This is a genomic window from Mesorhizobium sp. M1143 (assembly GCF_040318435.1).
GTDB lineage: Bacteria > Pseudomonadota > Alphaproteobacteria > Rhizobiales > Rhizobiaceae > Mesorhizobium.
The window spans coordinates 1-56,033 of record NZ_JAMYMJ010000037.1; the positions used below are offsets into that span (position 1 = coordinate 1).

The window sequence follows — 56,033 nt, forward strand, 5'->3', positions numbered from 1 at the left end:
GGATCACGATCAATCTCAACGCAGCCTAGTCGGTCGCCATCCAGTCTGCCGCGTAGGCACTACCCTCGATCCGGCTCTCGTCGGGCCGATCATAGACGATCAGGTGACCGGGCTTCCCGTTTCGCTCGAGAAAGCACAACCCTTCCGGCTTTTCGCTGCCAGTCGGCCAATCGTAGAGCTTTTCGGGGTGCTGGATAAGCGGGGTCACGTCTGGCTTCCAGCGATAGAGTCGAAACGGGCCCATGGCATCGCCCACCAGGCCCGCGATGATAAAAATGTCGGTTCCATTCTGGCTAAGGTCACAGATCGCCAAGCTACCGAGATCGAGAAAGGACAACCTGTAGCTCTTACCTCAAGGTCCTTGTTGAGACTTAGGTAAACGATGACGGCGCTATTGTCGAGCCGCGGACCGCGAAGCCCCAGAAGGACCTCGCTTTCAGTTACGATCAGACCTTCAATATCGAGGCCGTTCTCCTTGCTCGGCAGATCGAGGAATGGCTTGAGATAAGCATCGCCGGCCAGTACTCCGCGAATGGAACCTGGCCCCTTCCTTGGGACCACTTTCACCGCCCCCAGGCGCAATGCATCGTCCATGAGGGGGATGCGCGCCAGCAAATGCCGGCTTGGCCGGGGGCGTATCTTGGACCGGAGTTGATCCTTATCGTCGTCCTCGGAGGTCAGACGGACATGACAATGCGAGCCGCAAAGCCAGAGTGCTCCTTGAGCGACATTGACCGCTTCCAGGTCCAGATCCGCTCCCCCTTTCTTCTCCCCGGCGCCGGGCCAGCGCGCAATCAAGTCGTCAATTCGATACTGACCGGCGAGCACATATCCGGCTTCGTTCGCCTTCAGGCACTCGAAGGTCCGCCCTTCGTCCGAAACAGTCCACAACAAGCTCCTTCGGCCACTAGTCCGGACAAATTGTGCAGCACATCTTTGTGGCCGCCGCAGCGTAGTCGAGCCATATGCGCTATGCCGGCTTCTTCGCCATGGCGCCCCTTCAACTCAAATTTCAGTGCTGCCCACTGCGCATGTTTTCGAGGCGCATCATTCTCCGGAATACTGCCATTTTCCAGTCTGCGTACAGCCAGATATTGGCATTTGCCGAATTTCTTGGCCGGAAAATTGACCATTTGCCAAAGTTTTTCCTATTCGATCGCCAATGCTTAGAATTCAGGAGATGCTATCCATCAGTACCTTGAGCTACTGGACCATTTCCAGAAAATGTTTCGAAAACAGCGGGCTTCGCGGTGAATGTCGGCGTGACCGTGCGACCGGTCGGACGAACTGGGAGGCCGGTAATGGGCTCCGATAGCACCCCACTCCGCCCAAAAACCCGTTCAACTACGATGCGTACGATCAACCGCGCATCGCGATCCCGCTTAGGCCCAAAAGTGCAAGAACCTGCAATCATTGTAGGATCATTCCTCGATGGGCCCCGTGCCGATGATGACGGCGTTGTCGGCCATCCTCGGAACGAGCTTCAAAGATTGATTCAGCACCATCACTTCGGTCGCGGGAATGTCCACCGACGTTGAAGGGATATTGCCCGAGGCGCGATACTCACCGTCGCTTAGCAAGGCAGCCATTTTGGCATTCTTATCGCCCGGTAGCGCGGCCCGGATCGCATCGGCGAGCAAACCTTGTGTCAGTTTGGGCAGCGCGACGATTGTAAGGCCGACAATTGCCTGTCCCGCAGCGCAAGTGAGCAATCCAGGGTTGCTTGTAATAAGCTTCTCCAGCGGTGGATCGGACTTGAGGAGGACTTCTGCCTTGCCGAAAGAAAGAGTCGCCTTCAGCGTGTCCGGGCTCGGCGCCCAGGTGATGCTGCTCGTCAGCTTCGGCGTGGTCAGCGAAGCCGATGCGTCGAGATGAACCGCGAGCTTGCCGCTCGGACACGCCAACAAGTTCCCGAAATCGGTCCATACGATGTTCAGCCAAGCGTCGAGACCCGCCTGCGCGGACGCTTCGATCGTCAGGTCCAGACCTGTAAGATCGGGTTTTACGACGAGACGTGCGCTGGGCATGGTCGCCGCCGAAGCATCAAACGCCGTACCGCCGGATACTTTGGCAAGCCCTCTCAGATCCGTGGCCTCGATCGTCTGTAGAGCAGCTTCGCAAGCCAGTTGCAGCCCAGATGACCAAGCCGTGGAGCATTTGGTCACCTCTTCGCCACAAGACTTTATGCGGTCGATGCAATTGCTGTCGTCATGAGATTTGCAGATCAGTTCCTTAATGGGTTTACAGACTTCCGAGCAACCTGGAACAAACCGGGGGCAAAAGCTGCACAGTGTTCCAGTAACGGTCTCTTCGCAGATGTTAATTTTACAGCTCAGAATGTCGCCGCAGCTTTCCACGCCCTTGCACGGATTGCCGCACGACGCATCGGCGGGTACAATCTGGATTTCGCCGGCATCGAAGGTGGTGTCATCCTTGAAATGAGCTGAGATGCTCGGGTCCAGTTTGATCCACGCCGCCTCAAGGAGATGTGCAAAACCCGGCTTTGCAACCGCAAGTGACAGGCTGTCATTGGTTTCTCCGACGACCGATAGACGTGCTTTCTCCGACAGCGCGATTAGCCGGGCCAGCTGACCGGGTTTGAGCTCCGGCTGCGGAAGTTGGGCCGGTTCCTGTTCAAGCGAAGGAACTGCAAAGATCTCGACACCCTCTGGGGAGATCACGGCGGCGCGTCCGGTGAAGTTGATCGTGGTCGAGGGGATTGTCGTGGCAAGCTTGAAGGCGCCGTCGTCGCTCGCGACCTTGATGTCGATCGCCGGAATTTTCAGCAGGGATTCCGGAAGATTGGCGATAAGCCGCGCCACGACCTGGCCCAACCCGTCCTCGTAGGGGATTGTGAGCGTGGTTCCCCGATCGCCCCAGGCCACGCTCAGGTTTGATATTCGGATTTCGCGGGGCGCATAATTGACAATTACCCCGCCCGGTGCTGCGCGCATCACCGCCCAGGCCGTCAGGCTGAAGTCGACGCTAAGCTTGCCGCCGCCGAGAACGGCCTTGCCGGACGCGGTGGCTTCGGCGACGCCGTCCTGTAGTTTGACGATCACGTCGTCCGGCTTCACCGTCAAGACGACGTCTTCTACCTTAATCTTGGCGATCGCATCGAGGACGATCCCCTTCAGCCGACGCTCGAACCATCGTCCTTCCGCGTTGGCGATGGCCAAGCCAGCGAAAGTGGTAGGCGCGATCGTTTCCGGCGGAACAGAACCGTCCATGGCAAGCATCGCTTCGAAGGCTGCGAGATTGCTCGCGGCGGAATCATCGCGCAAGGCGTCACTGACATCGTGAAGACTTTTGCCTTTCGGCTTTACCGCGACAACGCCTTTCCCAGGCGCGTATGATGGCAAGATGGTCTTTGCCGTCTCAACGAAGGCGTCGCCATAGTTTGCGACTTGCGCGCCCGGACTTGCTGCAAGCGATCCGAGAAGCACCGCGATACCTGCGTTGCTGACATAGACCGCGGGCCGCGCCTTAGCTTGTTCCAGAAGATTTTCCGGAAGCTTCAGGGGGATATGCTGAGTGGGGATCTTCGCATTGAGCGCAGCGAGCGACGCCGTGACGACATTCTCAAAAAGGCCCGCCACTGCGTCAGGGAATTTCAGACCTCGCGCCCTGAGCGAGCGGATCTTGACGCCAGTGACGACAGGTTTCGCATGCAGCGCATCGTCCGAAACGAAAGGCACCACATCGAGGGTCAAGGTGAGGCTCGCGGACCCGATCTTGTCGCTCGAAAGTGTGACCGGGGCCGCGACGCGGAGATCGGAGGGATGGAAACTGACGACGGGCTCGCCATCCAAGGCAAGTTTCCAGCCCTCCTTCAGATCGGCGGTCGCTGCGGCGTTGATCAGGGAGTCCTTGATCGCCGCGATCACCGGATCGGCCGGGACGTCGATCAGGATGACCGCCTCGCCAAGGCCTGCCAAGGCGTCTCGGTTCTGCCGATCCGCGGCCTTTGCAACATCTTCAAACTCGATCTTGCCGAGACGCTCTTCCAGGTAGCTCTTGGCAAGAAGAGGCAAACCCCACCAGAGTCCCGCTGCCAAGACGACCACAAAAATAGCAACTGCGGCTGTTACGCGATAGAATCTCATATTCCCCCCGTGTATGTCACCGAGGCGGCTACTTGCACCGCGTCAGCATCTCGTATCTCATCGAAAGTGATGACAACAGATATCAGAGGGGAATAAAATGTCCTATCCGGAAATTCCGCATGGCATCTAAGTCGAGCACTGTTCTACGTTCATTCGCGGTGATCTCGCATGTCTTGTATTCTTCAGAACGGCCCTCATGGTTGTGATGATATCGTGCGCGCCCATGGGTGCACAGTTAGCGAGAGTAGTAACGTTCGCTACGAATGTTCCAACGGTCCGATCGGCGCAGTGGGACAGACATTTCGTCTGGCGCTGGCAACTCCCGGCCATGTCATTGTCCAGCATAGCGCTGGATTGGATATGTCCTCGAGCTCTGATATCACAAGGCAGAACTCGTATCTCTTGGTGGATCGTTCCGGCCAAGCACGGCTGAGCCAGTTTGCTTGGGCGCCAGCGACAAGGTTAAGGACGCGATCGAGTTACAAGACGTCGATATTTTGAGCGCAACGACCATCGGCCTTCAGCACTTGGCCCAGTTACTTGCAAGGGTGGGCCGATCCTGACCGCTAAGTCGTCGTAGGCGTTTCCACGTGACTGGGCTTCCAATTGCCATAGCCGCCGCGCTTGTTGCCAAGTTTACCTATTTTACGCGCAGACGGCAATGATCACCCACTTGGCGCAGGAGAGCAATTTGGGCCAATTCAGCGAGGAGGCGGTCCACAGCTACCTGTTCAAGAGCGGGTTAACCGACCTGGTCGACGACACGGCGGCGTTAAACGAAAAGCCTGGGGACGACGAGGACCACTTCCAACTCTGGCGAATCATCAAAGCGCGGGCCCTAGCCAAGCTCAGGAGACTGCACAATTCGGTTCGATACGGAGAGTTTCTGGGCAGCAAGATTAAGCTGCCCACCGACCACACCCGCCCAATGGAGCTCGATCTCCTGGGGCACCAAGAGGATGGGCTCTTCATTCTCGAGCTAAAGGTGGACCGTGCGGCAGAGCGCAACGCGTTTTCCGAACTGTTCGCCTACAGCAATTACATCGCCGGCATGTTCGCCTTGTCCGGCCACAAAGACATTACCAACGTCCTGGTTTCGACGATGGACGTGAAGATCACCCGCCAAGCCTATCTATATGACCTGCTGATCGCCGACCGCGATGTCTTAATCTATGCGCCGGTTTTCGTCACCGACGCGCTCGAAAGCCTGAGCCTGCAGCTCCATGTGCCGAGCGACGATGAGTTCAGGCGCGTCGCATGACGCCTGGGATGTGTGGTAGTCACCATCGATGACATACCGGGCTGGATCGACAACAAGGAGGACGACGGCTCGCCCAACGAGTGGACGCGAAAGCACCTCACTGGGCTCAGCAATTATGCAGCCCAGCTGATGGAGGCAGAACGGCTGCACGGCTTCTGCTTCGTTAGGAAGTTCTGGGACTCAATCCCTTGGTCGAACCGGAGCAGCCTGTTTATCTGCGCTCTGAACCCTTTCCGGCTGGCCGAACCCGAGCGTGCTAACGCAATTACCGAACAACTCGATGAGTGCTTCATGCAAAGCTGATCGAGGCTCCGCTCTACGCCTTCGATGGACGGCTGATCCGGCTCGCTCAACGCGTCGCCAATGATGGCCTGACGCATGGCGGCCTTGGCGAGGTCGAGTTCCCGTTGTGGAGCGCGGTCGTCACCTCCGTGAGCGAGGTGGCGATTTCGCACAACTTCGCATTCCGGCCGACCGGGATGATGCGCGAGGCCTTCGTCAACTACCTCAACGCCTTCTATGCGCGGAATGCGTCAGTGGCCGGCTATCAGGAGGATGTCTCCAAGCTGAAGGTCAACGAGATCTCCAACTGCTGCGGGCGTGGACGTTCATGGAGATGTGCGGCTTCCAAGCTGGCGAAGTCCCCGAAACGGAGGATGACGATGACTAATCTAAGCCGTCATCGGGCCAGCCTGGACCAACGCTTTGGTCGTGTCGCTTCGGAGGTTCTGAACCGCAGCGCCCTGTCCCAAGCGTCGCATCATTTCAAGTGAGTGAGGCTGTTCCTAGTCCTAGGAGGTTGAAGCTTCTAACCGCAGATTGCCTCGCGATCGAGAGTTCTGAGCGCGACACTAGCGAGCGAGCAGATTGTGGCTCGCATCTTCCGCGTGGTAGTCGTGAACACCAACGGGAGGGCAACCATGGATTTTTCGGTCGTAGCGCCGTCGCGCGGCACTCCAAATTCGACCACGACAGTCGTCCTCCAACAAGACCGATGGGACGACTTCGGGTTCAAAACACAATATCACATCTTCTATTACGGCTCCGGCGAAGAGGTTTTCATTGGAAACGTGAAGATCCTGCGGAGGGGGCAGACAACCTCGATCGCAAGCATTTTGCCGGTTGGGCCGCTTGCGCCGCTGTCCGAGGAATTCTGTTCACTTGGTCAATCGTTAGACTACTATGAGCGGCTCGCCTCTATTCCCAAGGATCATCGCGATGAGATCACATCCTTTTTGCGCGATTCGGTTGCCACTCCCGATCACGCGAAATTGTTTGAAAACGAGGAAGGATGGAGGACCTCAATCACACGGGACCTGGATACCGCCAGCTATGTCCCATTGGCCCAGATGCTCCTTGAGCGGGACTACAGCGCGCTTCCGTCAGTGGGGCTGGCGCTGACCTTTAGCTTGGCGGGATGGTCGGCACCGCTGGAGCTTCATTTCGAGGCCCCAACCGACGACTCCACATACTTTGCAAAGACAGGGAAGCTGCCAGAGAGGGTTGCGGTCGTCACTGGGCGTAACGGGTCGGGCAAGAGTACGCTTCTGGCCAGGCTCGCCCGTGTCATTCACGCTTCGCAAGCCGAACGGGCTGGCGATCTCATTTCCCGACTAGGCACGATTGAGCCGGTCGGAATCGGCTTCTCCCGGATCATCGCTGTCGCATACAGCGCCTTCGATACCTTCCAAGTGCCAGGCGTCAGCCCGCAGGACAAACGCCAGATCGTCAGCGACCTAAGATCCGGCACCGGCCGCTACGTCTTTTCTGGATTGCGCGATATTGCGCGCGAACTGGAGGAGCGGCTCGACGAGGAGGCGGCCCGCCAAGGGCCTGGGCCCGACGATCCCTTCGCGCTCGACCGGCAAGATCGAACATACCTGAAGTCGGCCGATCAACTTGCGGACGAGTACGCGAATATCATCAATCTAATCATGAACTCCGACAGGTGGCGGTTGCTCGATCGGGTCTTAAAGCTGCTCCTTACCGATCCCTCGTTTTCCGACGTTCCGAATCAATCCCCCGATGCTTTGCTCGGCGATGATCGTAGGGCCACGTTCATGACTTGGAGCACGGGACACAAGATTGTCCTGCACACAATAGCAACCTTGGTCGCGTACACCCAGCCCAAGGCGATCGTACTGATAGACGAGCCTGAGAGCCATCTTCACCCGCCGCTGTTAGCCACGTTGATGCACGCCGTCCGCATTATCCTTGATCGAAATGACTCCTTTGCCGTCGTTGCTACTCATTCGCCGGTCGTTGCTCAGGAGACGCTTGGCCGTCATGTCTCGGTGATCAACCGCTCCGGCGACGTAGTGACGATAATGCCCTCCAGGATCGAAACCTACGGCGAGAGCATCGGCGAGATCACGGACGAGGTATTCGGCTTGAATGCCGGATCGGCAGATTTTCATCAGACGCTTCGTACGCTCGTCGAGCGCAAGCTCACTCTCGCCGACATTGAGAAGCTGTTCGACCGGGGGATGAGCCTTCAGGCTCGCGCCTATGTCATGAGCCTGATTGCGTCGCGCGAAGGCTAACAGATGTGGAAGGTCGATCTCCCCGATGTCGGTGACATCGATGACCAACTCGACGCCGCCCTAATTCACAAGGACGGGACCGTCGCTTACCATCTGACCGACGCGGAGCGACTTGCGGTTGCCACGCTGTATCAGGGCTATGACAGCTTGCTCGGCGAACCCGACCCGAGTCTGATCCCTGTGACCCTCGATGCTTGCAAGGATGCGCTACACACCGCGTACAATGAGGTTCAGAAAAAGGGCCGCCTTTCCAAACTCCGGGGCACGCTGATGGCGGCAGTGATCGAATGTCCGCTCTGCGGCTTCGAAGCCGCCACCACGCTCGACCACCATCTTCCTAAGGACGATTATCGGGCCCTGTCGATTTATTCCCGAAATCTCGTTCCAAGCTGCCAACCGTGCAATCGAGCCAAAGGCACCCTAGAGCCGGTCGCGGGAAAGGGGATGATTCACACATACTTTCAGGATATTCCGGACTTCACATTCTTATTTGCCGAGGCCGGATACACAGCTGGTTCGCTCGTAGTTACGTTCCGAATCGACCCGACGTTGCTGCCAGCCGGACTAAGTGAGCGTCTGAAATTCCAGCTCCACCGCCTTAAGCTCAACGACCGCTATTTTGATCCGATCAACATCTTCCTCTTCAATCTCAAGCCGTCCTTACGAATGTTTCGTGGCAAGCCGAACGAAGCCGAGCTCATCAAGGCATTCTTCCTTGCATCCGCAAACTCGTATGACTGCGATTACGGTTTCAACCATTGGCGTGCGGCTCTGATGCGTTGCCTCGCGACCAGCGATGATTTTCTGGCCGATCCATGGTCCTATCTCGACAAGCCGCTGCTTTCTTTAAAGGCGGGTTGAGTGACGAGTAATAGCCAAGTTTGGGAATCGGCAAGCCAAGAAATCCTCTGCAGGGCGGTCCGTCAGCTAGTCAAGAGCCCATATTTAACGAAGAGTCTTTCCGGCGTGGGCCGTTCGCTCCCAGGTGACGGCGATCTGCAGATCAGTCTGGCGATTGGATAGTCGGCTTGAGTCCCTAAATTCATCCCATACGCGCTGCAGATCGGCCGTCGGTAGGACCTCAGTTTGTTAGATGAACATTGAGGCTGACTGCCCCGCGCTTGGTCCCCTGATGTTCAAGTTAGAAGCAGCTTCTGGCGGGACCTACCACCAATCTGTTCTTGAGCAGTCGCAGAAACTAAACTTAGTGGTGGAGTTGAAGTACGAAGCGGACCGGTAGGTAACGCCGAGAGCCGATGCAAACAGGGCTGAAACGCGTGATGCTCTTTAGTGGATGTTGCGCCGTCGCACCTGGACAGAGTTGTCTGAGGATAAGTATGTTCGCCGGATGATCGGACAGAACGAAATAAAGGCCAAGGCCATTGAGTTTGACATCCTTCATCCGAATGTCGAACGCGATTATGTTTTTGGCTGGCTGCTAAAATCATTCTACGAAAATGACTACGGGCTGTTCACACGCGAGCGTTATGCCTGCCTCAACCAACAGCGGCGGGGCATCTGCGACAACGGCCGTACCATCACCCGCGAGAAGACCGAGCAGCGCGTCCTCGCAGGCCTAAAAGGCTCGTCTCGGCAGATGCCGTGGGCGAGGTGATCGGAGCCTATACGCAGGAGACCAGCCTCGCCGCGCCAACGACGGCCATGGCTCGTTCGCTTCCATTTGTCCCTCCTGACCAGTTCGCGTGTGTTGCCGCGATGAAAAAGGCGAAATAACCTCTGGCTGCGCCGGTCGCGATCGACTTTTCGGTCACATCCTGATGTAAACGGAGTCGGCTTCAACCTTCACTTGATAGCTTTTGAGGTCGATACAGGCCGGCAGGGCGCGTGACTCTCCAGATCGATAATCGAAGGTGCCGAAATGTTTGGGACACCGTCGACTATACCATCGGCGAGATGCACCTTTTCGTGCGAGCAGTGGCCATCCATCGCGAAGAACTTGCCGTCGGGCGACCGCACGACACAAACGTTCGGGAGCCGACATCGACCCTCAGGGCTTCCTCGGGTTGGAGTGCGTCGACGGTGCACGCGACTACCCAGTTTTCTCCACTTGTCATAAGAGCTCCTTGAACATGGGTCGGTTCGAATACTCGCCGACATTGCTAGAGGTCGGCCCCGTCACAGGGCCGAGATTTTGATGTTGGATTGCTGGAAAATGCGATGTGTCTTGATCAGGCGGAGCCACCGCGGGTGTATTTCTTCGCCTTGATCCGCCTAGCCATCACCTCGTCGGACTCTGGCGAGCCTTCGTGGAAGGTGCCGAACCATTCATCGAGCGGGATGCGCTTCTCTCCGTAGTTCACTTCGAAATACTTGTGGTGGAGATAGTGATAGTCGCATGTGCGATTCAACAAGATGGTCGTGGATGGAGACCACATGATCGATACCGACAACTACGGGATGGATGGAAAGACCCGACCACGGCCCCGGGTTGACATTATTGTGGTGAAGTTTGTGAACCCAGTGGTAGCTCAGCCGTTGAAGTTCCTGCGTTGGTTTTTGGGATACCCCGGTTACCTCTGGCCTTGGAATGCCGGCTATTTCGCAGCTTCATTGATCGTATGGCTTTATCTTACTCCTTCGCTCGAGACCATGCGGGAGTTTCATGCGCAATGGATATCGCTGACCCTTGCCCGAAACGCTGCTTTTGGCCAAACGAAGATAGGCGAGCGTTGTAGCTTCCTATTCGGCGTCCAGTTTGCTCCCTACGGTTAAATCCAGCGCAAGTGACCGGTTCAGAATGCCGATTCACTGGAGAAAAGGAAATGAACGACACCCTGTACGGAAAGCGCGATAAGCGCGGGAAATCAGAGCTCTCGATGTTACGGCCGGTAAGCTCTCAAACGCCTTTTGCGTCGAGCGCAGAGACGAAAGCTTCGAATTCCACGTCGCTGATCTTCGACAATTCCCGGTCACCGGGAAATGCCTTCATACCGACGTCATCACGAAATGCACGCAGCGCGCGGACGCGCTCATCCTGCACACGCTTCTTCAGTTCATGCAGATTGCCGTAGGCTTTGGCGTGTCGAGGCAGGCGCTCGGCCTCACCACATATGTCTTCCGTAAAAAGGAAGAGCGCGTCGTATCGGGACCCGAACCAAGTGACACGGTCACAAGACCGGTACGTCGCCGTATCTCTGACATCACTTTGGCAGGAATGACTTCGCATTCGACTGCGAAGGCGCACAGGAGCACCGCCTACCGCATCGATCGGATCTGGACCAGACACCGGGCTTTCCCGGCCTAGCTACGCTGGCACATGTTCAGCGCGCTCTGGGAGAAGTTCAGTGAACGGTACATCTCATTGACTGCATCTCGTCTTGCCATCCCTGGAATTACCCCAAGCTTGGTGCACACCAGAGCGTCACAGGCGATGCCGAGCTGTGCTGCCTCTACGACGCCACGCCCCTCGGCTAGTCCCACAGCAAAGCCGGAGTTGAACGCGTCGCCGGCGCCTGTAGTATCGACGACATCGATCTTGGCTGTGGGAATTTGCACATCGATCGAATCCGTGACGATTAGAGCTCCCTTTTCACCAAGCGTGACGACCACATTTCGCGCGCCGCGCGATCGAAGAATTACTGTGGAACTCGACCTGGAATGTCTGCGCGATGGCATGGCGTGGTGCGTGCCCAGGCGACGTTCATGGGGCCAAAAGGATTATGATGCAAATAGCTAGGCTCGTCCTGCACCGGTTGGCGCTCGGCTTCGTCACACTTCTGATCGTCTCGATCTTGATCTTCTGGTCTGTGGAATTGCTGCCTGGCGACGCCGCGCAGGAAATCCTCGGCCAGTCGGCGACGGCCGAGACGGTGGCCGCGCTCCGCCACCAACTCGGCCTCGACCAGCCGCCCATGACCCGCTATGCCCACTGGCTGCAGGACATTGCCCACGGCGATTTCGGAACGTCGATCGCCAACAGGCTGCCTGTCTCGCAACTGATCACTGGGCGGCTTGGCAATACGCTGTTCCTGGCCGCGTTCGCAGGCACCATAGCCGTTCCGCTGGCTCTGATGCTCGGCATCCTCGCGGCGCTTCTGCGCAACTCCCAGTTCGACAGGGCGGCCAGCGTCTTGACGCTAACCGCAATCTCGTTTCCCGAATTCTTCATTGCCTATATCCTGATCCTGTTCCTGTCAGTGAAGCTGGGGCTTTTCCCGTCGATCTCCAACATCACGCCGAGCACGGATTTCGCCGAACGGGTCTACCGCTCCTTCCTGCGCTGGCGCTGGCGCTGACGCTCGCGATCACGGCGCATATCATGCGCATGACGCGCGCTGCGCTCATCAACCTGGTCAGCCTATCCTACATCGAAATGGCCCGACTTAAGGGCGCGTCACAGATGCGCGTCGTCATGGTGCATGCGCTACGCAATGCGCTGGCGCCAATCGTCAACGTCGTCGTGCTGAATCTCGCCTATCTTATCACCGGCGTGGTCATCGTTGAGGTCGTTTTTGTCTATCCCGGCTTCGGCCGGCTATTGGTGGATTCAGTGTCGAAGCGCGACGTGCCGGTGGTGCAGGCCATTTGCCTGATCATCTCGGTCACCTACATCTTGCTCAACCTGTTCGCCGACATCGTGTCGATCTTGTCCAACCCTCGCCTTATGCACGGGAAGTGAGGTCGCGATGGAGAACCGTGAAAGGAATGCCGCCGACGGCGCTGTTCGGCGTGGCTGTCATCTCGATCTCGACCGACGTGACGGAGTTCAGCCTGGCCGGCGACAAGCTCTATCTGTCCCCGGTCATGGATCTCTACAATGGCGAGATCGTCGCGTTCGAGACGGCGCGGCGGCCACGCTTCAAAATGGTGGACAATATGCTGACCAAAGCCCTCGCCCGGCTTGGTGAGAACGAAAGGCCGATCCTGCATTCCGATCAGGGATGGCAGTATCAGATGTCGGCATTCCAACGCAGGCTGGAAGCCAGAGGCCTCCAACAGAGCATGTCACGCAAAGGCAATTGCCTCGACAACGCCCCAATGGAGAGCTTCTTTGCCATCCTCAAATCCGAGCTCTTCCATCCCGGAACCTTCGACACCGTTCAAAGCCTGGACGACGCCATCACGGACTACATCGACTATTACAACCACCGCCGCATCAAACTGAAACTGAAAGGGCTGGCCCCTGTGCAATACAGGAACCAGCCCTTAAACCTGCCAACTCAATGAACCGTCCTACTTTATGGGGTCAGTTCACAGAACCACGGCCTTCGACCGACGCCAGCGGCAAATTGCACCAGCTCATGGCTCAATTTGGTGTAGGCTTCGCGGCCCATCGTCATGCGAAATCCGGCCAGCGGCAGCCGGCATTGAGCGTACGATATCGAGGAGGGGAGAAGTGGAGGTTTCTGTTGCCAGGTACCTCCGAACCCCGCCTAGAAGTGCGAACCTCTAGGGCTTGATTTGAAGCTATCGCACCGCTTACGCGGCGAGACGTGCTTCCGCATAGTTGTCATTTGCAACTACAGGTTTAGCCCGATGACGGTGGTACCATGCCGGGCAAAAGTACGATCTTTACACCTTCGTCGATCCTATTTCGCCCCCAGCAACAGCCGCTCTGATCACAGAGCGGTTCTTGGTGGAGGCGCCGGGTACCGCCCCCGGGTCCGAACGGCTTATTACATCGCCCATTTATCGCCATAGTCGGTCAAGCCGACAAAACGAATATAGGGGGCGGGCGCACAAAATGAAAGGCCGCAATGACACTTCTTGGCCGCACCAAACTGCGGCGCCGAGGGTTGACTCGCGCGCGGTCTCAACCGAAGCTTTGCGATGGTGAGGAGTATCGACCGAGCGCACAAGTTGCGGCAGCGCGCCACAGCCCTCATCGATCGGATCCCGTGGCGCCGACATGGGGAAATTTGATGGCCGATTATCTCGCAGACGTGAAGAAATACGACGCCGCCGCAAATGCCGATGTGGTTGCCAAGATTGTGAAACATCTGGGCATTGCGTTGCGCAACCGCGATTCCTCGCTGGTATCCTGCACCGACCCCAAGGAATTGGAGCGCGTCAAGACCAACTGGGTTGCCAAGAAACTCGGCGTGACCGACGGGGCGAAAGCCGACTCAGCGATCGAGAAGACCTGCAAGGCGTTGGCCGCCGACAGCTCCAAGAGCCGCGTGACTTTCTACTATCTGGTCGCCAAGGATCTGGGGAAGCTCGGCTCTTTGTAGAGATTATTGCCGATAGGCAGAGCGCGCGTTTGATTTTGCTCCTCACCGGAGGTCAGCACCGCCCCTTATTGCCCTGCCGGGCATTTCTCCCCGTATAGTGACGGGGAGAAAGGGCTGACCGCAGCCTTGGCTCTCTCTCTCGAACAAGCTTGTGATTGGCGAAACCGCTGATGACAGCGCCCCTCTCCCCGTCCCTATACGAGGAGAGGATGCCGGCAGGCAGGTGAGGGGCAGCGCTAACCCTTGAAGAGTGATGGGCAAGCCGCGTTCTGGTCCTTTTGCTGTGTTCGGCCGGCGGCCAGTCGGTTATGATGGCGGTAACCCCGAATCGAGGCGAAGCCGATGCGCCAGTATCTCGACCTTTTGCAGCATGTGCTGGACAATGGCGCCGACCGTGGCGACCGCACGGGCACCGGCACGCGTGGGGTGTTCGGGTACCAGATGCGCTTCGACCTGTCGCGCGGCTTTCCCGTCACCACCACCAAGAAGCTGCATCTGAAGTCGATCATCCATGAACTCCTGTGGTTCCTGGCCGGCGACACCAACATCAAATACCTTAGAGATCATGGCGTTTCGATCTGGGACGAATGGGCCGACGAGAATGGCGATCTCGGCCCGGTCTATGGCAAGCAGTGGCGCTCTTGGCCGGATGGCCGTGGCGGGTCGATCGACCAGATTGCCAATGTTCTGAAGGAGATACGCAGGAATCCGAATTCACGCCGGCTGATCGTTTCGGCGTGGAACCCGGCCGAAGTGGAGGCGATGGCGCTGCCGCCCTGCCACTGCCTGTTCCAGTTCTACGTCTCGGACGGCAAGCTGTCCTGCCAGCTCTACCAGCGCTCGGCCGACATTTTTCTCGGCGTACCCTTCAACATCGCTTCCTACGCGCTGCTGACCCTGATGGTGGCGCAGGTGACCGGGCTGAAGCCCGGCGAGTTCGTCCATACGCTGGGCGATGCGCATCTCTATTCCAACCATTTCGAGCAGGCGCGCGAGCAATTGCGGCGCACACCCAAGGCGCTGCCGACGCTGTGGATCAATCCGGAGGTGAAGGACCTGTTCGCCTTCCGCTTCGAGGATTTCCGGCTGGAAAACTATTTTGCCGACGCGTCGATCAAGGCGCCGATCGCGGTCTGATCCGTCCACCGTCAATCAATTCCGACCCTCAATCGATGTCGACCATGACGTCGGTTGCCTTGATCATGGCATAGGCTGCTTGCCTTTTTCGAGCTTGAGATCGGCAACGGCCTCGTTGGTGATCGAAGCGTGACGACGGAGCCGGCGACATCACCGCGGACAGGCGAGGTGCTTTGACGATCTCGACGATCGTTCCCTTGAGGGATGTTGCGGGCGCTGATCTTCATCGGAGTTCCTTTCCGGGTTTCGGTGCACGTCCAAACCAGAACAATCGATGCCGAACATACGCTTTCGCAGGAGGCGGCCTTCCCTTGTTATATTCATCCAGATATATCGGTCGGCAGGAGTCGAGCCAGCAGATTTCAAGCCCAGGGAGAGTTTTCATGTTGGGGCACAAAGGTTTTGGTATGAGGGCAATCGCGATTGGCGGCTTTGCCGTAGCTCTGATGGCCGTGATGCCGGCGGCTCACGCGAGAGACAAGGTGATCGTGTTTGCCGCAGCCAGCCTCAAGGACGGGCTCGACGCCGTCACCAAGGCCTGCGAAGCCGATGTCGGAGAAGCGGCGACCGTCTCCTACGCCGCGAGCTCGGCGCTGGCCAAGCAGATCGAAAGCGGGGCGCCCGCCGATGTGTTCATTTCGGCCGATCTCGACTGGATGAAGTACCTCTCCGACAAGAGACTGACCAAGCCGGAAACCGAGGTGAAACTGCTCGGCAACCAGATCGTGCTGGTGGCGCCACAGGATTCCAAGGTTGAGACCAGGATCGAGAAAGGCTTCGACCTGGCCAAGCTGGTTGGCGACGGCAGGCTTGCCATGGGCGACGTCAAGGCGGTGCCGGCCGGCAAATACGGCAAGGCGGCACTTGAATCGCTCGGCGTCTGGTCGTCGGTCGAAGGCAAGGTGGCGCAGGCCGAGAATGTGCGCGCCGCGCTCAAGCTGGTTTCAACGGGCGAGGCCGCGCTCGGCATCGTCTATGCCACCGACGCGCATGCCGACAAGGGAGTCAAGGTGGTCGGCACCTTCCCGGAGGATTCGCACCCGCCGATCATCTATCCGGTTGCCCAGACCACCGATTCGAAGGACAAGGATACCCCGGCTTTCCTGAAGTGCCTGCAGTCCGCCAAGGCGGTGGAGCTGTTTAGGGATCAGGGTTTCACCGTGCTCACGCCGAGCAATTAAGGTAGCGGCTGACGCATGAACTGGCTGCTGGACCTCACTCCCGACGAATGGAATGCGGTCCGGCTGTCGATCAAGGTGGCGACGGTGGCGATGCTGTTCAGCCTGCCGCCGGGCATCTTGATGGCGCTTTTGCTGGCCCGCGGAAAATTCTGGGGCAAGACGCTGCTCAACGGCGTGGTTCACCTGCCGTTGATCCTGCCGCCGGTGGTGACAGGTTATCTCTTGCTGCTTACCTTCGGCCGGCGCGGGCCGGCGGGAGCGTTCCTGGCCGAGCATTTCGGCATCGTCTTCTCGTTTCGCTGGACCGGCGCCGCACTGGCCTGCGGTATCATGGGCTTTCCCCTGATGGTGCGGGCGATCCGGCTGTCGATCGAGGCGGTCGACCGCAAAATGGAGGCAGCGGCGGGAACGCTCGGCGCCAACCCGATTTGGGTCTTCGCCACCATCACGCTGCCGCTGATCCTGCCCGGGCTGATCGCCGGCTCGATCCTGTCCTTCGCCAAGGCGATGGGCGAGTTCGGCGCCACCATCACCTTCGTCTCCAACATTCCCAACGAGACGCAGACGCTGCCTTCGGCGATCTACACCTTCACGCAGGTGCCTGGCGGCGATGACGGGGCGCTCAGGCTGACGCTGATCTCCATCGTCATCTCGATGGCCGCATTGGTCGCCTCGGAAGTGCTGGCGCGGCGCGTCGGCCGGCGGATGGACATCGAATGAGCGTGCTGGTGGACATCAGCCATCGGCTCGGCGGTTTCGCCGTCGACGCGCGTTTCGAAAGCGCCGGGCGGCTGACGGCGCTGTTCGGGCCATCGGGCTCCGGCAAGACGACGCTGATCAACGTGATCGCCGGCCTGATCCGGCCGACCAAGGGCCGTATCGCGGTCGACGGCTGTGTGCTGGTCGACACCGATGCCGGCATTTTCGTGCCGAAGCACAAGCGCCGGATCGGCATGGTGTTCCAGGACGCGCGGCTGTTTCCGCATATGAGCGTGGCCGGCAATCTGCGCTATGGCCGCTGGTTCACGCCACCGGCGGAGCGCTATGCGGATATCGACGCGGTCGTCGAACTGCTCGGCATCGGTCCTCTGCTCGACCGGCGACCGGCAAAGCTCTCGGGCGGCGAGAAGCAGCGCGTGGCGATCGGCCGGGCGCTGCTTGCCAGCCCGAAACTGCTGTTGATGGACGAGCCGCTGGCCTCGCTCGACGATGCGCGCAAAGCCGAGATCCTGCCCTATATCGAGCGGCTGCGCGACGAGACCAAGCTGCCCATCGTATATGTCAGCCACTCCGTCGCCGAGGTGGCGCGGCTGGCCAGCGACGTGGTGGTGATGGCGCAAGGCAAGGTCGCTGCCTCAGGCCCGACCGGCGCGATCATGCAACGGCTCGAATTGCTGCCGGCGGAGGAACGCGGCGAGGGCGGCGCGGTTCTCGACACCAAGGTGCTGCGCCATGATGAGATCTTCGGGATGACCGTGCTCGGCTCGGCGGCGGGCGAAATCCGGGTGCCGCAATTGGCGGTCTCGGTCGGCGCGCCTGTGCGCATCCGAATCCGCGCCCGCGACGTGATGATCGCCACCGAACAGCCGAAAGGTCTCAGTGCGCTCAACATCCTGCCGGGCGCCATCGTCGCAATCGGCTCGGGCGAGGGGCCGACGGTCGAAATCGGCATCGACTGCAATGGCGCAACCGTGCTTGCGCGCATTACCGAACAATCCAGGCAGGTACTGAACCTTCAACTCGGCGGCAAGGTCTTCGCGGTGATCAAGACGGTCAGTTTCGACCGTGCCAACACCGGCGCCGGGCTGCCGGCCGAAGCGGATGGCTGATAACCGCTATATCGTTTTGGAATAGCGCTATGGGTCGAGAGGGGCAAGTGTGACTGTGGAGGACAAGAGATGCCGTCGCTGAGCCTGCGGATAAATCTCGATCCGGACGGGCGCATAGGTCCGGGCAAGATCGAATTGCTGGAGCAGATCGCCACTTTCGGCTCGATCTCGGCTGCTGCACGCGGCATGGAGATGTCCTACAAGCACGCCTGGGATCTGGTGGAAGATATGAACCGTGTGTTCGGCAAGCCACTGGTCGCGGCGCAGACCGGCGGCAAAAAGGGTGGCGGCGCACAGCTGACCTCAGTTGGCCTTGCAGTTGTCAGCCGTTTTCGCGCTATCGAGCGCGCTGCGGCGGCAGCGGCGGCCACGCATATGGACGCCTTGCAGGCGGAGATCGATGCTGGGTGAGGGTTGAAGCTTGCGATCCGTCACACCCCCCTCTGTCCTGCCGGACATCTCCCCCGCAAGGGGGGAGATCAGCTAGCCCGTAGACGGGCGCTAATCTGTTAGGCGATTGGCGAAATCCTCCGTGACGGCCAATCTCCCCACTAGAGGGGGAGATGTCCGGCAGGACAGAGGGGGGCGCGAAGGAACTCGACCTTTGAGCGCGCTATTCCTCGGGCTCTCCTGCTTTACGCAGCAGATAGGTGTCCATGATCCAGCCCTTTCTTTTCCGGGCTTCTTCTCTCGTCCTCTCAATCTCCTCGCCGACATCACCCAGGCGACCGGAAACGATGATCTCGTCCGGTGTGCCGAGATAGGCGCCCCAATGGATGATCAGATCCTTGTCTGCCAGCGTGTTGAAGGCGCATTTGCCGTCGAGCATGACCACGGCGCTGCCGGCATTGTGCGGCATGCCTTGTTCGGCGAGGCGGCGGCCGGTGGTGATCTGCACGGGGTCGCCGATGCGGTTCAGCGCCATCTTGTGGCCGGCGGCTAGCGCCTGGACGGCGGTGATGCCGGGAATGACCTCCAGTTCGAATGCGACATTGCCCCTCAGTCGTACGCGCGCGAGGATGCGCAGCGCGCTGTCATAGAGCGAGGGGTCGCCCCAGATCAGGAAGGCGCCGCAGCCGTCCTCGGCAAGTTCGTCGCGGACCAGGCTCTCATAGATCTGGGCGATGGCCTCGTGCCAGTCATCGACGGTTGAGCGATAGGAAGGCGCCGGCTCGGCGCGCACCGGCACGTCGAACTCGACGCGGCGCGATTTCGGATTGCTGACGAAACGGTCGCAGATATGGCGGCGCAATTCGGCAAGGTCGTTCTTCTTCGCCCCCTTGTCGGGGATAAACAGGACGTCCGCCCGGTTTAGGCCTGATATGGCCTGCACGGTCATATGGTCGGGATTGCCGGCGCCGATGCCGATGACGAGAAGCTTGCGCATCACGCGAACTCCTGCCCGATCGAAACCTGTTAGTCCAGACCGCCGATTGGCGTGTCCAGACACTGTGGCGTCCTGCTGGGAGACGGAAGGCTTTGAAACGCCACATTGAAACGGCTAGGGTCGCGGCATTTTTGGCGAGGGGCTTCGATGTTGCAATATGTTCTGTCCGTAGCGCTGGCGCTTTTAGCCGTGCCCGCGCTGGCCAATGATACGACCGCCGAACTCGGCACAGGTGGCCTGATCCTGTCGCGTAGCGACGCGGTGTCGATGCAAAGCGAGGACCTCTATATCTCGCCGGAAAAGATCACGGTCGACTACGTCTTCCACAACAACACCGACAAGGATGTAAATGCCATCGTCGCTTTTCCGCTGCCGGACATCGACGGCAATCCGGAGGAAATGCCGGCCATCCCGGAAAACCAGAGCGACAATTTCCTTGGCTTCGAGGTGACGATCGACGGAGCGCCGGCAAAGCCGCAGCTCGAGCAGAAAGTGTTCGCTGTCGGCATCGATATCGGCGCCGATCTGAAGGCGCAGAACGTGCCGTTCAATCCGTTCGGCGATGCGGCCAAGGCGGCCCTGGCGAATCTGCCGAAAACGGTCGCCGAGGATTGGGAAAACCGCGGCATCATCATCGAGGATACGGGCAGCGACGGTACCGAGGCCAACAAGGTCTATACGTCGTGGTGGCAGTTGCGCTCGACCTATTGGTGGCGCGCGACCTTTCCTGCCAACAAGGATGTCCACGTCTCGCACCGCTACAAACCCAGCGTCGGTGGCACGTCATCGGTCAGTTTCTTCTATGACGGCAAGTTCTCCGAGGGCAGCCAGTATACGACCTACAAGACCCGCTACTGCATGGACGACAGCTTCGAGAATGCGGTGCGGCAGGCCGCCAAGGCCGACGGTTATCCGCATTTTTACGAGAACCGCATAGCCTATATCCTGACCACCGGCGGCAACTGGGCCAATGGCAGCATCGGGAAGTTCAAGCTAACCGTCGACAAGGGCAATCCGAAAGCGCTGATCTCGTTTTGCGGCGACAATGTCAAGAAGGTCGGGCCGACGACCTTCGAGACGGCGGCGCAGGATCTCTATCCCGAGCACAACATCGACATATTGCTTTTGGAGCCGTCGGATGACGGCGCCGGGGGAGCCAACTGATGGACGTCGCGATCTATGTCGCCATTGCGCAGAACGGCGTCATCGGGCGCGACGGCGGCTTACCGTGGCGGCTGTCCACCGATCTCAAGCGCTTCAAGGCCGATACGATGGGCAAGCCCGTCATCATGGGCCGCAAGACTTATGAAGGCATCGGCCGGCCGCTGCCGGGCCGATTGAACATCGTGGTGACCCGCGACAAAGCCTGGCGCGCCGAGGGCATAGAGGTGGCGCACTCGCTGGAGGCAGCGATCCAGCTGGCCACGGTGCGCGGGCGTTGCATGGCCGGCGTCGACGAAATCTGCATCATCGGCGGCGGCGAGATCTATGCGCAGGCGCTGCCGCTGGCAGACCGGCTGCACGTCACCCATGTGCTGGCGGCGGTCGATGGCGACGCGCATTTTCCCGACATCGATCCGGATTTGTGGCGCCTTGTCAGCGCTCAGGACGTTCCGGCCGGTGAAAAGGACAGCCATGCGACGCGCTATTCGGTTTACGAGCGACGCCGCGGCGTGCATTGAGACGATAAAAGGGTCGCGAACGTCCAAAACGGACATGCTCGGCAGCGGATCGCGTTGAAAGCGCATCGCTGCGTCCCTATAGAAGAACAACTGGATTTTGCGCCGCAACGTCGGCGCTGAGGGAATCCCAAGCGAAAGGACATTCATGCCCTGGAACGACAAGAGCGGCGGCGGCGGCCCATGGGGCGGCGGCGGCAACAATCAGGGACCCTGGGGGCAGGGACCGAAGGGGCCTAGCGGCCCGCCGGGGTCACCTCCCGATCTCGAAGACATCATCCGCCGCGGCCAGGACCGGCTGCGGCGCGCGCTGCCCGGTGGCGGCGGCGCCAGCCCGGCCGTCTTTGCGCTGATCGCAGCGGCTCTGATCGTGCTGTGGGCGTTCAAGGCGGTCTACACCGTGCAGCCGGACGAGGTTGCGGTCGAGCTGCGCTTCGGCAAGCCGAAGGCGGAGCTGTCGCAGCCGGGTCTCCATTTCCATTGGTGGCCGGTCGAAACCGTCGAGACGGCCAACATCGCCGAACAACTCGTCGATATCGGTGGTGGCGGCGCGACGAGCGGCAACTCGTCGGGGCTGATGCTTACCGGCGACCAGAACATCGTCAACGTCCAGTTTTCGGTGGCCTATCAGGTCTCCGATCCTCGGGCCTATCTGTTCGACGTCTCCGACCCAGAAGGCATGCTGCAGCAGGTCGCAGAGAGCGCCATGCGCGAAGCGGTCGGCCGGCGACCGGCGCAGGACATCTTCCGCGACGACCGTCAGGGCATTGCGGCGTCGGTGCGTGAAATCATCCAGACGACGCTGGACGGCTACAAGGCCGGCCTGAACGTCAACGCGGTTTCGATCGAGGACGCGGCGCCGCCGCGTGAAGTGGCCGACGCGTTCGACGAAGTGCAGCGCGCCGAGCAGGACGAAGACAAGTTCGTCGAGCAGGCCAACCAGTATTCCAACCAGAAGCTCGGCCAGGCGCGTGGCGCCGCGGCGCAGATCCGCGAGGACGCGGCAGCCTACAAGAACCGTGTCGTCCAGGAAGCCGAAGGTGAGGCGCAGCGCTTCATCTCGGTCTATGACGAATACGCCAAGGCGCCCGACGTGACGCGCCGGCGGCTTTATCTGGAAACGATGGAGAAGGTGCTGAAGGATTCCAACAAGGTCATCGTCGAACAGGGCAATGGACAAGGGGTCGTTCCCTATCTGCCGCTGCCGGCACTGCAGCCGAAGGCGCCGGCGCCTGCCGGCGCGACCACGGGAGGAGCCCAGTGATGGCCAATCGTCTTCCCATCATCGCGGTCATCGCGGCCGTGCTTCTGTTCCTGCTCTACTCCTCGGTCTTCGTGGTCAACGCGCGCCAGCAGGCGCTCGTGCTGCGGTTCGGCGAGATCGTCGACGTGAAGAATGAACCCGGCATCTATTTCAAGGCGCCTTTCGCCTTCTTCGACGCCGACAGCGTGCAATTGATCGAAAACAGGGTGCTGCGCTTCGATCTCGACAACATCCGCGTCCAGGTTTCGGGCGGCAAGTTCTACGAGGTCGACGCTTTCATCGCGTACCGCATCTCGGATCCGCGCGTGTTCCGCTCAGCCGTGTCCGGTCAGATCACACTGGCCGAAGCACGACTGAGGACGCGTCTCGATGCGGCGCTGCGCCGTGTCTACGGTCTGCGCGACTTCGAGGCGGCGCTTTCGGAAGAGCGGGCCGTGATGATGCGCGAAGTGCGCGATCAGCTTCGGCCCGACGCCACCTCGCTCGGCCTGCAGATCGAGGATGTGCGCATCCGCCGAACCGATCTGACGGCCGAGGTTTCGCAGCAGACCTTCGACCGCATGAAGGCCGAACGTTTGGCCGAGGCCGAACGGCTGAGGGCACGCGGCAAGGAGGCCGCGCAGCGCATAACCGCCCGCGCCGACCGCGAAGTGGTGGAAATCGTCGCCGAGGCGCGCAAGGAATCGGAAATCCTGCGTGGTGAAGGTGAAGCCCAGCGCAGTGCGACCTTTGCCGACGCCTACAAACGCGATCCGGCGTTCTTCGACTTCTACCGGTCGATGAATGCCTATGGCACGGCGCTGGACAACTCCGGGACGACGATGGTGCTTTCGCCGAACTCGGAGTTCTTCCGCTTCTTCCGCAATCCGGACGGTACGGACGCGAAGCCGGCGACACCTGCGGCTCCGGCGACGGCACCTGCCGCGCCGGCTGCACAACCTGCACCCGCCCAGTAGGGCGGTGCAGGATTTCCTTGCGGCCATAGGCCTGGTCCTCGTTGTCGAGGGCCTGGTCTATGGCGGCTTTCCCGGCCTTGCCAAACGTCTTGCCGGCGAAGTGCTGTCGACGCCGGAAATTGCGCTGCGCATCGTCGGGCTGGTGGCGATCGCCATCGGCGTCGGCATCGTCTGGTTGGTGCGTGGCTGAGGACCGCTGATCTGCAATTCCAGGAAAGTGTGAGCGGTTTTCCGTCCGGAATTGCGTAAAAGCAAAGGGATTGAACGGTTCGCCGTTTCCGCGAAACGGCGAACCGCTCTAGGGTGTAACGGAGGATTTATCCTCCTGATGTGGCCATAGCCGCAAACGTGCCGTATTTCTTGCCAACATGACGCGACGCGGCGTTTTGCCGAAGCGCTTTTTCTTTTCAGCAATCCGGGAGGCTTTCGATGACATCCAACACCCTTCTGCGCGCGGCGCGGCGGACGTTCATCGCAGGTGCTGCGGCACTTATGGTCGGCGCGCTTCCCGTTCCGGCTTTGGTGACGCCGACGGTGGCCGCGGACGGACCGGCTTCGGTCGCCGACCTCGCCGAAGGCCTGCTCGGTGCGGTGGTCAACATCTCGACCTCGCAGACCGTGAAGGGCACGGAAGGTCCGGGCGCGGTGCCGATGCCGCAGCTGCCGGAGGGTTCGCCGTTCCAGGATTTCTTCGACGACTTCTTCAAGAACCGTGGCGGCGACAAGGATGGCGGCGCGCAAAAGGTGCAGTCGCTGGGCTCCGGCTTCGTGGTCGACGCCGAGCAAGGCATTGTCGTCACCAACAACCACGTCATCGCCGATGCAGACGACATCGAGGTGAATTTCTCCGACGGCGTGACGCTCAAGGCGACGCTGGTCGGCACCGACACCAAGACCGACGTGGCGGTGCTCAAGGTCGACCCGAAGGGCCACAAGCTGACGGCGGTGAAGTTCGGCGATTCCAACAAGATGCGCGTCGGCGACTGGGTGATGGCGATCGGCAATCCGTTCGGCCTTGGCGGCACGGTGACGGTCGGCATCGTCTCGGCCCGCAACCGCGACATCAATTCCGGCCCCTACGACGACTTCATCCAGACCGACGCCGCCATCAACCGCGGCAATTCCGGCGGGCCGCTGTTCAACAGCCTGGGCGAGGTCATCGGTATCAACACGGCGATCATCTCGCCGTCGGGCGGCTCGATCGGCATCGGTTTCTCTATCCCCTCGCAGCTTGCCTCGGGCGTCGTCGACCAGCTGCGCCAGTTCGGCGAGACCCGTCGCGGCTGGCTCGGCGTGCGCATCCAGCCGGTGACCGACGACATCGCCGAGAGCCTAGGCATGGCGACCGCCAAGGGCGCGCTGGTGGCCGGCGTCATCAAGGGCGGACCGGTCGACAACGGCACAATTCTCGCCGGCGACGTCATCATCAAGTTCGATGGCAAGGACATCCATGAAATGCGCGACCTGCCGCGCGTCGTGGCGGAAAGCCCGGTCGGCAAGGCGGTCGACGTGATCATCGTGCGCAAGGGCGTCGAGCAGACGGTGAAGGTGACGCTCGGCCGGCTTGAGGACGGCGAGAAGGTCGCTGCCGGTGAGGACGGCACTACCGATGAGGACAAGGGCGGCGACAAGGCGCCCGCGGTCTCCACGGCCTCGGTGCTCGGCATGACAGTCGGCGAGCTCAATGACGACACACGGAAAAAATTCGGCATCGCGGCCGACGTCTCCGGCGTCGTCATCACCGACGTCACCAAGGATTCGGCCGCCGCCGAGCGCGGCATCCAGGCCGGCGAGGTGATCACCGAAATCGCCCAGGAATCGGTCGCGACCCCGAAGGACGTGATGGACCGGATCGGCGCGCTGAAGGAGCAGGGCCGCAAGAATGCGCTCTTGATGCTGGCGTCCAAGACAGGCGAGTTGCGCTTCGTGACGATCCGGATGGATTGAGTCCGGAAAGCCCCATAACCGATTGTCTTCAGGGAAAGGGCGGCTAGCGAGCCGCCCTTTTTCGTGCCTGCCAGTCCGTGCGTGACAGTTTGTAGAGGACATGCCGCTTGAGGTGCGGGTGGCTGTCAGGGATGGATGGGTGGTCGAAATCGCGAGTCGGGTCAGGGCTCATGCCAAGACGCTCCATGACGGCCGTCGAGCGGCGGTTGGCCGCGACGGCGAAGGAGACGATCTCGTCGCGGTCAAGCGTTTCGAAGCCAAAGGCGAGCCAGGCTTCGGAGGCCTCCGTGACATAGCCCTTGCGCCAGAATTCCGGCGCCAACCGCCAGCCGATCTCGATCGTATCGGAAGGCAGGGACGGCACGTGATCGGTCTTTAAGAGACCGACGAAGCCGATGCACTCCCCAGTCGCGGCGATCTCGGCGGCGGCAAAACCAAAGCCGTCCTCGGCGATCCAGCCCCGAAACTCGTCCATCTTGGCATCCGTCTCGGCGCGGTCGCGGCGGAACGGAAAGAATTCCATCACCCGCTCGTCCGAATTGATGCGGTGGAAGAGTTCGCGATCGCGGTCTTCCCAGTTGCGCAGGATGAGGCGCTCGGTGCGCATCGGTTTCATTGGGCGAACTCTTCCTGGCGGTAGCCCTGGAGATAAAGCAGCGCGGTGAGATCGCCATGGTCGATGCGGACCTTGGCTTCGGCAGCAACGGCCGGCTTGGCGTGGAGCGCGACACCGGTGCCGGCCAGACGGATCATGTCGAGGTCGTTGGCGCCGTCGCCGACCGCAATCGCATCAAATGGCGTCAGGCCGAGGCGGGCCGAAATCTCGCTCAGCGCATCGGCCTTGGCGGCGCGGCCGAGGATCGGCTCGGCGACGAGGCCGGCAAAGCGCCCGTTCTCCTCGATCAGGCGGTTGGCACGGTTTTCCTGGAAGCCGAGCATGGCGGCGACACGGCTGGTGAAGACGTCGAAGCCGCCGGAGACAAGCGCCGTCCAGGCGCCATTGGCGCGCATCGTCCGCACCAGGGCGCGGCCGCCCGACGCCAGCGTCAGGCGGTTCGCGATGATGCGGCCGACGACGGCCGTATCGAGGCCTTTCAGCAACGCTACGCGTTCCCGTAAGGCGGGCTCGAAGGCGATCTCGCCGTTCATCGAGCGTGCGGTGATGGCGGCGACGCGGTCCTTGACGCCGATCTCGTCGGCGAGTTCGTCGATGCATTCCTGGTCGATCATGGTTGAATCCATATCGGCAAGCAGGATTGTCTTGCGGCGGCTTTCGGCCTGCTGAACGATCACGTCGACCGGCTCGGAGCCAAGTGCTGTGCGCAAGGCCGCACTTGCCTCAGCGGCTTCTGCCCTCTCGGGCAACACCAGATCGCAGGCGACGCCATCGCCCAGCCAGAGGACGGCGCTTGCGCCGACCGACCGTGAGGCCATACTCGCAAGCGAGGCCGACATCGCGCGGCGGACGGGGTGAGACACAAGCGTGGCAATGAGCGGCATCGAGACTTCCAAGCAGCTAGGCGAGGGCGGGCAGGCGGGCGAGGGCCGCGTGAAGAACGCGATCCTGATAGCCGGGCCGACCGCCAGCGGCAAGTCGGCGCTGGCGCTCGATCTCGCCGAGCGCAAGGGCGGTGTCATCGTCAACACCGATTCCATGCAAGGCTACTCGGTGCTCGACGTGCTGACGGCGCGGCCGAATGCCGCCGATCTCGCCCGCGCGCCGCACTTTCTCTATGGCCACGTGCATCCCTCGACCGCCTATTCCACCGGCGCCTGGCTGCGCGACGTGATCAAGCTGATCGATGACGGCACGCTTGCCCGGCGACCCGATGACGCCGGCTTCGAACGTCCGGTGATTTTCGTCGGGGGCACCGGGCTCTATTTTCGCGCACTTGCCGAGGGCATTTCGGAAATGCCCGACATTCCGCAGCAGGTACGCGACCGCTGGCGCTACGAGTTAAAGGAGCAAGGCGCAGCCAAGCTGCACCGCATCCTGATGCATGAAGATTCGGCGGTCGCCATGCAGCTGAAGCCGACCGACGGCCAGCGCATCGTGCGGGCGCTGGAGGTGCTCGACGCATCCGGCCGCTCCATCCTAGAATGGCAGGCAGCGCGCAGCCGGCCGCTGATCGACCGCGACAGCGCTCGGTTCTTCGTTATCGAGCCGGACCGCGCCCCCCTTGTCGAGCGGATCGAAACAAGGTTCGACCGCATGCTCGATCTCGGCGCGCTCGATGAGGTCAAACGGCTTGCGGCGCTTGGCCTCGATCCCGACCTGCCGGCGATGAAGGCGATCGGCGTTCGCGAACTTTCGGCTGCCATGGCGGGTGACATCAGCTTTCCTCAGGCCATCGAGCGCTGCAAGGCAGCGACGCGGCAATATGCCAAACGGCAAACGACGTGGTTTCGCCATCAGCTGGGACCGGAATGGCTGAGATTGCAGCCCGGCGGCCGCTTGCAAACCGCGATTTGATTTTCGTGCTGCCAATACAATTAAAGAAACAGAAGTAGGAATGAACATTCCCGCTCCGGTTGTCTGGATTAACCGTCCGTAAGGCGCCGGCATGCCATAGATCCGGCGGGTACTTTGCAACGGGAAGCAGATGCGTTTCCACAAGGCGGAATCCGCATTTTTCGTCTTTATTTTCGTGATCCTGGCCGCAGGCCTGGTGACGCTTTATGCCTATGGTCAATTGCAGTTCATCGCGGTCGGTCACGATACGACTTCCCGGGTCGAGAGGATCGCCTATCTCAACACGCTGCTGTTTGTCACCGGGGTGCTGCTGGCGACAGCGCTGTTCTTCGGCGTGTTCTTCATCTACCCGCTGATCCGTAGGCAGGCCACGGAAGAGGGCAAGCTGCGCGCCATGACGGTTTCGCTCAGCGCCCGCTCGGAAACGCTGCAGCATGCGGCATTGACCGACGGCCTTACCGGCATGCAGAACCGGCGCTACTTCGATGATGCGCTGAAGGAATATCTCGAGGAATTCCGCCGCATCGAAAAGCCCGTCGGGCTGATGATCCTCGACCTCGATCATTTCAAGCAGGTCAACGATACGCATGGCCACGATGTCGGCGACGAGGTGCTTAGGGCAGTCGCCAATTGCCTCAAAGGCATGACGCGCTACCACGATGTGGTGGCGCGGCTTGGGGGCGAGGAGTTCGCCGTCGTCACGCCCAACATGGATGCGGAGTTGTTGGGGAAGTTCGCCGAACGCATCCGCAAAGCGATTGCCAACATGTCGGTGCTGTCGGGCAATGTCCGCCTCAAGATCACCACCAGCGTCGGACTAGCCGTCTGGGATCGGAAGGAAACCGCCGAGGAATTCTACCGCCGCGCCGACCGCCAGCTCTACGAGGCGAAGAGGCAAGGCCGCAACCGCGTCTGCGCCTAAAATCCCGAAGAAGAATTCATGAGGCCGGTTGCCTGACGTGGCTTTCTCGACTTCCGGTGCTCACGGACTAAATGTCCGCTCCGCTCCGGCTTCTCGAAAGCCACGCCATTCAATCCGGCCTGATGAATTCCCTTTCGGGATTTTACCCAAGCGGCCAACGAAGCCGAGCCCTGGCGCTCCGGCGGCTTCTCAATTGGCCGGCAAGTCGCTACGCTGAAGGTCAATCGTTCTGCGGGCGCATGCCGAAGGTTGTGGGCTTGAGGCCGTAGCGCAGGTCGAAATCGTCGTCCGGCTGGACGCGCTGGGCGGTCGCCGGCTTGCGGTAATCGGGATCGCCGGCCTGGCGGCCGGAATCCACTGCTTCGGCGAAGGCCATCTGCTGCTGCGGTTTCGGGACGTTGCGCAGCCGCTCGACGATGGCGGCGAGATCGACGTCGTTGCCGTCCTGCGAGAACTCGTCCTGCTCTCGCTTGGCGGTGCCGGGGATCAGGTTCTCCGCCAGTTTTTCGAACTTCAGCCGCATGGTCGTCGCCACGCCTTCACCGAAGGCGATGGCTTCGCGCTGGCCCATGGAGGACAGAAAGGCCAGCGTCGAGGCGGAGGAATCGGCGATCGCCGAGCGGATGATCGCCTGGTCCTGCTCATTGGCCAGCCGCATGGCGAAGAAGGTCGAGCATTGCGACAGGATGGTCGGATCGAGTTCACCCGGGCGCTGGGTGACGACGCCGAGATAGCAGCCATATTTGCGGCCTTCCTTGGCGATGCGCGACAGTGCATGCCTTGTCGGGGCGAAGCCAAGGCGTGGATCGGCCGGCATATAGCGGTGTGCTTCCTCGCACAGCAGCAACAGCTTCAGCCGGCCCTCGCTCCACAGCGCAAGGTCGAAGGCGAGCCGAGCCAGCACCGAACAGACGGAGTTGACCACTTCGGACGGCATGCCGGCCATCTCGAAGCAGGTCACCGGGCGGCCATGATGCGGCACACGGAAAATATTGCCGATCGTCTCGTGGATCGTGTCCTCGATCAGCCGCGAATTGAACATGAAGCGATAGCGCGGGTCGGACGCGGCGGACTCGATGCGCGTCTTCAGCGATTTCAGCGTCGGGCGGTCGTTCTTGCTTTCCAAGAGGCCCATGCGCTCGTCGATCTGCTTGATGAGATCGACCATTCGGTAGGGCACCGGTGTGTCGGCGGTCAGCGCATCGCTGCCGCGGCGCACATAGGAGCCTGAATTGGGATTGCGATAGAGGTTCTTGGCGGCGGGGATCAGGTCGCGCAGGACATCGACTTCTTCCGGCACGACCTCTCGGCCGCGAAACAGGACTTCGGCGAATTCTTCGAGCCTGAACATCCAGAACGGCAGGTCAAGCGTCTTGGAATCGACCCGGACGCAGAACTCAGGCAGGGACGCCGCGAATTCATTGTGCGGATCGAGGATGAGGATGCGCAGATCGGGCCGGGCGGCGATCGATTTGCGCAGCAGCAGCGAGATGGCGGTGGATTTGCCGACGCCGGTTGTGCCGACAACGGCAAAATGGCGCGCCAGCGTGTCGTCGATGGCGATGTTGGCGTCGATCGACTCATCCTGCGACAGCGTACCGATGGTGATCGAATGACGCCCGGCGAGATCGTAGACCGCCTGCAGATCACGGGTACGGATGCGGTGCGCTATGGCGCCGATATGAGGATAGGTGGTGATGCCGCGGTCGAACACCGGTTTGGCCCCCGGTTCGGCGCCGTCGCGCACTTCGCCGATCAGCTCGACGCTGACCTCGATGGGATTTTGTCCCTCATTGCTCCAGGCGCGATCCGACTTGCCGATTTCGTAGACCAGACCAACGGTGCGCGATGTCCCGAGATTGATGGAGATCATCTTGCCGACGGTCCACAGGCCGGTGACCGCGCCTTCGATGTCGTCGGCATAGGCGCTGATGGTGGCGCGCGCACCGTCGCACTGCACGACGTTGCCGAGAATGCGCTTGTCGCTCTGCTCTGCGCGGCGGCGCTCCTGCGAGGTCGGTTCGCCGACGGAGGCTTCGCGCTCGACAAACATACGATCCGATCCCCATTCCCGTGGAGCCTCGATCCTACACAGACGGGGTTAAGGTGGCGTGATGCGGGATGGTGTAGCAGGGGTTAACCCGTCAGCGAAAATTCAACCGGCCGGCCTCTTCCCCCAATCCGAAGATTCGATATATTGGACGAATGACTGATATAGCGAATGACATGTCGGCCACGATAGGCAGACGAATCCACGCCGAAAGAGCCTTGCGGGACTGGTCGTTGGCCGACCTGGCGAACCGCTCCGGCGTCTCCAAAGCCATGCTCAGCACTATCGAGCGCGGCATGACCAGCCCGACGGCCGCGCTGCTGGTGCGCATCGCCGCTGCTTTCGGCATGACGCTGTCGACGCTGATTGCACGCGCCGAGCAGCAAGGTGGCGGCCTGCTGCGCGAGAGTGAGCAGCCGGTTTGGCGCGACCCCGGTACGGGCTATGTCCGCCGGCATCTGTCGCCGGTTTCCGACACGCCGCTCGAATTGATCCGGGTGCAACTGCCGGCTGGCGCCAGTGTGAGTTTCCCGGCGGCGTCCTATGCCTTCATCAAGCAGCAGATGTGGCTGATCTCCGGGCGACTTGAGTTCACCGAGGGTGATATGGTGCATAGTCTCGAGCCCGGCGACTGCCTGGCGCTCGGCGCGCCGTCGGACTGCACGTTCCATGCCGTCGGACCGCAGCCGGCCGACTATCTGGTTGCGCTGGTCAGGGGCTGAAATCGTGGCAAGACGTCCCAAGCGCTCCGACAATGGCGGACCGCCGCTCGATGATTACAAGGGTCCGCCATGGGGCAGGGGCGATCCCTACATCTTCCTGGCCTGGCAGGCAGCGCATGCCAAGGCGTGGAAGGCGCCAAGCCGTGACGTGATGCTGATGCGCATGGAAAAGGCCGAGCGGCTTGGCCTGACCTATGAGGAATACACGCTCGAAATCCTCGAACGCGGGCTGCATCTGCAGCCGAAAGACACCGATCGCATCGCCGCGATCAAGGCGAGACGAAAGCGGCGCCGCGTCGCGCGTCTGGATTAGCAAGGGAAAGTGCAGGTGAGTCCCATCGAAATCAGGTCGCTGACTGCGGAAACACGCGACATGCTGGCCGACCTCCTGATCGAGACGGTCGCGGCCGGCGGCTCCGTCAGCTTCATGCATCCCTTATCCAGGCAAGCGGCGGAAACCTTCTGGAGCAACTCGTTGATGGCAGCAGAGAGAGGTGAAAGAGCGGTGCTGGGTGCTTGGTATGGCGACGCGTTGATCGGCACCGTCACCTTGCTGCTCGACTTTCCGGTCAATCAGCCGCACCGGGCCGAGATCGCCAAGCTCATGACCCGCGTCGAACACCGCGGCAAGGGCATAGCGAGCCGGCTGATGCGGGCGGCCGAAACGCTCGCCGTCGAGAAAGGCCGCACGCTTCTGGTGCTGGACACCGCAACCGAGGAGGGCGCTTCCAGCCTTTACGAAAAACTCGGCTTCACGCTCACTGGCGAAATACCGGACTTTGCCCTGAAACCGCATGGCGGGCTGACCGGCACGCTCATCTACTGGAAGCGCATCGGCGGCGCTGCCTAAGCCTTGTGGTGAACCTCTTGCAGCGCGTAGACCGGCGTCGCGATGCCTTCCATGCGCGCCTTCAGCTGCAGCGCCAGGAACTGGGAGTAATGGCGCGACTGGTGCAAATTGCCGCCATGGAACCACAGCGCCTCCTGCTGCGTCGGCTTCCACATGTTGCGCAGCTCGCCTTCCCAGGGGCCTGGGTCCTTCGTGGTGTTGGAGCCGAGGCCCCAGCATTTGCCGACCTTGTCGGCGACCTCCCGTGAGATCAAATCGGCCGCCCAGCCATTCATCGAACCGTAGCCGGTGGCGTAGACGATGAGATCGGCCGGCAGTTCCGATCCATCGCTGAGCAGGACCGAATGCTCCTTGATCTCCTTCACGTCGACACCGCTTTTCAGCTTGATCGACCCGTCGATGATCAGGTCGGAGGCGCCGACATCGATGTAATAGCCCGAGCCGCGTCGCAGATATTTCATGAAAAGGCCGGAGCCGTCGTCGCCCCAGTCGAGCATGAAGCCGGCCTTCTCCAGGCCTTTGTAGAAGTTGGCGTCGCGCTTCTTCATCTCGGCATAGGCCGGAATCTGGAATTCGTGCAGGATCTTGTAGGGCAGGGAGGCGAAGACGAGGTCGGCCTTGGCTGTGGTCATGCCGCTCGCAACCGCCTTTTCCGAATAGAGTGAGCCCAGGCCGATCTCCATCAGCGTGTCCGACTTGACGATGTGCGTGGTCGAGCGCTGCACCATGGTGACGTCGGCGCCGGCCTCCCAAAGGGCTGCTGCAATGTCGTGGGCGGAGTTGTTCGAGCCGATGACGACAGCTTGTCTGCCGACATAGGCATCGGGTCCCGGATGCTTCGAGGAGTGATGCTGGTCGCCCTTGAATGTGTCCATGCCCTTGAAGTTCGGCATGTTGGCCTTGCCGGATTGCCCCGTGGCCAGCACCAATTGTTTCGGCTTCAGCGTGATGTCCTTGCCGTCGCGGCGCACCACCACCGTCCATTCCTTCTTGCTGTCGTCATAGACAGCGCTCATGGCCTCGGTCGACGACCAGTAGTTCAGCTCCATTACCTTGGCGTACATTTCCAGCCAGTCGCCGATCTTGTCCTTGGGCGCGAAGACCGGCCAGTTCCTGGGAAAGTCGATATAGGGCAGATGGTCGTACCAGACCGGATCGTGCAGGCAGAGCGATTTGTAGCGCTTGCGCCAGCTGTCGCCGGCCCGTTCGTTCTTCTCGACGATGATGGTCGGCACGCCGAGCTGCCGCAGCCGCGCGCCGAGCGCGATGCCGCCCTGGCCGCCGCCAATGATGAGCGTATAGGGCTGCGTCTTGAAGCCGAGCTCGGCGGCCTCCTTCTCGCGCTCCTCCTTCCAGGTCGGGCGGTTCTTGCCATGGCCGTGCTTGGCGCCGAGCGGGCGGTCGAAACCGGCCGGCTCCTCATGGCCCTTCAGCTCGACCATGGTGGTGAGCAACGTCCAGATCTTGCCGTCCTTCAGCCGGATGTGGCCGAAGCCGCGCGCCACAGACGTTTCGAAACTGATCCAGCCGTCGAGCAGGCCATCGTTTTCAGTGGCGTCCTCGCCCCTGGCGATCGCCCAGTTCGATGGGTTGGTTTTGGCCAGCTGGCTCACCAGCATGTCGCGCACCTGGTCACGGCCTTCCATGGTCTTGATGTTCCAGGTGAAGCTGACGAGATCGCGCCAAAAACAATCCTCCTGAAAGCAGGCGACCGCCTTGTCGATGTCACCGGCGGCGAGTGCCGCGCCGAAGCGATCGAGCAGGTCGGAAAGCTTCTTGTTGGGGGCCTTGTCGAGCATTGAATTTCCTCCGCGATTTTTCTTGGCCGCCTGTAGCGAGCGGAACCCTGCCGAAGCTTGACGTCCGGCCTGGCGCAGTATCGCGACAAATTATGCGCCGCGTCACGTCGTCCAATAGTTTGCCGCGTATTCAGGGGCTTATCGGGAAATCGGGACGCCGAAGACCGTTGCGAACCAGCTGCGGACCGCTTCTTCGGCCGGGCTCAGATGCGCGCCCGAAGGTGCGGTCAGATAGTGGCCGGCACCGCTCGACAGCGTAAAGCCGGACAGGGTAACGAGAGATCCTTCGCGCAGTGCCGCGTCGGCCAACGGTCGCGATCCCAGCACCATGCCGGCGCCGTGCTTCGCCGCCTCCAACGCGGTAACGAAACTGTCGAATTTGTGCGTGGGCCCGAGCGCCGGCTTCATCCGGGCGACGGCGAACCACTCGCCCCACATTTCCCGCGCGCCGACCACTGTAAGTCTCGGCAATCCTGTCCAATCCTTGGCCTTGGCGACATTTGGCGACGCCATCGGCGTTAAGGTTTCGCGGGTGAGGCGGTCGGCCTGCCGTCCGGCAAAGGAGCCGGAGCCAATGCCGAATCGGATGTCGAGACCCACAAAGCGCTCGCCGTAATCGGCCGGTGTGTGGATGGTCTCGATCTGCAGCTGGACGAAGGGCAGGTCCTTGGCCATTTGCGGCAGCTTCGGCGCGATCATCAGCACGGCAAACGAGATCGGCGAGCGTATCGTCACGCTCTGGACGGTCTTGGGTTCGAACAACTCGCGCGTGCTGTTGGCGATCACGGCAAAGGCCGATTGCAGATGCGGCAGGTAGGCGGCACCCTCCGGCGTCAATTCGACGCCGCGCGCCAGGCGGATGAACAGCGGCTGCTTCAACCGCTCTTCGAGAGAACGGATGTGCTGGCTGACCGCAGCCTGGGTCAGGCCAAGCTCGGCCGCGGCGGCGGTGAAATTCGACAGCCGCGCGGCGGCCTCGAAACTCCGCAGCCAGTCGAGCGGCGGCAAGGGCAGGGTTGTTTGAGGCATAAACCGTTTATGGCCTTTGGCCGCAAAATGATAATTTGAGTTATGCCTTCGACATCATCACGATGCAACCGGAAACCCTGCGGAGTTGGCTGCGGGGCGCAGCGGACAGGAACGGATCTCCATGCTTACCCAGGCGCTGATCGGCGACGAAGGAAGAACGATCGACCTCGGTTGGAAGGACGGCGCGCGCACTCGCTTTCACGCCATGTGGTTGCGCGACAATGCGCTCGACGACAAGACGCGCAGCGCCGGCAACGGCCAGCGGCTGATCACCATTCTCGACATTCCCGCGCAGACATGGATCGGCGCAGCCGCGATCAAGGGCGATGCGCTTGAAGTCAGTTTCGAACCGGAGGGAAAGACGGTGCGCTTTCCTGCGGCATGGCTGAGCGCCAATGCCTATGACCGCGATGCCGCCCGACAGCCCGGCTGGACAGGCGAGGGCACCGTGCGATGGACCAGGGCCTCTATGCAGAATTCGGTGCCGCGCGCCGGCTATCTCGCTGCCAGCCGCGACCGCGCCGTCTTGCGGCAATGGCTGTTGGCGGTGAAGACCTACGGCTTCGCGGTGATGGACGATTTGCCGCCCGAATCCGGGGCGCTGTGCAAAGTGTCCGATCTGTTCGGCTATATCAGGGAGACCAATTACGGCCGATGGTTCGAGGTGCGCGCCGAGGTCAATCCAACCAATCTGGCCTACACCAATCTTGGCCTGCAGGCGCACACCGACAACCCCTATCGTGATCCGGTGCCGACCTTGCAGATCCTGTCCTGCATCGAAAACACGGTGGAGGGCGGCGAATCCAGCGTCGTCGATGGTTTTGCCGTGGCGGCCGCGCTGCAGGCCGAAAACCCCGAAGGCTTCCGGCTGTTAAGTTCATACCCGGCGCGTTTCGAATATGCCGGTTCGTCGGGCGTGCGGCTGCAGGCCAAGCGGCCGATGATCGAGCTGGGGCCTGATGGCGAACTCATCGCCATCCGCTTCAACAACCGCTCGCTGGCGCCGACCGTCGATGTGCCGTTCGCGGAGATGGAGGCCTACTACGCCGCCTATCGCCGGTTTGCCGAACTGATCGAGGATCCTTCCTTCGAAGTCACCTTCAGGCTCGAGGCGGGCGAGGCCTTCATCGTCGACAACACCCGCGTCATGCATGCCCGCAAGGCGTTCTCCGGCGCCGGCAAGCGCTGGCTGCAGGGCTGCTACGCCGACAAGGATGGCCTTTTGTCGACGCTGTCGGCGATCGAACACAGCTTCAAGGAGGCTGCGGAATGAGCGGCCAGGATTTGAACGCGGGCAACATCGTCGAATTCATCGCCGATATTTTCGAACGCCGAGGGGCGGAATCCTATCTCGGCGAACCCGTCACCATGTCGGAGCACATGTTGCAGGGCGCCTGGTTCGCCGAAAAGGACGGCGCGCCCGATGTGCTGGTTGCGGCAGCACTGCTGCACGATATCGGCCACTACACCAGCGAGTTCGGCACCTATTCGCCCGACGATGTCGAGGACAAGCATCATGACGAAGCCGGCGGCGAGGTGCTGGCGCCGTTCTTTCCACCGGTGATCGTCGAATGCGTCAGGCTGCATGTCGCGGCCAAGCGCTACCTTTGCGCCACCGACCCGAGCTATTTCGGCAGGCTGTCGCAGGCCTCGGTCCACACGCTGTCGCTGCAAGGCGGGCCGATGAATGCCGAAGAGGTGGCAGAGTTCCGCAAGAACCCGTTCCACGAGGAAGCGGTGCGGGTTCGCGTCTGGGACGAGGCCGGCAAGATCGCCAACATGAAGACCCGGGCATTTCGCGACTACATGCCGCTGCTGCAACGGGTTGTCCGCGAATTCGCCAATCGCGCCTGATCATAATCCGGGGAAGGAACGGCATGTGCTACCGCTTCGACGGCGAGCATGCGCAAACTGTATGCCGGAGATCTGCCGCAAGAGTCTGCGTGCCGCAGGCGCTCGCGCCTCGCTGCCGATCCCTACCGGTGACGAGCCTTGTCACCGCGGATTTTATTGCGACATCCGTCGGCGCGGCCCAAGATCAGTAGGTCAGACTTCGGTGTATATTTGACTCAGACGAAGGTCTGAGAATCGAGCTGCAAGCACGAAAGGAGAGTTCCTCAGCGTTTGTGAGCCGCAATTTTGGGCTGTTCATTCTTGAATACCGTGACACATCATGATGTGATGGTGGCATGAATGGAGAAAGGCAGCCCCTGTTTTCATCCGTGCGTCGCCGGGCGTACTTTAGCTTGCGCGTATTCGCGGCGGTTGCGGTGGCGATGCCGGTGCTTGGTCTGCGGTTCAGCCATGTCGACGGCTACAAGATCGAATTCGCCGCTGCCAGCGCCAAGAGCGGAAACAATGGCAATGGAAACGGTGGTGGCAACGGTAGTGGTAACGGTAATGGCTCAGGCGGCAACGCCGGGAATGGCAACGCCAACGGAAAGGGAAAAAATGGTGCCGGCGACAACGCCCCCGGTAGCCAAGCTCCCAGTAGCCAAGTCAATGCCGCTGGCGACACGGTGACGGTACAGGGCGCCAAAATCCAGGTCGTGCATCGCGATGGATTCAGCGAAAGCATCGAGGCCGGCCGCTTCACTATGAAGGATCCGCTTGGAAGGACAATTGTCGAACGCGCCGTAAGGGCCTCCGACATTGCTCGTCTGAAAGGGCTGTGACTGTTGGTTCGCCAACCAGCATCCGACCTTCAGACAAGCCCCGATCTCCCTATACAAGACCCGTTTTGGGCGCGTGCATAAGAATGGCTGCTTCGGTGCGGTTTCGCACCTTTAGCTTTTGAAATATCCGAGTCATGTGGTGTTTTACCGTTTTCTCCTGCAGGTTGAGACGTTTGGCGACTTCTTTATTGCTCAGTCCTTCGCCTACCAAAGAGATTATCCCAAGCTCGCGTCCCGAGAGATTGGCAACGAGATCGGTTGTGCGCTTTTCCGGCCGGATCAGTTCATTCAAAAGCTGCGCTGACAGGGTCGGCGAAACATATTTTTTTCCTGCGGCTATATAAGTCAGCACCTCGGCCAGCGATGCCGCCCCAATCCCTTTCAGCACATATCCGCGTACGCCCAGCCTGAGCGCCGTTGCCAAATCGGCGTTCGCCTCCGAGACGGTGAGCATGACGATCTTGCAGTCAGGCTGAGTTGCAAGAATATTTTCCGCTGCCGCTAGGCCCCCTCCCGGCAAACTGATGTCGAGCAGCAATATGTCGGGATTTGCCAAGGCCGCAAGCTGTTCGGCATCCGCCGCGGTTTCGCCCGCACCAACGACTTCGAAGCCGCCGATTTCGGCGAGGCTGCGAGCCACACCCTCGCGAAACAGCGGATGATCATCAACAATGGCAATCCTTATGGGAGCGGTCATTTCTGGTCCTCGATGTTGAGCGTTATGGTCAGCCGGGTCCCCCTGGGGCTCGAAAAGGTCTCGAAGTGACCTCCGATACTTTCGATACGTTCCCTCATGCCGGCGAGTCCAAGCCCTTCACACGATCCCGACTGGAATCCAGGGCCGCGATCAAGCACTTGAATGAGGAGCTTGCCCTGCGTCACTCGCGCCTTGACAGCCTGCCCCTTGCCCAGACCGTGTCGCCAGGCATTGTTCAGCCCCTCCTGCGCGAAGCGAAAGACGCTTATTTTCTCGGACGTCCCCAGGTCGGGCAGGCGAGATGGCAGTGAAAGCGATACGGAGGAGGCCGTCCGGCGTTCATGTTCGGCAACCGCAAGCCGCAATATCTCCGCGACTGTCGAAGCTTCGATCTGTGGCAGCACGAGGCCGGTGCAGATGGCGCGGATCTCCCGCATCGCCTCGTCCAACGTATGATGGATATCGGCGATCTCGGTCTTGCGGTGGCTTGGGGATGCGGCGGGATCGAGCAGCAGAGGGCTGTCCATGCGCAGCGCAGCCAGTGCGACGAGCTGAGCTGGACCGTCATGCAAATCAGACCCAATGCGGCGCAAGTAACGCTCGTTGATTGCCGTTGCGCGGCGCGACGCCTGCTGGACGCGCTCCCGCAAAGCGGAATTCTGCTCCAAAAGCAACTGAAGTTCCGCCACTTGTGTCTCAAGCGCTGAACGCTGCGTTTCGATAGTGCTGCTGCCGCGAAGCACGATTCCCGAGAGCATCGCCAAGGCGACGGCGGTCGCGCCAGCCACGAGCAGCCAGCTCGACCATAGTGCCGAGTTTAAAGTGCCCTGAAGATCGTCGGCTACCTCGTAGAACTCGGAAACGGCCACAACATCGCCCGACCACGGCTCCCGAACCGGATTGTAGATCTCGAGCAGCGAGGCGGTGGGGCTCTTCCGTTCCTTCCTTTCATTTTCGTCCAGATCATTGAATTGCGCCACCACGTTTCCACCGAACGCATGCAGCAAGTTCGCATTTGGCTCGAAGGTCTGGCCGATAAGAGCCGCGTCTTTGGCGTACAGCACCTTGCCATCACGCCGCCAAAGCACGAACGACGCCAGTTTTTTGCCGAGAGCACCCTGGTCCAGGGTTTCATCGAGTGCCCGTTTAACGGTGTCGCTGAGCTGCTGGCTTTTGCGCATATCGGGCAGGATTGGCGCGATGACACTGTCGACGTAAAGCGCGGTCGTGCTTGCAGAGTTGCGGATCACTCCATCTCGTATTTGGGAGGTGACCCATAGGCCGACGACCAGCATCAGCGACAGTAGCCCAATGCTTCCGACTATGATGAACTGCCAAGCCAACGATAGCCTGTTCCAGTTTTGATAGAGACTATCAATGTAGCGCACGTCTCAACCGACCCCGCGAGCTTTGGCCGTGCCAAAATGCCTAAGCCATCCTACATCTAGAACGGTCGATGGTGCGAGCAAGCGCTAGGTTGAATTGCCTGGGAAACCGCAATTTCAGGGCATGATCCCACCGCCACCCGCGGGGAACGGCGGTGGGATCAGCGTTACTGTATGATCTTGACGATCTTCCGCGTGCCGGGGTCGACCAGCACGGTTCGCCCGTCGACCACAACGTAGCGATACTTGACGCTCGGCACTTCATGCAGTTCCACCGTGTCGGGAATGGCGGTCCCCACGTTCAATTCGACACCTGGAATCTTCACCGACGCAAGGGGCTGCTTTTTCACGTATTCGCGCACAACCGTTTCCTGCTCCGGCGCGATGATGACGTCTTGAGCGGCAACTACGCCCGCGCTCGCGAGCAGCAAGAATCCGGCAATTGCGGTCGACTGGTACATGGTCGTCATGATTCTCTCCTTCATGCGAGCAACGCTCATGCATCTTGCGCGAGCTCGATTCCGATACGGGTGGTGTTAGGTGAGTTGATGCACACCGGGAGCCGAACGGGCTTTTCGCGGCTGCGTTCCCGCGTGGGGCTTCGGTCCGGGCGTCATCGGGCCAATGGACTATAGAGGGAGGGACCAAAGTCTGGTGCCAGGCTGTAGAGGTCCTAGAGCCTCTTCAGGGCGGAACACAGGGTTCCTCGCATCGTTGAGATCAGCACTTATGGGAGGCGTTAATGGACAACAGCGTCCATCAGGCACGATGGTTGCTCTTGCCTGTTTTCGGGGTAGCCATCCTGGTCTTGACGACGGGAGTATTTCTAAGCTTGTGAGCCTGGTGTCATCGCTACGGGATCACAAGCTCAGAAAAAGCAAAATGTTGCGTTGCATTAATTGTTTGATGCAATTTGTAGGTGATTGTTGCAAAATTACTGCCTACATTCATTGGTCTTCTTAGAAGCCCGATTTTATTAACAAAATATGGAACAAAGTATTTTTGGCAGAGTTGGCTAGGCTGAGGGACCGACTCTTTAAGGAGAAAGCAGATGAAACATGTGTTGATCACAAGCATGATTGCGCTTGGCGTCGGGTGCGGCGCCGCGATCGCCCAGACCCAGGCCGTGCAGCCGAGCGGCGGCGACAACTGCGCCGCCGGCGCGGCCGATTGCCAGAAGGGCGGCAAGGCCGGCGAACAGGCGCAAGGCAAGATGAAGTCACAGACCGATCAGAATGCACAGGGCCAGGCTGGCGCCACGACCGATCAGCAGGCTCAGGGCAAAGCCAAGCTCAAGACGGATGAACAGGCACAGGGCAAGGCCGGGACCAGTACCGAGCAGAATGCTCAGGGTCAGGCCGGCGCCACGACCGGTCAGCAGGCTCAGGGCAAGGCCAAGCTCAAGACCGATGAACAGGCCCAGGGCAAGGCCGGGACCAGCACCGAGCAGAATGCTCAGGGCCAGACCGGCACCAGCACCGAGAAGCAGGCTCAGGGCAAGGCCAAGCTCAAGACGGATGAACAGGCCCAAGGCAAGGCCGGGACCAGCACCGAGCAGAACGCTCAGGGCCAGACCGGCACCAGCACCGAGAAGCAGGCTCAGGGCAAAGCCGGGACCAGCACCGAGCAGAACGCTCAGGGCCAGACCGGCACCAGCACGGACCAGCAGGCCCAGGGCAAGGCCGGGACCACCACCGAGCAGAACGCTCAGGGCAACACAAACGTTCAGACCGACCAGGGCAATACGGCCTCGATCAACAACGTGACCGTCGAGCAGAAGACGCAGGTCACGCAAATCATCCACGAGACCAGGGTTGAGCCGGTGAAGAACGTCGACTTCGACATTTCGGTCGGCATCGAGGTGCCGCGGCACAAAGTGCGCCTGCACCGTCTGCCGGCGCGCATTGTCAAGATCGTCCCGGCCTACGAATCCTATGAGTACTTCGTGCTGGCCGACGGGCGCATCGTCATCGTCGACCCGGATACGTACAAGATCGTGCTGATCCTGACGTGACACGGCAGTGACTCTTGTTCCCGGCGCGGTGCGATTAGGGGTATCGTATGCGCCGCGGTGGCCCGCCGACCAGTGGGGGCGGGCCACTTGCTTTGTCTTTCGCATCGCGCGTTTTTCCCGTTGACACCTTGCCTTTCACCCTCGTAGTGTCCGCCACGATGAAAAAGGCACTCATTCTCGTAGGAAAGCGCGTGGGCAAGGCGGTGTAACCGCCGGGCGAAAACCTCCCATGCGCAACACACAGGCTCCCATCGGGGGCCTTTTTTATTGCCGAAACACGACTAAACGACCAGCAATCGCCTCATGGCTAGAAGTACGGGACCAGACCGATGAGCAACGGACAGAACGAACGGCGCGAAATACCAAACAGGGAAATGACTGGCGCCGAAATGGTGGTGCAGGCGCTGAAGGACAATGGCGTCAAGCATGTCTTCGGTTATCCCGGCGGCGCGGTGCTTCCGATCTATGACGAAATCTTCCAGCAGGACGAGGTCGAGCACATCCTCGTCCGCCACGAGCAAGGCGCAGGGCATGCGGCCGAAGGCTATGCCCGCTCGACCGGCAAGGCCGGCGTCATGCTGGTGACCTCCGGCCCGGGCGCCACCAATGCGGTGACGCCGCTGCAGGATGCGCTGATGGATTCGATCCCGCTGGTCTGCCTGACCGGGCAGGTGCCGACTTCGCTGATCGGCTCCGACGCGTTCCAGGAGTGCGACACGGTCGGCATCACGCGCCCCTGCACCAAGCACAACTGGCTGGTGAAGGACGTCAACGAATTGGCCGCCACCATCCATGAGGCCTTCCATGTCGCGACGACCGGCCGCCCCGGCCCGGTGGTGGTCGACATTCCGAAGGATGTGCAGTTCGCCAAAGGCATCTATGTGCCGCCGCAGGCGGCGCCGCGCACCAGCTACCAGCCGAAGGTCCAGGGCGACCTGGAAAAGATCAAGGCCGCCGTCGAACTGATGGCCAGCGCCAAGAAGCCGATCATCTATTCGGGCGGCGGCGTCATCAACTCCGGTCCGGAGGCCAGCCATCTTCTGCGCGAACTGGTCGACCTCACCGGCTTCCCGATCACCTCGACGCTGATGGGCCTCGGCGCGTATCCGGCATCGGGCAAGAACTGGATGGGCATGCTGGGCATGCACGGCACTTATGAAGCCAATATGGCGATGCATGATTGCGACGTGATGATCTGCATCGGCGCGCGCTTCGACGACCGCATCACCGGACGGCTGACCGCCTTCTCGCCCAACTCGAAGAAGATCCACATCGACATCGATCCATCGTCGATCAACAAGAACGTGCACACGGAAGTGCCCATCATCGGCGATGTCGGCCGGGTGCTGGAGGACATGGTGCGGCTGTGGCGGGCGAGCGCCAAGGCCGACAAGAAGGCGCTCCATCCCTGGTGGGAGCAGATCGCCAAATGGCGCGCGCGTGACTCGCTCGCGTTCAAGATGAACCACGATGTGATCATGCCGCAATATGCCATCCAGCGGCTCTACGAACTGACCAAGGACATGGACACCTACATCACCACCGAGGTCGGCCAGCACCAGATGTGGGCGGCGCAGCACTATCATTTCGAGAAGCCGAACCGCTGGATGACGTCGGGCGGGTTGGGCACGATGGGCTACGGTCTGCCGGCTGCGCTCGGCGTGCAGATCGCGCACCCGGATGCGCTGGTCATCGACATCGCAGGCGATGCCTCGGTGCAGATGACGATGCAGGAGATGAGCGCGGCGGTGCAGCACAATGCGCCGATCAAGATCTTCATCCTCAACAACCAGTATATGGGCATGGTGCGCCAGTGGCAGCAGCTGCTGCACGGCAACCGTCTGTCGCATTCCTACACCGAAGCGATGCCCGACTTCGTCAAGCTGGCCGACGCATATGGCGGCCATGGCATTCGCTGCGAGAAGCCGGACGAGCTGGACGATGCGATCAAGGAGATGATCGCGGTGAAGAAGCCGGTGCTGTTCGATTGCCGGGTGGCGACGCTCGCCAACTGCTTCCCGATGATCCCGTCGGGCAAGGCGCATAATGAAATGCTCCTGCCCGACGAGGCGACCGACGAAGCCGTGGCCAACGCCATCGACGCCAAGGGCAGGGAACTGGTCTAGGTCCAAGCCGGGGCAGGGCTGTCGCGAGAAGCCGTGCGCAAACAGAGAATTAGCTCAAAGTCTGAAATCGAGATTCATGTCATGAACGCACAGCTTCAACCGACCGGCTCCGCCTATTTCATCGCCAAGGAAACGGAAAAGCCGGAGAACCACACGCTCTCCGTGCTGGTCGACAATGAGCCCGGTGTGCTTGCCCGGGTCATCGGCCTCTTTTCCGGCCGCGGTTATAACATCGAGAGCCTCACCGTCTCCGAGACCGAACACGAGAAGCACCTGTCGCGCATCACCATCGTGACGCGCGGCACGCCGCATGTGCTGGAGCAGATCAAGCACCAGCTCGAACGCATCGTACCGGTGCATCGCGTCGTCGATCTCACCGTGCGCTCGCACGAGTTCGGCCAGGAGCGGCCGCTGGAACGCGAGTTGGCGCTGGTCAAGGTCGCCGGCACCGGCGAAGCCCGCGTCGAGGCGCTGCGTCTGGCGGACGCTTTTCGCGCTTCGGTCATCGACGCCAACACCGAGCACTTCATCTTCGAGATTACCGGCAAGGGTTCGAAGCTCGACCAGTTCATCGCCATCATGAAGCCGCTCGGCCTGGTCGAGATCTGCCGCACCGGCGTGGCGGCGATGAACCGCGGCCCGCAAGGGATGTAGTCTCAGTCCAACTATTTTACCGGCTTGGGATCGACCTTGCCGCTCGCCAGATTCTTACTCTCCCTTTTGATCGGGCGCGATACCGGACAGACGTCCTGGACGAAGCCGTTCAGCGTGTTAACCAGATTGTTCTGGACCAGCGAGTAGCGGATGAATTGTCCCTGCCGCTCCCTGGCGATGAGGCCGGCCGTCTCCAGGATGCTCAGATGCTGCGAGATCGACGGCTTCGACATGTCGAAGCGCGCCGCGATCTCGCCCGCGGTCAGCGAGGAGTGGGCGAGATAGGCGAGGATCTTGCGCCTCGGCTGCGATGACAGCGCCTCGAACACGCGCTGTATGGCGCTGCTTGCCCCGATAGCCGTGTCGCCATCCGCTGCATTGTCTTCGATCACCGCCTGCCTCTGTCGTTTCGCTTCCGGTATTTAGTCTATTGCCTAAATACCTAAATCGGAATAGTAGATAGTTAGCTTATTGCCTAAATAAGCGCCGGCGCGCCGGAAGGCAAGGCTCTTTGGTCCGGAAATGTTTCCTGCAGAGGAGGGGTACCGATGAAGACCATATCCACAGGCAGAATGATCTCGCAGCCCTTGAGCGATGCCGAAGATGGCGAGGTCGTCTGGATGCCGGCCAAGTCGATCTGGGTCGGTGCGATGACGCTGATTGCGTTGGTGTTCGGGCCGCTGACCTTCAGCTGGAGCGCTTTCGCCCTGTTCGTAGCGACGACGGCGGTGACGATCTGCGCCGGACACTCGGTCGGCATGCATCGCCTGCTCATCCATCGCTCGTTCAAGGTTCACATCTGGCTCAAACACGCGCTGGTCTATCTCGGCACGCTCGTCGGCATGGCCGGTCCGTTCGGCATGATCTATGCGCATGACATACGAGACTGGGCGCAGCGCCAGACGGCTTGTCACGACCTGCACGCCCACCGCCGGCCTTTCTTCACCGACGCTTTCTGGCAAATGCATTGCGCCGTAGCGTTGCGCAATCCGCCTGACTTCGTCATCGAGCCGTCGATCAGAAACGACCGCTTCTACAAATTCGTCGAGCGGACCTGGATGCTGCAGCAACTGCCGTGGGCGATCCTTTTCTTGCTCCTCGGCGGGTGGAGCTGGGTGGTCTGGGGCATTGCGGTGCGTATCTCCGTGTCGCTGACCGGGCATTGGCTGGTCGGGCATTTCGCACATCGCAGCGGGCAGCAGGGCTGGCGCGTCGATGGCGTTGCCGTGCAGGGCTACAACCTGCCGCGTTTCGGCCTGGTGACCTTTGGCGAGAGTTTCCACGGCAATCACCATGCGTTTCCCGAATCCGCAAAGCTCGGCCTGGAACGCGGGCAGATCGATCTCGGCTGGCTCTTCATCCGCATCCTGGCTGCCCTCGGCCTCGCGCATGGCGTGAAGCTTCCCGGGAACACGCCGAGGCGCAAAGGCCTGCGGCGTGTGGCTGGCCGTCAGGAGGCCGCCGCCGCTCCCAGCCTGTTGTCGGCGCGGGCCCACGGCAGGTAGACTGTGCCGGCCTGGCTGGCTCGGGATAGGCGGATCACGGCGGAGCGCTTTGGACCAATGGAATGAGGTTGCGTCCAGCGCTCTGTCGATTTAAGTCAGCATTGCTGACCTTTGTGAGCCGTCATGACCCTCGACGCTTTCCTTGCCCTTTTGGTCTACGCCTTCGTGACCTCGATCACGCCGGGGCCGAACAACCTCATGCTCTTGGCGTCGGGCGTGAATTTCGGCCTGGTCAGAACCATCCCGCATATGCTGGGCATCAGCATGGGTTTCCTGGTGCTGTTGCTTGCTGTCGGCTTTGGCCTGGGCGCGGTGCTTACGGCGTTTCCGGCCTTGCACACCGGATTGAAGATCGCCGGCGCTGCCTATCTGCTCTATCTCGCCTGGAAGATCGCCATGTCGCGCTCGCTGTCCAGCAAGGGTGAGACGGAGGCACGGCCGATGCGGTTCATCGAGGCAGCCGCATTCCAGTGGGTCAATGCGAAAGCCTGGGTGATGGCGATCACCGCCATGGCCGTCTACTCCAATCCGGACCACCCGTTCCTGTCGGTGGCGCTGATCGCGATCGCCTTCACCGTCGTCAACCTGCCGAGCGTCTCGATGTGGGCCGGTTTCGGCACAGCGCTGCGCGGGTTCCTGTCGGATCCGGTGCGGCTGAAATGGTTCAACATCGCCATGGGCGTGCTCTTGGCGGCGACGCTCTGGCCGATGCTGAAATAGACGCATCCCGCCTGAGATCTCAACCGCATCCTGGCTGGTTTTCCGACTGCTGAGCCGGCTGCATAGTCATTGTGCAGTGCACATTAAATCTTCGTAATGCCGTGTTTTGGCCCTTTTCCGACAAATGTGCGTCCTATCTACTTCGGCGAGATCGCGGCAAGGCGCCGTGATTGCGTAGAATGAGACCACCGGGTTCGGCGTGTCGGATCATAGGGCTTTTAGTCGATGCGCGGTAAAGTCGTTCTGGCGGTGGTGGTGGCAGCGGCCTGTGTCGCCGCGGCATGGGTCTATTTTTCGCCGGCGGCGATGAGCAGTCTGCAGCAGATGCTGCCGGGCGCCAGGCAGACGGCAGCGGCGGACAAGCCGGCTGGATCGGACAAGGCTTCGGCCGACAAGGCAGGGGGCAAATCCGGCGCCGGCGGCAATGCCGCCCGTTCGGCCTCGATCGTCTCGGCCACCGCGACAACGGCCGATTTTCCGATCCGCCGTTACGCCATCGGCTTCGTGTCGTCGCCGGCCGTGGTCAACATCAACGCCCGCGTGTCCAGCCAGATCGTATCGATCGACGTCAAGGACGGCCAGATGGTGAAGGCCGGCGACCTGCTGTTCTCGCTCGACGACAGGGCGCTCAAGGCGCAGCTTGCCAAGGATCAGGCGACGCTCGCCAAGGACCAGGCGCTGCTAACCAGTTCGGGCTCCGACCTTCAGCGCGCCAAGGATCTCGTCGCCAAGCAGGCCGGCACGCAGCAGACTTACGATCAGGCGGTGGCGGCGCAAAAGGCTGCCGCGGCGACGGTCGATGCCGACAAGGCGACGATCGACGCCGACAATGTCCAGCTCGGCTTTGCCAGCATCAAGGCGCCGATTGCCGGCCGGCTGGGCGCGGTCAACGTTTCGGTCGGTGACCTCGTCACCTTGAGCAACGGCAACTCGAGCACGGCCACGCCGCTGGTGACGATCACCGAGATGGATCCGCTGCAAGTCAACTTCAACCTGCCGGAGAGCAACCTGGCGCTGCTGCACAAGGCGCTGGCCAACCCGCAGCAAGGCGCGGTGACGCTGACCAAGGATGGCGATCCGACGCCGATCGGCAACGGCACGCTCGACTTCGTCGATTCCAGCGTCGACACCGCGTCCGGCACCATCGCGACACGGGCGAGCATTCCCAACGCCGATCTTTCACTGTGGCCCGGCCAATATGTGAATGTCGTGCTCGACGCTGGCATCATGCCGCAGATGACATCCATCCCGACCGTTGCCGTGCAGCCCAGCCAAAAGGGACCGTTCGTCTATGTCGTCAAGCCCGACAACACGGTCGAGATGCGACCGGTGCAGGTGGCGCTGACCGAAGGCGAAAACAGCGCCATCAGCGAGGGCGTCAAATCAGGCGAGAAGGTGGTGGTCGAGGGCCAGACCAGGCTGAAGGACGGCGCCGCCATTCACGAAGGCAAGGCGGCCGGCGGTGATCAAGCTGCTCCCAAGGTCGCCGAGGCCGGCAAGGCGGCTGCCCAATGATTTCCGAATTCTGCATACGCAGGCCTGTCGCCACGCTGCTGATGTCGTTCGCCCTCGTGCTGGGCGGGCTGTTCGCCTACAAGTTCCTGCCGGTGGCGGCGCTGCCGAGCGCCGAATTCCCGGTCGTCAACGTCTCGGCCACCCTGGCCGGCGCTTCGCCCGAAACCATGGCCACTTCGGTGGCGACGCCGCTGATCAAGCAGTTCGCCACCATTGCCGGCATCGATTCGATCTCGACCAGCAATTCGCTGGGACGCACCTCGATCGCCATCCAGTTCGTGCTCAACAGGGATATCGACGCTGCCGCCGCCGATGTGCAGGCAGCGATCGCGCGCACGCAGCGCCAGCTGCCGCCCGAGATGACGGCGCCGCCGAGCTATCGCAAGGTCAATCCGGCCGACGCGCCGATCCTTTTGATGTCGCTGGTCAGCGACACGGTTCCGCTCACCGACCTCGACGCCTTCGCCGAAAACGTCATCTCGCCCTCGCTGTCGACCATCGACGGCGTGGCGCAGGTGTCGATCTTCGGCCAGCAGAAATATGCGGTGCGCGTGCAGATCGATCCGACCGCACTTGCCGCGCGCGGCATTTCGATCGATCAGCTGCAGACGGCGATCGCCTCGGCCAACTCAAACACGCCGCTTGGCGTGTTGCAGAACGACAAGCAGCAGCTGACCATCACGGCCAATACGCAGCTCACCGATGCCGCCGGGTTCTCCAACCTCATCATCGCCACCAAGAACGGCCATCCGGTGCGGCTGGGCGAGGTGACCCGCGTCATCGACTCGGTCGAGACCACGACGACTGCAAGCTGGTATGACGGCACGCGCGCCATCATCCTGGCGGTGCAGCGCCAGCCCGACGCCAACACCGTCGACGTCGTCGACAAGGTCAAGGCGATGCTGCCGTCGTTCAAGGACCAAATGCCGGCCGCCGCCGACATCAAGCTGCTCAACGACCGTTCGACCTCGATCCGCCAGGCCGTCGACGACGTCCAGTTCACGCTGCTTCTGACGATCGCTTTGGTGGTGACGGTGATCTTCGTCTTCCTGCGCCGGGTGACCGCAACCATCATTCCGGCCGTGGCGGTGCCGATCTCGCTGATCGCGACGCTCGGCGCCATGTTCCTGTTCGGCTTTTCCATCGACAACATCTCGCTGATGGGACTGACGCTCGCAGTCGGCCTCGTCGTCGACGACGCCATCGTCATGCTGGAAAACATCTTTCGCCACATGGAGGAGGACGGTCTCTCGGCCTTCGATGCCTCGCTGAAGGGCGCGCGCGAAATCGGCTTCACCATCATCTCGATCTCGATCTCGCTGGTGGCGGTGTTCATCCCCGTGCTTCTAATGGGCGGCGTCATCGGCCGCATCTTCAACGAATTCGCCGTCGTGGTGACGGTCGCGATCCTTGCCTCGATGTTCGTCTCGCTGACGCTGACGCCGATGCTGTGCTCAAGGCTGCTGTCGGTGACCAAGGCCGATCGCGACAAGCACGCCCCCGGCCACAAGCAGGACTTCGTCACCCGCGGCTATGATCGGCTTCTGACATTCTGCCTGCGCCACACTTTCCTGGTGTTCCTCGTTTTTGTCGGCACGGCGGCAGGGTCGGTGTGGCTGATCGAAGTCTCGCCGAAAGGCTTTTTCCCGCAAGAGGATATCGGCCAGATCTCGGTGACGACGATCGCCAGGCAGGACATCTCCTACGACGCCATGGTCAAGCTGCAGAACCAGGCGGCAAGTGTCTTCTCGCGTTCGCCCTATGTCTCGCATGTGGCCTGGTCAGCCGGCGGCGGCAACAATGCGCTGAACCAGGGCCAGCTCTATGTGCAGCTGAAGGACAAGAGCCAGCGCCCCGACATCGATAAGGTGCTGTCGGATCTGCGGCGGCAGCTGGCCGTCGTGCCGGGGATCGATGCCTATATGCAGCCGGTGCAGAACCTGCGACTTGGCGCGCGTTCTTCCGCCAGCGCCTACCAGCTCGTCGTTCAGGGCCTCGATACCGGCCTGACCGACACATGGGCGCAAAAGCTCAACGATGCGATGGCGGCCGATCATGCGAATTTCACCGACGTCACCAGCGATCTGCAGAACAATTCATTGCAGGCGACGCTGGTGGTCGATCGCGACAAGGCGGCGTCGCTCGGCATCGACACCGACACGCTGCGCTCCAGTCTCTATGGCGGCTTCGGCACGGAGCAGGTCTCGACGATCTTCGGCTTGGCCGACAGCTACGAAGTCATCATGGAGCTCGATCCCAACATCGAATGGTCGCCCGAGCGCATGCTGGCCATCCAGGTCAGGACGGCAAGCGGCAGCCTGGTGCCGCTCGGCGCCTTTGCCCGCGTCGACCGCACCGCCGGCGCGCTGACGGTCAACCAGCTCGGCCAGCTGCCGGCGGTGACCATCTCCTACAACCTGCCGCAAGGCGTGGCGCTGGGCGACAGCACGGCCCGCATCGCCGCGCTGAAGGAGCAGATCGGCATGCCGCCGGCGATTTCGACCAGCTTTGCCGGCACCGCCAAGACCTTCCAGGATTCGCTGGCCAATCAGGGCCTGCTGATCGGCGGCGCCGTTCTGACCATCTATATCGTACTCGGCATCCTCTATGAGAGCTTCATCCATCCGCTGACCATTCTGACCGGCCTGCCTTCGGCGGTGCTGGGCGCGGTGGTCGCGCTGCGCTTTGCCGGCATGGACCTGTCGGTGATCGCGGTGATCGGCATCCTGATGCTGATCGGCATCGTCAAGAAGAACGGCATCATGATGGTCGACGTCGCGCTGGAGCTGCGACGAGAAGGCATGTCGGCCAAGGAGTCCATACACAAGGCGTGCCTGATGCGTTTCAGGCCGATCATGATGACGACGTTGGCGGCGCTGATGGGCACGTTCCCGATCGCGCTCGGCACCGGCGCCAGTGCTGAGCTGCGCCAGCCGCTCGGTGTCGCGGTCGTCGGCGGGCTGCTCGCTTCCCAGGCGCTGACGCTGTTCGTCACCCCTGTCATCTATGTCTCTTTCGAGAATTTCTCCGGCTGGCTGGTGAGCTTCTTCTCTTCGAAAAAGAACAGGCCGGCGCTGCATGCGGTCGAGAGCGGCGAGCAGGCCTCGCTGTTCGGTCCCGAGGATCGGCTCCAGCCGCAAAGGGCCGCCGCCGAATAGGCGATAGCCCGTGGCCCAAGCTGTCATGCTTGCGGCCGCGTGCCGCCGATCCTAATCTGAGGTCATGTCCCATGATCATGACCACGACAATGAGCTCGACCCGTTTGCGGCGCGCGTGCGCGCGCTGGAGACCATCCTCACCGAAAAAGGCCTGATCGATCCGGCCGCAATCGACGTCATCGTCGACACCTATGAGACCAAGATCGGGCCGCGCAACGGCGCCAGGGTGGTGGCGAAAGCCTGGAGCGATCCGGCCTTTGCCGAGTGGCTGAAGCGCGACGCGACGGAAGCGATCGCGTCGCTGAGCTATAGCGGCCGCCAGGGCGAGCACATGCAGGCGGTGTTCAATACGGACGAGACGCACAACCTCGTCGTCTGCACGCTGTGCTCCTGCTATCCGTGGTCGGTGCTTGGGCTGCCGCCGGTCTGGTACAAGGCGCCGCCCTATCGCTCGCGGGCGGTGATCGATCCCCGCGGCGTGCTCGAAGAGTTCGGGCTGACCTTGCCGGCGGAGAAAAACATCCGCGTCTGGGATTCGACTGCCGAACTGCGCTATCTCGTGGTGCCGATGCGGCCTGGCGGTACCGAAGGCTGGAGTGAGGACCAACTCGCCGAACTGGTCAGCCGCGATGCGATGATCGGCACGGCGGTGGCCAAGGAACCCGGGACAAAGAAGGTACCGGCATGAACGGGCCGCAGGATCTCGGTGGGCAGATGGGTTTCGGGCCGGTCGCGCCCGAAAAGGACGAACCGTATTTTCATGCGGATTGGGAGAGGCGGGCGCTCGGCGTGACGCTGACTGCCGGCGCCATGGGCGCGTGGAACATCGACGAGAGCCGGCACGCCAGGGAATCGCTGCATCCGGCCGTCTATTATTCCTCAAGCTACTACCAGATATGGATCAAAGCGCTCGAGGTGCTGCTGAAGCGCCATGGCTTCGTCAGCGAGCGCGATCTGACGGAAGGTCGGGCGGTCGATCCGGCGGCGACGCCCAAAAGGGTGTTGAAGGCCGAAAACGTGCCGGCGGTACTGGCCAAGGGCAGTCCCTGCGACCGGCCGGTCGAGACGGCGCCGCGCTTCAAGGCCGGCGACCCGGTGCGGACAAAGAATTTCAATCCCACCGGCCACACAAGGCTACCGCGTTATGCGCGCGGCAAGCACGGAGTTGTCGAGGCCGTGCGTGACGGTTTTGTGTTCCCCGACAGCAACGCACATGGCAACGGTGAAAACCCGCAATGGGTCTATACCGTGGTCTTCGATGGCTCGGAAATCTGGGGCGAGGGCGCCGACTCGACGCTGACCGTCTCGATCGATGCTTGGGAGAGCTATCTTGAGCCGGCCTGAAGGTGCATTGCCGGCGGGTCTGGACGAACCGGTATTCGCCGAACCCTGGCAGGCCGAAGCCTTCGCCATGACGGTGGCGCTGCATGACAAGGGCCTGTTTTCGTGGAGCGAATGGGCCGATGCGCTGTCGGCGCAAGTGAAGAAGCCGGGCGCCGCAAGCGACGGCCACGATTATTACGAGCATTGGCTGGCTGCGCTGGAGACGCTGCTGGCGGCCAAGGGCGTCGCGGGAAAAAGTGACGTCGACACGCTCGCCGCCGCCTGGGAACGCGCCGCGCATGCAACCCCGCACGGCAAGCCGATTTTGTTGGAGAACGATCCCGGGCCGACCAGAGGTAGCGGCGGCGGCGCGAACATATAGTCCGCCTGTGGTTGGTGTTTGAAATCTGGCGGCCGATGCAACTAATTTTCGACGACCATGCCTTCGTCGTCCCCATAGACAAACGCCTCAACGACGGCGAAGCGGCCACGGTTTTTGGAAATGGCGACGAAGTCGTTGTCAGCCAAGTGGAGGATCACTTGCTCGTCGCTGATGGTAACACGTTCTATGGTTCTGGCATTTTCGTCACTCAGACAGGCCGTGACCTCGGTATATATCGCGAACCCTGCGTCATCCGACAAGGAGACAACGATGCCATAACCAGGTTCGCCGATTTCGATCTTCTTTATCGACTTTCCGATCAGCCTGTCTGCGAACGACCTCATCAATATCCTCGCTTATAGGTGTCTGCGCCGATCTGCATCTCGATCATGTCCGTGATAGTGGCATTGCCCGATCTAGGTTCAAATGCCTGAATTCAAATCGTTCGTTATCCGCTTGCATGTTCACTTTACGTTCGCATTTGCGCCTGCTAGTTTGTCCCGTTGAAGGTGAGGCAATCCCATCGTTTTAAGCGGTGGTTGGCACCAAGCTTGTCTTTCTCTCGCGAATCCGGTCTGTCGAATCGATGGAATTCTCTCCCCAACAGGACGAGGCTCTGAAAGCGGTCGCGCGCTGGCTCAAGGAGGGCCGGCCGCAGGTCTTCCGGCTGTTCGGCTATGCCGGCACCGGCAAGACCACGCTGGCGCGCTATTTTGCCGAGCATGTCGACGGGCAGGTGCAGTTCGCCGCCTTCACCGGCAAGGCGGCGCAGGTGCTGCGTTCCAAGGGCGCGGTCAATGCCCGCACCATCCATTCGCTGATCTATAGGCCGAAAGGCGAGGAATCGGTGTCGGACGAGGTGACCGGCAAGACCTCGATGTCGCCGACCTTCTCGCTCAATCGGCAAAGTCCTATTTCACGGGCGAAGCTGGTGGTCATCGACGAATGCTCGATGGTCGACGAGCAGCTTGGCCGCGACCTTCTGAGTTTTGGCACGCCGATCCTGGTGCTTGGCGATCCGGCGCAGCTGCCGCCGATCTCGGGCGGCGGCTTTTTCACCGAGCATGAGCCGGATGTGCTCTTGACCGAAATCCACCGCCAGGCGCGCGACAATCCGATCATCCAGCTGGCGCTCGACGTGCGCGAGGGCCGCGAGTTCATGCGTGGCGACTACGGCACCGCGCAGGTCATCGGCAAGGAGGACGTCACCCAGGAGCTGGTGCTGAAGGCGGACCAGGTGTTGGTCGGCACCAACCGCACACGCCGCCGCTACAATCAGCGCCTGCGCGAGCTGAAGGGTTTCAATGCCGATTATCCGCAGGCCGGCGACAAGCTGGTCTGCCTGCGCAACGACCCCGCCAAGGGCCTGCTCAACGGTTCGCTGTGGAAGGTGATGACCTCGTCGCGCGAGACGGTGAAGCCGGGTATCAACCTTCTGGTCTCGCCCGAGGAGGACGATCCCGACCGCGGCGTCGCCAAGATCAAGCTGCTCAAGTCGGCTTTCGAGGATCCGGACGCCGATATCCCCTGGCAGCAGAAGAAGCGCTTTGACGATTTCGACTATGGCTACGCGCTGACCGTGCACAAGGCGCAGGGTTCGCAGTGGAACGACGTCGTGCTGTTCGACGAGAGCTGGGCGTTCAAGGAAACCCGCCAGCGCTGGCTTTATACCGCCATCACGCGGGCGGCAGAGCGGCTGACGATTGTTAGATAACTGGCGTTGGATAGCTGGCGTTAGATAGCCGGCGTCAGGTAGCAGCCGGCGCAGCAGGGCTGAGTGGCGTCGCACCCAGCCATTGCCAGGCATCCGCTTCGTCCTCGGCCGCGAAGTGCCTGAACTCGATGGGTGGCGAAGCCGGAAGGAAGTTCCGCGCATCCGCTATCCAGTCCGGCTCACCGATCGTCGCGCACCGGGCGATATGCTCTAGCGCATGAACCGTACCTTGTTTCAGCGTCTCGTCGTCCATATCGATCCAGTCGACGCCCTCATGGTCGACCAGCCGCACCAAGACGTCGATCCTCGGGTGCAGCGCGTAGGAGCCTCCAGCAATCCGAACAGATTTTCGCCGTCGGCTGCCGATACATGGCCGACGACGTCGATGGCGAAAAGGTCCTCACGGTCGGTTTCGAGGCGGCGGATCGCGGGCACGGATTGGAGAAAATTCATTGGCTGGGTTCCCCCTTGCGAGCAGATGTCATCACTGGAACACCCGAAAGCCCCTGTCTGTTCCCATCAAAGGCAGTATAGATGCGCTGCACAAACAGCCGGACCTCACGCCATGCCCGCGAAACTCTCGGTCAATCTCAACGCCATCGCCATGCTGCGCAACCGCCGCGACCTGCCGTGGCCGAGCGTCACCGGGCTCGGCCGCCTGGCGCTGGCGGCCGGCGCGCACGGGCTGACGGTTCATCCGCGGCCCGACGAGCGCCACACCAGGCATTCCGACCTGCCGGAGATCCGGGCGCTGATCGACGACGAGTTTCCCAAGGCGGAATTCAACATCGAGGGCTACCCGACCGAGGATTTTCTGGCGCTTGTGGAAAGACACC

58 protein-coding genes, 1 other RNA gene and 3 pseudogenes (1 of these 62 running past the window's edge) are annotated in these 56,033 nt (G+C 61.2%); 41 read left to right on the forward strand and 21 right to left on the reverse strand.

All coding sequences use genetic code 11. The annotated features are described in order from the left end of the window. Positions 1–25 precede the first annotated feature (25 nt). The 4 genes from NKH35_RS21880 to NKH35_RS21895 all read right to left on the reverse strand — a co-directional run bounded on the left by NKH35_RS21880 (position 26) and on the right by NKH35_RS21895 (position 4,106). On the reverse strand, positions 26–313 hold the full coding sequence (locus tag NKH35_RS21880; RefSeq protein ID WP_352498888.1) for a DUF3616 domain-containing protein: 288 nt from the start codon (positions 311–313) through the stop codon (positions 26–28). Then, positions 205–891: a DUF3616 domain-containing protein gene (locus tag NKH35_RS21885; protein WP_352916355.1), complete on the reverse strand. Its 687-nt coding sequence runs from the start codon at positions 889–891 to the stop codon at positions 205–207. Before NKH35_RS21885 ends, NKH35_RS21880 begins: the two co-directional genes overlap by 109 nt. After that, positions 849–1,133, reverse strand: a complete 285-nt coding sequence (locus tag NKH35_RS21890) for a hypothetical protein (RefSeq protein WP_352916357.1) — start codon at positions 1,131–1,133, stop codon at positions 849–851. Before NKH35_RS21890 ends, NKH35_RS21885 begins: the two co-directional genes overlap by 43 nt. Before the next feature lie 288 nt (positions 1,134–1,421). Then, complete coding sequence (locus NKH35_RS21895; RefSeq protein ID WP_352916359.1) at positions 1,422–4,106, reverse strand: hypothetical protein; 2,685 nt, start codon at positions 4,104–4,106, stop codon at positions 1,422–1,424. Between the two features lie 661 nt (positions 4,107–4,767). Here NKH35_RS21895 and NKH35_RS21900 point away from each other — a divergent pair. The 6 genes from NKH35_RS21900 to NKH35_RS21925 all read left to right on the forward strand — a co-directional run bounded on the left by NKH35_RS21900 (position 4,768) and on the right by NKH35_RS21925 (position 9,525). Further along, positions 4,768–5,367: a hypothetical protein gene (locus tag NKH35_RS21900; protein ID WP_352916361.1), complete on the forward strand. Its 600-nt coding sequence runs from the start codon at positions 4,768–4,770 to the stop codon at positions 5,365–5,367. A gap of 12 nt (positions 5,368–5,379) precedes the next feature. Continuing rightward, on the forward strand, positions 5,380–5,670 hold the full coding sequence (locus NKH35_RS21905; protein ID WP_352916363.1) for a hypothetical protein: 291 nt from the start codon (positions 5,380–5,382) through the stop codon (positions 5,668–5,670). Beyond that, on the forward strand, positions 5,652–6,140 hold the full coding sequence (locus tag NKH35_RS21910) for a hypothetical protein (RefSeq protein ID WP_352916365.1): 489 nt from the start codon (positions 5,652–5,654) through the stop codon (positions 6,138–6,140). Before NKH35_RS21905 ends, NKH35_RS21910 begins: the two co-directional genes overlap by 19 nt. Positions 6,141–6,287: 147 nt before the next feature. Next, complete coding sequence (locus NKH35_RS21915) at positions 6,288–7,910, forward strand: AAA family ATPase (protein WP_352916367.1); 1,623 nt, start codon at positions 6,288–6,290, stop codon at positions 7,908–7,910. A 3-nt stretch (positions 7,911–7,913) separates the two neighbouring features. Further along, entirely contained in the window at positions 7,914–8,771 is an 858-nt protein-coding gene (locus NKH35_RS21920; protein WP_352916369.1) for an HNH endonuclease, read from the forward strand. Positions 8,772–9,258: 487 nt separating this feature from the next. After that, a complete protein-coding gene (locus NKH35_RS21925) occupies positions 9,259–9,525 on the forward strand; it encodes a hypothetical protein (protein ID WP_352916371.1) in 267 nt (88 codons plus the stop codon). A gap of 153 nt (positions 9,526–9,678) precedes the next feature. Here the strand turns inward: NKH35_RS21925 and NKH35_RS21930 are convergent. Both NKH35_RS21930 and NKH35_RS32040 read right to left on the reverse strand, forming a co-directional pair. After that, positions 9,679–9,985: pseudogene (locus NKH35_RS21930) on the reverse strand (Rieske 2Fe-2S domain-containing protein). A 114-nt stretch (positions 9,986–10,099) separates the two neighbouring features. After that, entirely contained in the window at positions 10,100–10,279 is a 180-nt protein-coding gene (locus NKH35_RS32040) for a hypothetical protein (RefSeq protein WP_502906991.1), read from the reverse strand. A gap of 25 nt (positions 10,280–10,304) precedes the next feature. On the opposite strand from NKH35_RS32040, the gene NKH35_RS21940 reads away from it, so the two are divergent. Continuing rightward, complete coding sequence (locus NKH35_RS21940) at positions 10,305–10,643, forward strand: hypothetical protein (protein ID WP_352916373.1); 339 nt, start codon at positions 10,305–10,307, stop codon at positions 10,641–10,643. Between the two features lie 124 nt (positions 10,644–10,767). On the opposite strand, the gene NKH35_RS21945 is transcribed toward NKH35_RS21940, so the two are convergent. Together NKH35_RS21945 and NKH35_RS21950 are read right to left on the reverse strand one after the other, a co-directional pair. Then, positions 10,768–11,157: a hypothetical protein gene (locus NKH35_RS21945; protein WP_352916375.1), complete on the reverse strand. Its 390-nt coding sequence runs from the start codon at positions 11,155–11,157 to the stop codon at positions 10,768–10,770. 14 nt (positions 11,158–11,171) lie between these two features. After that, a complete protein-coding gene (locus NKH35_RS21950) occupies positions 11,172–11,546 on the reverse strand; it encodes a carbohydrate kinase family protein (protein WP_352916377.1) in 375 nt (124 codons plus the stop codon). A 44-nt stretch (positions 11,547–11,590) separates the two neighbouring features. Between NKH35_RS21950 and NKH35_RS32045 the strand changes: the two are divergent. Both NKH35_RS32045 and NKH35_RS21965 read left to right on the forward strand, forming a co-directional pair. Next, positions 11,591–12,549 (forward strand): annotated as a pseudogene (locus NKH35_RS32045) (ABC transporter permease). A 71-nt stretch (positions 12,550–12,620) separates the two neighbouring features. Then, positions 12,621–13,097 (forward strand): annotated as a pseudogene (locus NKH35_RS21965) (IS3 family transposase); the annotation flags it as partial. Positions 13,098–13,265: 168 nt separating this feature from the next. Here the strand turns inward: NKH35_RS21965 and ssrA are convergent. Next, positions 13,266–13,624: a transfer-messenger RNA gene (gene ssrA, locus NKH35_RS21970) on the reverse strand. A 168-nt stretch (positions 13,625–13,792) separates the two neighbouring features. Between ssrA and NKH35_RS21975 the strand changes: the two genes are divergently transcribed. The 6 genes from NKH35_RS21975 (at position 13,793) to NKH35_RS22000 (ending at position 18,662) form a co-directional block, all read left to right on the forward strand. After that, positions 13,793–14,104, forward strand: a complete 312-nt coding sequence (locus tag NKH35_RS21975; RefSeq protein ID WP_023668323.1) for a DUF2853 family protein — start codon at positions 13,793–13,795, stop codon at positions 14,102–14,104. A 342-nt stretch (positions 14,105–14,446) separates the two neighbouring features. Beyond that, positions 14,447–15,241: a thymidylate synthase gene (locus tag NKH35_RS21980; RefSeq protein ID WP_023733849.1), complete on the forward strand. Its 795-nt coding sequence runs from the start codon at positions 14,447–14,449 to the stop codon at positions 15,239–15,241. A 386-nt stretch (positions 15,242–15,627) separates the two neighbouring features. Further along, positions 15,628–16,422, forward strand: a complete 795-nt coding sequence (gene modA, locus NKH35_RS21985; protein ID WP_156937194.1) for a molybdate ABC transporter substrate-binding protein — start codon at positions 15,628–15,630, stop codon at positions 16,420–16,422. Positions 16,423–16,437: 15 nt separating this feature from the next. Then, the gene (modB, locus tag NKH35_RS21990) at positions 16,438–17,142 is read left to right on the forward strand and encodes a molybdate ABC transporter permease subunit (RefSeq protein ID WP_023667413.1); all 705 of its coding nucleotides are present in this window, start codon (positions 16,438–16,440) and stop codon (positions 17,140–17,142) included. Beyond that, positions 17,139–18,251 carry a molybdenum ABC transporter ATP-binding protein gene (gene modC / locus NKH35_RS21995; RefSeq protein WP_023668327.1) on the forward strand — a complete coding sequence of 371 codons (1,113 nt, stop codon included), beginning with the start codon at positions 17,139–17,141 and terminating at the stop codon, positions 18,249–18,251. The genes modB and modC overlap by 4 nt, the downstream gene beginning before the upstream one ends. Before the next feature lie 69 nt (positions 18,252–18,320). Then, entirely contained in the window at positions 18,321–18,662 is a 342-nt protein-coding gene (locus tag NKH35_RS22000; RefSeq protein ID WP_023667411.1) for a winged helix-turn-helix domain-containing protein, read from the forward strand. 202 nt (positions 18,663–18,864) lie between these two features. Here NKH35_RS22000 and cobF read toward each other — a convergent pair whose 3' ends face one another. Beyond that, positions 18,865–19,638 (reverse strand): precorrin-6A synthase (deacetylating), encoded by a 774-nt coding sequence (gene cobF / locus NKH35_RS22005; protein ID WP_023733847.1) that lies wholly within the window; start codon positions 19,636–19,638, stop codon positions 18,865–18,867. A 147-nt stretch (positions 19,639–19,785) separates the two neighbouring features. Here cobF and NKH35_RS22010 point away from each other — a divergent pair, with 147 nt between their 5' ends. From NKH35_RS22010 to NKH35_RS22035, 6 genes are all read left to right on the forward strand, one after another. After that, complete coding sequence (locus tag NKH35_RS22010; RefSeq protein WP_352916383.1) at positions 19,786–20,802, forward strand: DUF4424 domain-containing protein; 1,017 nt, start codon at positions 19,786–19,788, stop codon at positions 20,800–20,802. After that, a complete protein-coding gene (locus NKH35_RS22015) occupies positions 20,802–21,320 on the forward strand; it encodes a dihydrofolate reductase (protein ID WP_023667408.1) in 519 nt (172 codons plus the stop codon). The genes NKH35_RS22010 and NKH35_RS22015 overlap by 1 nt, the downstream gene beginning before the upstream one ends. A gap of 145 nt (positions 21,321–21,465) precedes the next feature. Further along, on the forward strand, positions 21,466–22,581 hold the full coding sequence (hflK, locus tag NKH35_RS22020) for an FtsH protease activity modulator HflK (protein ID WP_352761885.1): 1,116 nt from the start codon (positions 21,466–21,468) through the stop codon (positions 22,579–22,581). Continuing rightward, complete coding sequence (gene hflC / locus NKH35_RS22025) at positions 22,581–23,537, forward strand: protease modulator HflC (protein WP_023733844.1); 957 nt, start codon at positions 22,581–22,583, stop codon at positions 23,535–23,537. Before hflK ends, hflC begins: the two co-directional genes overlap by 1 nt. Before the next feature lie 4 nt (positions 23,538–23,541). Next, positions 23,542–23,727, forward strand: a complete 186-nt coding sequence (locus tag NKH35_RS22030; protein WP_023668333.1) for a DUF2065 domain-containing protein — start codon at positions 23,542–23,544, stop codon at positions 23,725–23,727. A gap of 239 nt (positions 23,728–23,966) precedes the next feature. Next, positions 23,967–25,484 carry a DegQ family serine endoprotease gene (locus NKH35_RS22035; RefSeq protein ID WP_352746246.1) on the forward strand — a complete coding sequence of 506 codons (1,518 nt, stop codon included), beginning with the start codon at positions 23,967–23,969 and terminating at the stop codon, positions 25,482–25,484. A gap of 43 nt (positions 25,485–25,527) precedes the next feature. On the opposite strand, the gene NKH35_RS22040 is transcribed toward NKH35_RS22035, so the two are convergent. Next, on the reverse strand, positions 25,528–26,100 hold the full coding sequence (locus NKH35_RS22040; RefSeq protein WP_023682087.1) for a GNAT family N-acetyltransferase: 573 nt from the start codon (positions 26,098–26,100) through the stop codon (positions 25,528–25,530). Then, complete coding sequence (serB, locus tag NKH35_RS22045; protein WP_023751659.1) at positions 26,097–26,984, reverse strand: phosphoserine phosphatase SerB; 888 nt, start codon at positions 26,982–26,984, stop codon at positions 26,097–26,099. The genes NKH35_RS22040 and serB overlap by 4 nt, the downstream gene beginning before the upstream one ends. On the opposite strand from serB, the gene miaA reads away from it, so the two are divergent. Together miaA and NKH35_RS22055 are read left to right on the forward strand one after the other, a co-directional pair. Next, positions 26,974–27,957: a tRNA (adenosine(37)-N6)-dimethylallyltransferase MiaA gene (gene miaA, locus NKH35_RS22050; protein WP_352888677.1), complete on the forward strand. Its 984-nt coding sequence runs from the start codon at positions 26,974–26,976 to the stop codon at positions 27,955–27,957. The two genes, serB and miaA, sit on opposite strands and share 11 nt — an antisense overlap. A gap of 130 nt (positions 27,958–28,087) precedes the next feature. Beyond that, a complete protein-coding gene (locus NKH35_RS22055; RefSeq protein ID WP_023668337.1) occupies positions 28,088–28,879 on the forward strand; it encodes a GGDEF domain-containing protein in 792 nt (263 codons plus the stop codon). 220 nt (positions 28,880–29,099) lie between these two features. Here the strand turns inward: NKH35_RS22055 and NKH35_RS22060 are convergent, their stop codons facing one another. After that, positions 29,100–30,932, reverse strand: a complete 1,833-nt coding sequence (locus NKH35_RS22060; protein WP_023735943.1) for an ATP-binding protein — start codon at positions 30,930–30,932, stop codon at positions 29,100–29,102. A gap of 152 nt (positions 30,933–31,084) precedes the next feature. Between NKH35_RS22060 and NKH35_RS22065 the strand changes: the two genes are divergently transcribed. The 3 genes from NKH35_RS22065 to NKH35_RS22075 are packed head-to-tail and all read left to right on the forward strand — an operon-like array spanning position 31,085 to position 32,501. After that, on the forward strand, positions 31,085–31,651 hold the full coding sequence (locus NKH35_RS22065) for a helix-turn-helix domain-containing protein (RefSeq protein ID WP_023668339.1): 567 nt from the start codon (positions 31,085–31,087) through the stop codon (positions 31,649–31,651). A 4-nt stretch (positions 31,652–31,655) separates the two neighbouring features. Beyond that, complete coding sequence (locus NKH35_RS22070; RefSeq protein WP_023668340.1) at positions 31,656–31,964, forward strand: hypothetical protein; 309 nt, start codon at positions 31,656–31,658, stop codon at positions 31,962–31,964. Between the two features lie 15 nt (positions 31,965–31,979). Continuing rightward, the gene (locus NKH35_RS22075) at positions 31,980–32,501 is read left to right on the forward strand and encodes a GNAT family N-acetyltransferase (protein WP_023733839.1); all 522 of its coding nucleotides are present in this window, start codon (positions 31,980–31,982) and stop codon (positions 32,499–32,501) included. Here the strand turns inward: NKH35_RS22075 and NKH35_RS22080 are convergent. Further along, the gene (locus NKH35_RS22080) at positions 32,498–34,300 is read right to left on the reverse strand and encodes an NAD(P)/FAD-dependent oxidoreductase (RefSeq protein WP_023668342.1); all 1,803 of its coding nucleotides are present in this window, start codon (positions 34,298–34,300) and stop codon (positions 32,498–32,500) included. The genes NKH35_RS22075 and NKH35_RS22080 overlap by 4 nt on opposite strands. A 138-nt stretch (positions 34,301–34,438) precedes the next feature. Then, on the reverse strand, positions 34,439–35,329 hold the full coding sequence (locus NKH35_RS22085; RefSeq protein WP_352916386.1) for a LysR family transcriptional regulator: 891 nt from the start codon (positions 35,327–35,329) through the stop codon (positions 34,439–34,441). A 121-nt stretch (positions 35,330–35,450) separates the two neighbouring features. On the opposite strand from NKH35_RS22085, the gene tmpA reads away from it, so the two are divergent. The 3 genes from tmpA to NKH35_RS22100 all read left to right on the forward strand — a co-directional run bounded on the left by tmpA (position 35,451) and on the right by NKH35_RS22100 (position 38,004). After that, the gene (tmpA, locus tag NKH35_RS22090) at positions 35,451–36,602 is read left to right on the forward strand and encodes a 2-trimethylaminoethylphosphonate dioxygenase (RefSeq protein ID WP_352916388.1); all 1,152 of its coding nucleotides are present in this window, start codon (positions 35,451–35,453) and stop codon (positions 36,600–36,602) included. Then, positions 36,599–37,183: a (R)-1-hydroxy-2-trimethylaminoethylphosphonate oxygenase gene (gene tmpB, locus NKH35_RS22095; protein WP_023751655.1), complete on the forward strand. Its 585-nt coding sequence runs from the start codon at positions 36,599–36,601 to the stop codon at positions 37,181–37,183. Before tmpA ends, tmpB begins: the two co-directional genes overlap by 4 nt. A gap of 392 nt (positions 37,184–37,575) precedes the next feature. Further along, the gene (locus NKH35_RS22100; RefSeq protein WP_352916390.1) at positions 37,576–38,004 is read left to right on the forward strand and encodes a hypothetical protein; all 429 of its coding nucleotides are present in this window, start codon (positions 37,576–37,578) and stop codon (positions 38,002–38,004) included. A gap of 49 nt (positions 38,005–38,053) precedes the next feature. On the opposite strand, the gene NKH35_RS22105 is transcribed toward NKH35_RS22100, so the two are convergent. From NKH35_RS22105 to NKH35_RS22115, 3 genes are all read right to left on the reverse strand, one after another. Next, positions 38,054–38,701 (reverse strand): LuxR C-terminal-related transcriptional regulator, encoded by a 648-nt coding sequence (locus NKH35_RS22105; protein WP_023682079.1) that lies wholly within the window; start codon positions 38,699–38,701, stop codon positions 38,054–38,056. Beyond that, positions 38,698–40,089, reverse strand: coding sequence for a sensor histidine kinase (locus NKH35_RS22110; RefSeq protein WP_352916392.1), 1,392 nt, complete (start codon positions 40,087–40,089; stop codon positions 38,698–38,700). Before NKH35_RS22110 ends, NKH35_RS22105 begins: the two co-directional genes overlap by 4 nt. 164 nt (positions 40,090–40,253) lie before the next feature. Continuing rightward, positions 40,254–40,556: a DUF1236 domain-containing protein gene (locus NKH35_RS22115; protein WP_023731684.1), complete on the reverse strand. Its 303-nt coding sequence runs from the start codon at positions 40,554–40,556 to the stop codon at positions 40,254–40,256. Between the two features lie 581 nt (positions 40,557–41,137). On the opposite strand from NKH35_RS22115, the gene NKH35_RS22120 reads away from it, so the two are divergent. The 3 genes from NKH35_RS22120 to ilvN all read left to right on the forward strand — a co-directional run bounded on the left by NKH35_RS22120 (position 41,138) and on the right by ilvN (position 44,880). Next, positions 41,138–42,100: a DUF1236 domain-containing protein gene (locus tag NKH35_RS22120; RefSeq protein ID WP_352667999.1), complete on the forward strand. Its 963-nt coding sequence runs from the start codon at positions 41,138–41,140 to the stop codon at positions 42,098–42,100. 329 nt (positions 42,101–42,429) lie between these two features. Beyond that, positions 42,430–44,226 carry an acetolactate synthase 3 large subunit gene (locus tag NKH35_RS22125; protein WP_023690916.1) on the forward strand — a complete coding sequence of 599 codons (1,797 nt, stop codon included), beginning with the start codon at positions 42,430–42,432 and terminating at the stop codon, positions 44,224–44,226. 81 nt (positions 44,227–44,307) lie between these two features. After that, positions 44,308–44,880: an acetolactate synthase small subunit gene (ilvN, locus tag NKH35_RS22130; protein ID WP_023668352.1), complete on the forward strand. Its 573-nt coding sequence runs from the start codon at positions 44,308–44,310 to the stop codon at positions 44,878–44,880. Between the two features lie 11 nt (positions 44,881–44,891). Here ilvN and NKH35_RS22135 read toward each other — a convergent pair whose 3' ends face one another. Beyond that, complete coding sequence (locus NKH35_RS22135; RefSeq protein ID WP_023702997.1) at positions 44,892–45,272, reverse strand: metalloregulator ArsR/SmtB family transcription factor; 381 nt, start codon at positions 45,270–45,272, stop codon at positions 44,892–44,894. A 156-nt stretch (positions 45,273–45,428) separates the two neighbouring features. Between NKH35_RS22135 and NKH35_RS22140 the strand changes: the two genes are divergently transcribed. From NKH35_RS22140 to NKH35_RS22170, 7 genes are all read left to right on the forward strand, one after another. Beyond that, positions 45,429–46,385, forward strand: coding sequence for an acyl-CoA desaturase (locus NKH35_RS22140; RefSeq protein WP_023714739.1), 957 nt, complete (start codon positions 45,429–45,431; stop codon positions 46,383–46,385). Positions 46,386–46,508: 123 nt separating this feature from the next. After that, positions 46,509–47,105, forward strand: a complete 597-nt coding sequence (locus NKH35_RS22145) for a LysE family translocator (RefSeq protein WP_023688075.1) — start codon at positions 46,509–46,511, stop codon at positions 47,103–47,105. A gap of 225 nt (positions 47,106–47,330) precedes the next feature. Next, positions 47,331–48,620, forward strand: coding sequence for an efflux RND transporter periplasmic adaptor subunit (locus NKH35_RS22150; RefSeq protein ID WP_023688076.1), 1,290 nt, complete (start codon positions 47,331–47,333; stop codon positions 48,618–48,620). Further along, a complete protein-coding gene (locus NKH35_RS22155) occupies positions 48,617–51,778 on the forward strand; it encodes an efflux RND transporter permease subunit (RefSeq protein WP_352916395.1) in 3,162 nt (1,053 codons plus the stop codon). Before NKH35_RS22150 ends, NKH35_RS22155 begins: the two co-directional genes overlap by 4 nt. A 64-nt stretch (positions 51,779–51,842) precedes the next feature. Further along, positions 51,843–52,466 carry a nitrile hydratase subunit alpha gene (gene nthA, locus NKH35_RS22160; protein WP_023815545.1) on the forward strand — a complete coding sequence of 208 codons (624 nt, stop codon included), beginning with the start codon at positions 51,843–51,845 and terminating at the stop codon, positions 52,464–52,466. Further along, positions 52,463–53,122, forward strand: coding sequence for a nitrile hydratase subunit beta (gene nthB / locus NKH35_RS22165; RefSeq protein WP_352842010.1), 660 nt, complete (start codon positions 52,463–52,465; stop codon positions 53,120–53,122). The genes nthA and nthB overlap by 4 nt, the downstream gene beginning before the upstream one ends. Continuing rightward, positions 53,109–53,483 (forward strand): nitrile hydratase accessory protein, encoded by a 375-nt coding sequence (locus tag NKH35_RS22170; RefSeq protein ID WP_023725319.1) that lies wholly within the window; start codon positions 53,109–53,111, stop codon positions 53,481–53,483. The genes nthB and NKH35_RS22170 overlap by 14 nt, the downstream gene beginning before the upstream one ends. Positions 53,484–53,524: 41 nt before the next feature. Here the strand turns inward: NKH35_RS22170 and NKH35_RS22175 are convergent, their stop codons facing one another. Next, complete coding sequence (locus tag NKH35_RS22175; RefSeq protein ID WP_023714736.1) at positions 53,525–53,827, reverse strand: hypothetical protein; 303 nt, start codon at positions 53,825–53,827, stop codon at positions 53,525–53,527. 242 nt (positions 53,828–54,069) lie between these two features. Here NKH35_RS22175 and NKH35_RS22180 point away from each other — a divergent pair, with 242 nt between their 5' ends. After that, the gene (locus NKH35_RS22180; RefSeq protein WP_023668361.1) at positions 54,070–55,197 is read left to right on the forward strand and encodes an ATP-dependent DNA helicase; all 1,128 of its coding nucleotides are present in this window, start codon (positions 54,070–54,072) and stop codon (positions 55,195–55,197) included. Positions 55,198–55,231: 34 nt separating this feature from the next. Here the strand turns inward: NKH35_RS22180 and NKH35_RS22185 are convergent, their stop codons facing one another. Beyond that, a complete protein-coding gene (locus NKH35_RS22185) occupies positions 55,232–55,489 on the reverse strand; it encodes a SpoIIAA family protein (RefSeq protein WP_352916401.1) in 258 nt (85 codons plus the stop codon). A gap of 273 nt (positions 55,490–55,762) precedes the next feature. Between NKH35_RS22185 and NKH35_RS22190 the strand changes: the two genes are divergently transcribed. Beyond that, on the forward strand, positions 55,763–56,033 hold the beginning of the coding sequence (locus NKH35_RS22190) for a pyridoxine 5'-phosphate synthase (protein ID WP_352916397.1). It continues 470 nt past the right edge of the window; the window shows 271 of its 741 coding nt (coding positions 1–271); the start codon lies at positions 55,763–55,765; its stop codon lies beyond the right edge, outside the window.

Coding starts and splice junctions, on each gene's coding strand:
- NKH35_RS21980 (WP_023733849.1), top strand. CDS start 14,447: ATGCGCCAGTATCTCGACCTTTTGCAGCATGTGCTGGACAATGGCGCC.
- NKH35_RS21975 (WP_023668323.1), top strand. CDS start 13,793: ATGGCCGATTATCTCGCAGACGTGAAGAAATACGACGCCGCCGCAAAT.
- cobF (WP_023733847.1), bottom strand. CDS start 19,638: ATGCGCAAGCTTCTCGTCATCGGCATCGGCGCCGGCAATCCCGACCAT.
- NKH35_RS22175 (WP_023714736.1), bottom strand. CDS start 53,827: ATGAGGTCGTTCGCAGACAGGCTGATCGGAAAGTCGATAAAGAAGATC.
- NKH35_RS21900 (WP_352916361.1), top strand. CDS start 4,768: ATGATCACCCACTTGGCGCAGGAGAGCAATTTGGGCCAATTCAGCGAG.
- NKH35_RS22015 (WP_023667408.1), top strand. CDS start 20,802: ATGGACGTCGCGATCTATGTCGCCATTGCGCAGAACGGCGTCATCGGG.
- NKH35_RS22000 (WP_023667411.1), top strand. CDS start 18,321: ATGCCGTCGCTGAGCCTGCGGATAAATCTCGATCCGGACGGGCGCATA.
- NKH35_RS22010 (WP_352916383.1), top strand. CDS start 19,786: ATGTTGCAATATGTTCTGTCCGTAGCGCTGGCGCTTTTAGCCGTGCCC.
- modB (WP_023667413.1), top strand. CDS start 16,438: ATGAACTGGCTGCTGGACCTCACTCCCGACGAATGGAATGCGGTCCGG.
- NKH35_RS21920 (WP_352916369.1), top strand. CDS start 7,914: ATGTGGAAGGTCGATCTCCCCGATGTCGGTGACATCGATGACCAACTC.
- hflK (WP_352761885.1), top strand. CDS start 21,466: ATGCCCTGGAACGACAAGAGCGGCGGCGGCGGCCCATGGGGCGGCGGC.
- NKH35_RS22155 (WP_352916395.1), top strand. CDS start 48,617: ATGATTTCCGAATTCTGCATACGCAGGCCTGTCGCCACGCTGCTGATG.
- NKH35_RS22060 (WP_023735943.1), bottom strand. CDS start 30,932: ATGTTTGTCGAGCGCGAAGCCTCCGTCGGCGAACCGACCTCGCAGGAG.
- NKH35_RS21925 (WP_352916371.1), top strand. CDS start 9,259: ATGATCGGACAGAACGAAATAAAGGCCAAGGCCATTGAGTTTGACATC.
- NKH35_RS22120 (WP_352667999.1), top strand. CDS start 41,138: ATGAAACATGTGTTGATCACAAGCATGATTGCGCTTGGCGTCGGGTGC.
- NKH35_RS22105 (WP_023682079.1), bottom strand. CDS start 38,701: ATGACCGCTCCCATAAGGATTGCCATTGTTGATGATCATCCGCTGTTT.
- NKH35_RS22115 (WP_023731684.1), bottom strand. CDS start 40,556: ATGACGACCATGTACCAGTCGACCGCAATTGCCGGATTCTTGCTGCTC.
- NKH35_RS22065 (WP_023668339.1), top strand. CDS start 31,085: ATGACTGATATAGCGAATGACATGTCGGCCACGATAGGCAGACGAATC.
- NKH35_RS21940 (WP_352916373.1), top strand. CDS start 10,305: ATGATCGATACCGACAACTACGGGATGGATGGAAAGACCCGACCACGG.
- NKH35_RS21895 (WP_352916359.1), bottom strand. CDS start 4,106: ATGAGATTCTATCGCGTAACAGCCGCAGTTGCTATTTTTGTGGTCGTC.
- NKH35_RS21890 (WP_352916357.1), bottom strand. CDS start 1,133: ATGGTCAATTTTCCGGCCAAGAAATTCGGCAAATGCCAATATCTGGCT.
- NKH35_RS22035 (WP_352746246.1), top strand. CDS start 23,967: ATGACATCCAACACCCTTCTGCGCGCGGCGCGGCGGACGTTCATCGCA.
- NKH35_RS22150 (WP_023688076.1), top strand. CDS start 47,331: ATGCGCGGTAAAGTCGTTCTGGCGGTGGTGGTGGCAGCGGCCTGTGTC.
- hflC (WP_023733844.1), top strand. CDS start 22,581: ATGGCCAATCGTCTTCCCATCATCGCGGTCATCGCGGCCGTGCTTCTG.
- ilvN (WP_023668352.1), top strand. CDS start 44,308: ATGAACGCACAGCTTCAACCGACCGGCTCCGCCTATTTCATCGCCAAG.
- nthB (WP_352842010.1), top strand. CDS start 52,463: ATGAACGGGCCGCAGGATCTCGGTGGGCAGATGGGTTTCGGGCCGGTC.
- modC (WP_023668327.1), top strand. CDS start 17,139: ATGAGCGTGCTGGTGGACATCAGCCATCGGCTCGGCGGTTTCGCCGTC.
- NKH35_RS22125 (WP_023690916.1), top strand. CDS start 42,430: ATGAGCAACGGACAGAACGAACGGCGCGAAATACCAAACAGGGAAATG.
- NKH35_RS21950 (WP_352916377.1), bottom strand. CDS start 11,546: ATGCCATCGCGCAGACATTCCAGGTCGAGTTCCACAGTAATTCTTCGA.
- NKH35_RS22140 (WP_023714739.1), top strand. CDS start 45,429: ATGAAGACCATATCCACAGGCAGAATGATCTCGCAGCCCTTGAGCGAT.
- NKH35_RS21915 (WP_352916367.1), top strand. CDS start 6,288: ATGGATTTTTCGGTCGTAGCGCCGTCGCGCGGCACTCCAAATTCGACC.
- nthA (WP_023815545.1), top strand. CDS start 51,843: ATGTCCCATGATCATGACCACGACAATGAGCTCGACCCGTTTGCGGCG.
- tmpA (WP_352916388.1), top strand. CDS start 35,451: ATGCTTACCCAGGCGCTGATCGGCGACGAAGGAAGAACGATCGACCTC.
- miaA (WP_352888677.1), top strand. CDS start 26,974: ATGAGCGGCATCGAGACTTCCAAGCAGCTAGGCGAGGGCGGGCAGGCG.
- NKH35_RS22080 (WP_023668342.1), bottom strand. CDS start 34,300: ATGCTCGACAAGGCCCCCAACAAGAAGCTTTCCGACCTGCTCGATCGC.
- NKH35_RS22145 (WP_023688075.1), top strand. CDS start 46,509: ATGACCCTCGACGCTTTCCTTGCCCTTTTGGTCTACGCCTTCGTGACC.
- NKH35_RS22085 (WP_352916386.1), bottom strand. CDS start 35,329: ATGCCTCAAACAACCCTGCCCTTGCCGCCGCTCGACTGGCTGCGGAGT.
- NKH35_RS22055 (WP_023668337.1), top strand. CDS start 28,088: ATGCGTTTCCACAAGGCGGAATCCGCATTTTTCGTCTTTATTTTCGTG.
- NKH35_RS22180 (WP_023668361.1), top strand. CDS start 54,070: ATGGAATTCTCTCCCCAACAGGACGAGGCTCTGAAAGCGGTCGCGCGC.
- NKH35_RS22040 (WP_023682087.1), bottom strand. CDS start 26,100: ATGAAACCGATGCGCACCGAGCGCCTCATCCTGCGCAACTGGGAAGAC.
- serB (WP_023751659.1), bottom strand. CDS start 26,984: ATGCCGCTCATTGCCACGCTTGTGTCTCACCCCGTCCGCCGCGCGATG.
- tmpB (WP_023751655.1), top strand. CDS start 36,599: ATGAGCGGCCAGGATTTGAACGCGGGCAACATCGTCGAATTCATCGCC.